Origin of the sequence: Haloarchaeobius salinus, from assembly GCF_024464185.1 — an archaeon.
GTDB classification, from domain to species: Archaea; Halobacteriota; Halobacteria; order Halobacteriales; family Natrialbaceae; genus Haloarchaeobius; species Haloarchaeobius salinus.
Genome location: NZ_JANHAU010000001.1, coordinates 1,111,659 through 1,167,855 on the forward strand (window position 1 = coordinate 1,111,659; position 56,197 = coordinate 1,167,855).

The following is a 56,197-nucleotide window of genomic DNA, read 5'->3' on the forward strand; positions in this document are numbered from 1 at the left end:
CGACACCGTCTACTCGCTCGAACCGGAGCCGCTGACCTTCAGCTGCCTCTCCCACAACGTCGCCGACCGCGACGACGTACACTCCCACGAGGTCGGGCTCTGGTCCAGCGCCGGCACGATGTCCATCGCGACCGAAGCTGACCGCTCCGACACTCACCTTACGGAGGACGGCAACGTCGAGGTCGAGGTGACAACCCTCGAACGCTTCACCGCCGACCAGGACATCGACGAAGTCGACTTCCTGAAGCTCGACGCCGAAGGGTTCGAACACCATGTCCTCGATGGGATGGGCGACTTGACCGTGCACAAAATCGGCGTCGACTGTGGCGAAGGAGACGCCGACAACACCGGCGAGATCCAGTCCCTCCTTGAGGCACGTGGCTACGAGGTTCGAACCGACGGACACCTGCTTTACGCCCGGCTGTAGCTCAGAGCTGTATCTCGGTCGCCTGCTCGCGGTAGGACTCGAACTCATCGCGGAGCCATGCGACCGCGTTCGGGCTGGTGTTCCGCACCACGGCCTGCACGCCGTTCTCGGTGTAGATGCCGAAACTGGCCTCGGTCGTCCCGTCCTCGTGGTCGACGAGCATCAGCCCGAGCGGTGGGAGCTCGTCGATCTGGTAGATGGTGACGCCGCCGGCGTCCTCCATGATGTAGTCCGCGTACGTCGTCGCGAGCTCGGTCAACGCGTCCGCGCTGAACACCAGTTCCGTCTCGAGGCCCCCCGATTCGATGCGCTCGTTGAACGCCTCGACGTACGCGCCGTGGACCGCCGGCGAGACGCCACGCACCCGCTCGGCGGTCGAGACCAGGTCGACAGTCTCCTGCATCGCCTTGTCCGGTGCGTGGATGTCTGCCTGTGTCACCTCGCCGTCGACGAACATCTCGGGCGGGACGAGGTCCGACCGTGGCAGCGTCGAGAGCCACTCGTCCACCCCGCAGATGGCCTCGACCGCGTGCTCGAACCCGTGGAACTGGTCGACGACGAGCCGGCCCGACACGGTCAGCTCGAACCCCTCGTCGCCGCGGTCGACGAGCCCGGCCATCTCCAGCTCGCGGATGGCCCGACTGACCGTCGAGCGGGCGACGTCACAGTCGGCCGCCAGCTCGGGTTTCTCCTTCGGTTCGTCGTACAGCGACGCCAGGAACGGCCGGCGCTTCGAGAGAAGCTTCAGCACCTCGCCTACGTCATCGGCACCCATACGACGAACGTGACGGGCGATTGCTATACCGATTACGGCATCCCGGCGGTCACGCCCGCCGGCCCCGGACGAGCTTCTCGCGGTCGAGCCGGACGGCGCAGTCGCCGTCGTGGACGGTGACGGACGCGATCTCTGGGTGTCGCCGGGCACGGTCGACCGACGGCCCACATGGACAAACACACGCGCCGTGGGCGGTGGGTAAAACCGGTTTTTGAGCTTGGGATAGTTGAAAGGCCCCCCGGATACAACGTGGAGGTGTGCCCCGTGGCGCTCCGGCCCTCCGGGCCGAAGCCGACCCCACGTCAGTCGTTGCCACGATGCGTGTCGGTCGCCCACCGACCCAACCCCACCGCCCTGCGTCCGGGGCACTGCCCAACCCGCTGTCCCCCTGACAGGGTCCCCGCAGCGCACCCGCTTCCCGGTGCACTGCCCTCCAGCCATCCATCCGCCACGCCGGAGTCCCCTGCCCACGAACTCCGGCGGGCTCCGTTCTCACGCGACAGCACCGCGAGAAACAGCGTCGCGGTCTACTCCACCACGACCAGCACGTCGCCCATGTCGACGCTCTGGCCCTCGTCGACGGCGATCTGGGTGACCGTCCCGCCGCGGGAGGCGACCACGTCGTTCTCCATCTTCATGGCCTCGAGCACGACGAGCACGTCGCCGGCTGCGACCTCGTCGCCCTCGTCGACGTCGACGGAGAGGATGGTACCCTGCATCTCGGCGTTGACCGTCTCGCCGTCGCCCTCGACCTCGACGCCACCGCCGGACGCGCCGCTCGCGCCGGAGCCGCCGTCGCCGCCGCCACTGCTCCCGCGGGGGCCGCTCGTGCCGCCGACGGGCATCGCGCCGCGCTCCTCCAGGTTCACGTCGAAGCGCTTGCCGTTGACCTCGACGGTGAACTCGCGCTCGACGACGTCCTCGTCGTCGCCCGCACCGTCCGTGTCGGAGCCCCACTGCTCCTGGGCCTCCGCGATGCGGTCGTGGTCGAGGTGCTCGTCGAGGTACTTCGTCGTGTGCGTGCCGTGGACGAACGCCTCGTCGGAGAGCATCAGCCGGTGGAACGGGATGATGGTCGTGACCCCCTCGATGTCGTACTCACGGAGCGCGCGGAGCGAGCGCTCGATGCACTCGTCGCGGTCGCTCCCGTGGACGATGAGCTTCGCGATCATCGAGTCGTAGTCGGTGACGATCGTATCACCCTGCCGGAGCGCGTCGTCCATCCGGACGCCGATGCCGCCCGGCGGGTCGTACGTCGCGAGCTTGCCGCCCGGGGCGGGCGCGAACTCGTTGGCGGCGTTCTCGGCGTTGATGCGGAACTCCATCGCGTGCCCGGAGAGGTCGACGTCGTCCTGTGCGAAGTCGAGCTCCTCGTCGGCGGCGACCTTCAGCTGCCACTTCACGATGTCGATGCCGGTGAGCTCCTCGGTGACGGTGTGTTCGACCTGGATGCGGGTGTTGACCTCAAGGAAGTAGAAGTTCGCGTCGGGTCCCAGGACCTCGCCGGCCGCGGCGTCGCGTTCCTCCTCCTCGACGAGGAACTCGAACGTGCCGGCGTTGTAGTAGCCGGCCGCGTCGGCACCGCGACGGGCGGACGCGCCGATCTCCTCGCGGAGCTCGTCCGAGAGCGCGGGGCTCGGGCCCTCCTCGATGACCTTCTGGTGGCGGCGCTGGAGCGAGCAGTCGCGCTCGCCGAGGTGGCGGACGTTGCCGTGGTGGTCCGCGAGGATCTGCACCTCGATGTGGCGGGGGTTCTCGAGGTACCGTTCGAGGTAGACGTTGTCGTTGTCGAAGTACGCCTCGCCCTCGCGCTTCGCGCTCTCTAACTGGTCGGCGGCCTCGTCGGCGCTCTCGACGATCTTCATGCCGCGGCCGCCGCCGCCGCCTTCGGCCTTGATGGCGATGGGGTAGCCGTGCTCCTCGCCGAACTCGGTGACCTCCGCGGGGTCCTCGACGGGGTCGGTCGTCCCGGGGACGATGGGCACGTCGGCCTCGCGCATCGTCTTCCGGGCCTTGGTCTTCTCGCCGAGTTGCTCCATCGAGTCGGCGGCCGGGCCGACCCAGGTGATGCCCTCCTCGGCCTCGACCTTGCCCGCGAACTCGGCGTTCTCCGCGAGGAAGCCGTAGCCGGGGTGGATAGCGTCGGCGTCGGCCTTCCTCGCGGCCTCGATGACGGCCTCGTGGTCGAGATAGGAGTCCGCTGCCCGGGCGGGCCCGACGTTGTACGCCTCGTCGGCGTAGCGGACGTGCCCGGAGTTCTTGTCGGCGTCGCTGTAGACGGCGACGGTCGACACGTTCAGCTCCTCGCAGGCGCGCATGACGCGCACCGCGATCTCCCCTCGGTTCGCGACGAGAACCTTCCTGAACATTCTTGCCGGAAGTGTCTCGGACGACGCACCTTATTGTATCGGTTTTTGCCACCCCCGTCAACGACCGGTGGCAGCCGGGTTCACGGCCGGGCGCTGCGCCGGTCGACGAGCCGCCCGAACACCGCCGCTTCCGCCTTCCGGAGCAGGTTCGACGCCGTCGAGGGGGCACAGTCCAGTGCCGCGGCGACGGCCTCGAGGTCGCCCTCGCGGGGGACCGCGTAGTAGCCGACCTCGACGGCGACGTGGACCGCCTCGCGCTGGCGCTCGGTCAGCGCCCCCACCAGCGACGGCCGGCGCGTGTCGTACTCGCCGATGCCACGCACGTCGACCTCGAAGCTCTCCGGAAGGCCGTCGAGCATCGTCCGGAGGTCGTCGCCCTCGCCGATGACGGTCATGCCCATCGCGGCCTCGCGGTCGTAGGTGATCGGCGGGACGACGACGAGGTTGAGCGCGGCGAAGGCGGCCCGCCAGTCCCGGTCGTCCTCCCGGGTGTCCTGGCAGACGTACACGTAGAACGACTCGTCGTCGACGTCGGTGATGTCGTACCAGCGGATGGAGTCGACGCCGTCGATGACGGGCTCGTAGCGCTCGCGGTCGGCGACGACGTAGAACAGCTCGTACTCGACGTCCTGCTCCTGGACGACGTGCCAGGTCTGGAGCTCCTCGTACTGCACCACGTCCTCGTGGCGGATGAACTCCTGCATCGGGTGCAGCCAGTCGTCGGGCTGTCGGATGCGCACGTCGAGGTACTTCACGATAGTCGAACTCGTCCACGTCCACAATTAGAGGTTGTGGTACCGAACTTAAACACGCTAGCCACAGAGACGGTGATGCCATCGACCGGCGTGTGCAACGGTCGGGTATGAGGGGCTCGCCCAGCCAGCACGAGCGGCGGACCGACCCGGACGACCAGGGGGACGGCGGGACGCCAGCGGCGGACACGAACGATGGCCCCCGGAACCCGGGCGATGGCGGCTTTCCGTCGGGCCCGGACGGCATCCCCGTCCTCGGCAACACCTTCCAGTTCACGGACGACCCGCACGCCTTCTACGACGAGCTCGCGGGCTACGGCGACGTGGTGGGCTACAGCGTCGCCCGCCAGCGCATGGCCACCGTCCTCCACCCGGACCTCGTCGAGCAGGTGCTCGTCACGGACTCGGACAGGTACGGCAAGTGGGACCTCTCCGACTTCGGGCAGCAGTTCGCCTCGGACGGGCTGCTGTTCACGGAGGGCGCACAGTGGCGCGAGCAGCGCACCCAGGCGCAGCCGGCGTTCCAGCTGGACCGTATCCGGAGCTACGGCGACGCGATGGCGGGCTACGCCCGCGAACTGGTCGAGGACCTCGACGACGGCGAGGTGTTCGCGGCCAACGGGCGGTTCTCGGAACTCACCCTCCGCATCCTCGTGGACTCGCTGTTCGACCTCGACGTGGACGGGAGCGAGGCGGGCGAGACCATCACCCACGGGGCCCAGGCGCTGAACGAGCGCGCGGGCCCCAGAGGGGTCTCGACGTTCGTGCCCACGTGGGTCCCGACGCCGTCGAACCGGCGGTACAACCGGGCGATGGCCGAGTTCGAGGACACCGTGGACGACCTCATCGCCGAGCGGCGCGCGGCCGAGGACGGCGACCACGACGACCTGCTGGCGATGCTGATGCAGGCCGGCGACGACGGCGAGGGGATGTCCGACAAGGAGCTCCGCGACACCATGCTCACGTTCCTGTTCGCCGGCCACGAGACCACCTCGCTGGCGCTGACGTACACCACCTACCTCCTCGCCGAGCACCCCGACGTGGCCGACCGACTGCACCGCGAGGTCGACGCGGCCGTCGACGGCGACCGCCCGGGCACGTTCGACGTGTTCGGCCTGGAGTACCTCGACCGCGTCTGCACGGAGTCGATGCGGCTCTACCCGCCGGCCTACGTCGTCTTCCGCGAGGCCCGCGAGGACGTCGAACTGGGCGGCTACGAGCTCCCCGCTGACACCAAGCTGACCCTCCCACAGTTCCGCATCCACCGCGACGAACGCTGGTACGACGACCCCGGCGAGTTCCGGCCCGACCGCTGGACCGACGAGTTCGAGGACTCCCTGCCGGAGTACGCCTACTTCCCGTTCGGTGGCGGCCCACGGCACTGCATCGGGATGCGGTTCGCCATGCTCGAACTGAAACTCGTGCTCGCGACGCTGGTCCGCGACTGTCGGTTCGAGCATGTCGGCGACGAGCCGCCGGAGCCGCGGATGGCCGCGACCTACCAGCCCGAGGAGGACGTCCGGCTCCGGGTGACGAAGCGGTAGGGGGCCGCCGGACGTTCGAGTGGGGGCGGCCCACGGGCGGCTCTCACCCGAACGCCGCGTCCACGAGCCCACGCTCGGCCTTCCGAAGCAACGTCGACGCGGCGCTCTCGGAACAGCCCAGCTCACCAGCGACATCCGCGAGCGACGCTTCCCGGGGCACCTCGTAGTACCCAAGTTCCCGTCCGACGGCGAGCGCCTCGAGCTGGCGAGCCGTCACCCGACCGGCGAGCGCCCCGCCGATGCCCCGCGGCTCGCCGACGCGTTCGATCTCCACCCCCACGAACTCGGGGACGCCGTCCACGACGCCGCGAAGTGCGTCCGGGTCGCCCAGCACGGTCAGCTGGACCGAGCCGTGGGGGTCGAACACGACCGGCGGGACGACGACGATGTCCTGTGCCTCGAGCGGCGACCGCCAGGCCGTCGTCTCCGAGCCGATGGCCAACTCGACGTAGGCGTAGAACGTGTCGCCGTCGACGGGGACGAGCTCGAAGTCGAGGACCGCGTCGAGCTCGGCGAGGGCGTCGCGGGTGGCGTCGAGGTCGCCGACGACGAGCGCGAGGAAGTAGTCGACGCCGCGGTCCTCGTCGGTGTGCCAGGCGAGCAGCTCCTCGCGGACGAAGTCATCGCCGAGGTCGAACCACTCCGGGGCGGGCAGCCGGACCTCGTCGGGGAGGTGCAGGGTCACGTCGAGCGACTGCATAGCGGTACGCCGAACGCGAGTATTTAAAAAGGTTCAGTGGTTCGGCCGAAGGCCCAGGCGAGAGGACCATCGACGAACACCTATGGGCGAGACGAACCAGCGACACGTGCAGTCGGACGGGGACGACGAAGGGTCTGCGGTGGCCGCCGAGACACCGCCGGGGCCTGACGGGCTGCCGCTACTCGGGAAGACGATGTCGTTCTTCCGGGGCGGCCTCGACTGGGGGACCGAACTCCGCGACGAGTACGGCGACGTGGTGGCGTTCGACGCGCTGGGCCGGGAGTTCGTCGCGGTGTACGACCCCGAACTCGTCGAGGAGGTGCTCGTCGCGCGGAACGACGAGTTCCGGAAGGGCGAGTTCGAAACCGCCGCCGGCGACGCCATCGCCCCTGGAGGGCTGGTGTTCACCGAGGGCGAGCTGTGGCGGCGCGACCGACGGCTGCTCCAGCCCGCGTTCACGCCGGACCGCATCCGGTCGTTCGCCGACGTGATGGTTGACACGACCGCCGGGGCCGTCGACCGCTGGGACGACGGCGCGACGGTCGACCTCGGTGCGGTCTGCCCGCGGCTCACGCTCGACGTGCTGACGCGGACGCTGCTCGACGTCGAGCTCGACGGCGCGGACGGCGACGTCGTCCGCGAGGCGGCCGACGCCATCACCGACCGGGCCAGCGCGGGCACGCTGGCGACGCCCGACTGGCTGCCGACGCCGAACAAGCGGCGGTACCGGCGCGCACGGAGCGAGCTCGACGACCTGCTCGTGGAGCTCGTCGCGGAGCGGCGTGCCGACGGCGCGGGCGACCACGACGACCTGCTCGCGACGCTGCTCGACGCGGAGTACCCCGACGGCTCCCTGATGGACGAGCAGCGGCTCCGCGACCAGCTCGTCACCTTCCTGTTCGCCGGCCACGAGACCACGTCGCTGGCGCTCACCTTCGCGCTCTGGCTGGTCGCCGGCGACGACGAGGTCCGGCGGGGGCTCGACGACGAGTTCGAACGGGTCCTCGGCGACGCGGACCCGACGTTCGCCGACCTCCCCGAACTCGAACTGACCGACGCGGTCGTCAGCGAGGCGCTCCGGCTCTATCCGCCGGTGTACCTGCTCTACCGCCAGCCCGTCGCTGACACGACCCTCGGTGGCTACGCGGTGCCCGAGGAGGCGACGCTGCTGCTCGGAACCTACGCCGTCCACCACGACCCGCGCTGGTGGGACGACCCCGAGGCGTTCCGGCCGTCCCGCTGGCTCGACGACGACGCCGACCGCCCCGAGTACGCCTACTTCCCGTTCGGCGGCGGCCCCAGACACTGCATCGGGATGCGCTTCGCCCGGATGGAGCTGCGGCTCGCGCTGGCAACCATCCTTCAGCGGTGCCGATTCGAGCGCGTGAGCGACGAGCTGGACGTCGAGCCGGGCGCGACGCTCGACGTCGGGACTGTCGAGTTGCGCGTCGAGAAACGGTGAGGCGGCAGTCGCGACCGCTCAGAACCGGTCCGTGCGCCCGGACGCCGCCCAGGCGTCCGTCGGCGCGCCGTCCGGGACGCGTCGCGACTGCCCGCGGGTGCTCCGGAGCCGGCCCGCGAACGACCACTTCTTGCCCGACCACGCCTCCTCCTCGTCCTCCTCGGCCGCCTGGGCCTCGAGGTCGCGGAGGTGCGCGCCGACGACGGCGGCGATGGCGGCAGCCTCGTCGTCGGTCGCGTCGTCGGGCACGTCGAGCGCCGCGAGCAGGTCCTGACTCATGGCTACAGCGGGATGTTGCCGTGTTTCTTGTCGGGCTGGTCCTCGCGCTTCGAGAGCAGCATGTCGAGGTCGTCGACGAGCCGGGAGCGCGTCTCCGTCGGCTCGATGACGTCGTCGAGGAAGCCCTGGTCGGTCGCGGTGTAGGGGTTCGCGAACTCCTCGCGGTACTCCTCGATGAGCTCGTCGCGCAGCTCGTCGGGGTTCTCCGCCTCCGCGAGCTCCTCGCGGTAGAGGATGTTGACCGCACCCTGCGGGCCCATGACGGCGATCTCGGCGGTGGGCCAGGCGTAGTTCACGTCCGCGCCGAGGTTCTTCGACGCCATGACGCAGTACGCACCGCCGTAGGCCTTCCGGGTGATGACGGTGAGCAACGGGACGGTGGCCTCGGAGTACGCATAGAGGAGCTTCGCGCCGTGGCGGATGATGCCCCGGTGCTCCTGTTCGGTGCCGGGCATGTAGCCGGGCACGTCGACGAGCGTCACGATGGGGATGTTGAACGAGTCACAGAAACGGACGAAGCGCGAGCCCTTCATCGAGGCGTCGACGGTGAGCGTCCCGGCGTTGACGCGGGGCTGGTTGGCGACGAGGCCGACGCTGTGGCCGTCGAGGCGGCCGAAGCCGACGACGATGTTCTTCGCGAAGTTCTCGGCCACCTCGAAGAACGAGCCCTCGTCGACGATGGAGCCGATGACGTCGACCATGTCGTACGGCTTCTGCGGGCTGTCGGGGACGATGTCGAGCAGGCGGTCGTCCTCCCGGTTCGGGTCGTCCCACGGCTCGACCCGGGGCGGGTCCTCGACGTTGTTCGACGGCAGGTACGAGAGCAGGTCGCGGATGCGGTCGAGTGCGGCCTCGTCCGTCTCGCAGGAGAACTGGGCGACGCCCGTCTTGCTGGTGTGTGTCTTGGCCCCGCCGAGTTCCTCCTGTGTCACCTCCTCGCCGGTGACCGTCTTGATGACGCCCGGCCCGGTGATGTACATGTGCGCGCTGTCCTCGACCATGAAGATGAAGTCCGTGATCGAGGGCGAGTACACCGCGCCGCCGGCGCACGGCCCCATGATGCAGGAGATCTGCGGGACGACGCCCGAGGCGAGCTGGTTCCGGTGGAAGATGTTGGTGAAGCCCGCGAGCGAGTTCACGCCCTCCTGGATACGTGCCCCGGCGGAGTCGTTCAGCCCGACGATGGGCGCGCCGACCTCCATCGCCATGTCCATCACCTTCGTGATTTTCTCGGCGAACACCTCGCCGAGCGAGCCGCCGAAGACGGTGAAGTCGTGGGCGAACACGAACACCTTCCGGCCGTCGACGTCGCCGTAGCCGGTGACGACGCCGTCGCCCAGTATCTTGCGCTCCTCCATCCCGAAGTTGTGGGAGTCGTGGGTGCGCAGCTGGTCGAACTCGTGGAAGCTGCCGTCGTCGAGGAAGTACTCGATGCGCTCGCGGGCGGTCATCTTGCCCTTCTCGTGCTGGGACTCGATGCGGTCCTCGCCGCCGCCCAGCAGGGCCTCCTCGCGCAGTTCCTCGAGCTCGTCGATGCGGTCCTCCATCGTCACGGTGACCACCCAGCAGTCATTGGTCCAATCGTCTCTTACCTCGCCCAAAAGGTTTCCGTACTCCGCAACGTCGATCGTCGAAATTCCGTGGCAGAATTTGTCGCGTCTCCGGCTCAGGCGGCGGTGCCGGCCTCTGTCCGGGTACGGCGGACGAGGGAGACGACGACCCCGGCGACGACGACCCCGGCGAGGCCGAGCTGCCACGACGCGAGCGTGACGTCGAGCAGGCCGACCACGCCGACGAGGAGCGTGAAGGCCAGGAACGGCGGGATGACGATGCCGACGAGCAGCCGCCAGGCGTCGGCGAGCCCCGACGAGAACTGCGTGCCGCGGACGAACTCGTCGACCGCATCGCCGCCGAGCACCCACGCGGTGAAGACGACGAACGCGAACAGCCCGGTCGTGAGCACGAAGTCGACGACGGGGCCGGCGAGTGCGTTGAACAGGGGGGGCACGAACGCGCTGGCGGTCCCGGTGACGAGGACGACCGCGCCGACGCCGAGGACCGCCTGCTGTCGGCTGCGGTCGCGCTCGTCGACGAGGTACGCGACGACGATCTCGAGCATGCTGATGGACGACGAGAGCGCGGCGAGCGCGACGACCGCGAAGAAGCCCACGGCGGCGAGGCGACCGGCCGGGAGCTCGGCGAACGCGGTCGCGACGCCGACGAACAGCGCGCCGGGGCCGCTGGTCTCGACGTCGGCCCCCGGCGTCGAGAACAGCAGCGGGAAGACGACGAGGCCGGCGAGCACGCCGACGGCGGTGTTCAGCACGGCGACGAGCGTCGCGTCCGCAGGCAGCGAGCGGTCCTCGCCGACGTAGCTCGCGTAGGTGATCATCGTACCCGCGCCGACCGAGAGGGTAAAGAGCGCCTGTCCGGCGGCGGCGAGGACGATGTCGAGGAAGCTGGACTGGACGGTCCCGAGGTCGAACGAGAGGTAGAACTCGTAGGCCTCCGAGGCACCGGAGAGCCCGCTCACCCACACCGAGAGCCCGATGAGCGCGATGAAGACGATGGGCATCATCACCGTCGTCGCGCGCTCGATGCCGTCGCGCACGCCGCCGTAGACGACGCCCGCGGTGAGCGCGAGGAACAGGACGTGGAACGCGGCGGCCTCCGGGCCGACGGAGATGGCGTCGAAGTACGCACCCGGGTTGTCGAAGTACGCGCCCGTCGGCGAGGCGACGAAGTAGCGCAGGATCCAGCCGCCGACGACGCTGTAGAAGGAGAGCAGGACGAGGCCGGCGACGACGGTCAGCAGACCGACGTGACCCCAGTTGCGCGACCCCGAGAGGTCACGGAGCGCGCCGACGGGGCTCTTCTGCGAGCGACGGCCGATGACGAACTCGGCGAGCAGCCCCGGGACACCGACCGCGAGGACGATGCCGAGGTAGACGAGCAGGAACGCACTCCCGCCGTTCTCGGCGGTCATCCACGGGAACCGCCAGAGGTTCCCCAGTCCGACTGCGCTGCCAGCGGCGGCGAGGACGAAGCCGATACGCCCCGTCCACGATTCACGTGTCATTGATAGCCACGGGTCCGCCCCACCTCAAAGGCGTTACGAAGCCCGAACCGTCAATCGCTAAATATCACGGTCTTCAGGCGCTCTGTCGGGTATTTGTACGCCCTTTGTGGTGCTGAATCGAAGCCGCTGTGGTCGTCATGGGGTGGCAGACGGTGCGCGAGTCGGTCTCGGTCGTCCCTCGCCGGGCCGCCACGACGTAGCTATTTGTGACTGCCCGCCGAACTGTGGTGCATGCCACCACTGCCCGACGACCCCGGTCCAGCCACCGAGATGTACCGTCACCGGGCGGACACCCTCGCCGACGACCGGGGTGACGGTCCCGCGCTCGTGCTCAGTCACGGGACGCTGATGGACCGGACGATGTTCCGTCCCCAGATGGACGCCCTCGCCGACGACTACCGCGTCGTCGCCTACGACAACCGCGCCCGCACCGACAACTGGCAGGGCCCGTACGACCTCGACGACCTGACCGACGACTGCCGGACCCTCCTCGACGCGCTGGACATCGACTCCTGTGTCCTCGGCGGGATGTCGATGGGCGGGTTCATGGCGCTCCGGTTCGCCCTGCGCTACCCCGAGGTCCTCGACGGCCTGGTCCTCGTCGACAGCATGGCCCAGCCCCACCCCGGGGAGGACCGCGAACGTTACGGGGGAATGGTCGACCGCGCGAAGGAGAGCGAGGAGCTGCCCCCCGACCTCGCCGAGGTCGTCGCGCACATCCTGTTCGGGCCGACGACGAACGAGGAGCACCCCGAACTCGTGGACTCCTGGAAGAACCGCTGGCTCACGTACCCCGGCGAGGCCGTCCACGACGAGGTGCACTCGTGGCTGGATCGCCCGGGGGTCGCCGACCGCCTCGACGAGATCGACGTGCCGACGCTCGTCGTCCACGGCGCGGAGGACCTCTCCATCGACCCCGAGTACGGCGCGTCGATGGCCGACGGACTCCCCGACGCCCGGTTCGTCGAGGTCCCCGAGGCGGGGCACTCCTCGAACGTCGAGAACCCCACGGTCGTGAACGACGCGCTCCGGGAGTTCATGGCGGAGGTGTACTGACGGGACTTCTCGATTCCTGTCCGGACTGTTCACACCGGCGTGCGCTGGCGAGACCGGTCGAGTGTCCCCGTGAGCGGGCGAACGGAGGCCAGCGAGACGACGGTGGAGTCTCGCGTGGTCCCGGGAGTCGACCGAGCAGGGACGTTCTGGCTGGTAGCAGTCGACGGAGTTCCCACGAGACAGTCGGGACCACCCGCAGACCGAACACGCGACCGCCACACCACTCGAAGAAAGACACTTCCGAACAGCACCCACAGTCTCGACCATGCGCAGTGAAGAGGAGATACGGGAGCAGTACGAGTTCCTGAAGGAGGAGCTGGACGACGAGGACATGAAACACGAGGGCGTCAAGCAGATGTTCACGTACTACAAGCGCGCGCTCGGCTGGGTGCTGGAGGAGGAGCACATCTGACCGACGACGCGACACGAACACCCGAGAGCGTCGGACTTTTCTCAGCGCCACGCGACGTCGGCGACATGGACGTACGAATCGCGGGCGACGGACCGGCCGCGGAAGCCGTCGTGGCCGCGCTGGCGGACACGGACGCCGACCCGGAGCGGGTCGACCCGGACGGCATCGCGGGCGCGGACCTCGCGGTCGTCGTCGCACCGACCGAGGACGACGCCCTCACGACGGCGAACGAGGCCGCAGACGGGCCGTGGCTGGCGGTCGAGCTGGGCGGCGTCGGCGGCTACCCGGTCGCGGGCGTCGACGCCGCGGTCGCCGGGCTCGCGCCGGGCCGGGGCTGTTTCGACTGCCTGCGTGCGAGGGTCGGCTCGAACGCGAGCGAGACCGACGACGGGGGCGTCGACCGGCCGACGGCACGGCTCGCCGGCGCGGTCGCCGGGCGGGAGGCGGTCGCCGCCGTCGAGGACGACCACGACCCCGTCGGACACATCCACGAACTGCCGCACGAGGACCGACAGTTCCTGCCGGTGCCGGGCTGCTGCGGACGGACCGACGACGAACTCCGGCGCGGCGACGCCGACGTGAGCCTCGACGAGGCGGTCGAACGGGCCGAACGCACCCTCGACGGGCGCGTCGGACTGGTCAGCGACATCGGCGAGCTGGAGTCGTTCCCCGCGCCGTACTATCTGGCGACGACGGCCGAAACATCGGTCTACTCGGACGCCAGCGCGCCGGGGCAGGCCGCGGGTGTCGCCGACGACTGGAACGCGGCGTTCATGAAGGCCGTCGGGGAGGCACTCGAACGCTACAGCGCGGCCATCTACCGAAACTCGGACTTCGAGCAGGCACCGCCGGGGATGGTCGACAACGGGGTCTCACCGGATGCGGTCGTCCGGGCGGAGGACGCGCCGGCGGTCGACCCCGAGTCACCGATTCCGTGGACGACGGCGACGGACCTCGCGACGGACGAACAGGTGCCCATCCCCGCGGAACTCGTCCACTTCCCGCCGCCGGCGGAGCGGTACACGTCGGCCATCACGACCGGGCTTGGACTGGGCACGTCCGGCGCAGACGCGCTGGTCGCCGGACTGACCGAGGTGGTCGAGCGCGACGCGACGATGCTCGCGTGGTACTCGACGTTCGAGCCGCTGGAGTTGCGGGTCGACGACGCGGACTACGAGCGGCTCGAACGCCGCGCCCGCGCCGAGGACCTGGAGACGACGGCACTGCTCGTCACGCAGGACGTGGACGTCCCCGTCGTCGCCGTGGCGGTCCACCGCGAGGACGGCGACTGGCCGCGGTTCGCTGTGGGCTCGGACGCCGCGCTCGACCCCGTGACTGCGGCCCGGTCCGCGCTCGCGGAGGCGCTCCAGAACTGGATGGAGCTGCGCTCGATGGGCCGCGCCGGCGCGAACGAGGAGTCCGGCGCTATCGGTCGGTTCGCCGACTTCCCGTCCGCTGCGACGGACTTCCTCGATTCGGGCGGGCCGATTCCGGCGAGCAGCGTCGGCCCGGACGACGCGCTGGCGGGTGGGGACGCGGTCGACGCACTGGTCGAGCGTGTGGCCGAGGCCGGGCTGACGCCCTACGCGAGCCGGCTGACGCCCGCGGACGTGGAGACGGCCGGCTTCGAGGCGGTCCGGGTCGTGGTGCCGGGCGCACAGCCGCTGTTCACGGACGACCCGGCGTTCGGGACCCGCGCCGAGACGGTACCGGAGTCGCTGGGGTTCGAGGCGCGACCGAACCGGCAGCACCACCCGTATCCCTGAGTCGGGAACCGGTCGCTAACCGATGGCTACCCGGGATTTAAGACCGATACGCTCGTCTGTAGATATGGTGTGTCAACCTCTCACATGAGCGAACGCTCGGCGGCCGGGGGAGAGCCAGTATCGGAGTTCGAACTATCCTGTGCGACGTGTGGTGGAACACTGACGCGAACGGCGGTCTCGGGCGAGGCCCTCGGCGTCACGGTCGAGCGAGAGGTCGTCCTCGCGGAGTGTACCGAGTGCGGGGGACGGTACTTCCCCCGGGAGACGCTGGACCGGTTGACCTAGACGTACAGGGTCGCACGGACCATGTCGCGGGTGCCGGGGCCGAGGCCGACGGCGACGATGGCGACGAGGAGCATCACGGTGAAGCGCGGACTGTCGTCGAACACCGTCTCGTCGAACACCCAGAGGACGAACGTCGCGGCGACCATCTTCACGACGAGGAACGGGAACGCGTCGAGGTAGGCGGGCAGGTACTGGCCTGCCACGTCGACGATGAACCGGTTCACGGGGTGCTTGCCCTGGAGGTTCGCCTGCCCGGTGAGCGCCGGCATCAGGTTCAGGCCGACGAAGTTCGCGACGCCGTCGATGGCGTGCGCCCAGAGCACGACCACGCCCATGAAGCCGGTGCCGGCGTTGATGCTCGGCTTGAGCGTCTCGATGCCGTACCAGACGCCGCCCGCGACGACCGTCGCGGCGACGAGGACGACGATGGCGACCTGCGGGTAGAAGGAGACGTACGGCTGGGTGGCCGCCGCCCAGGCGAAGTAACCCAGGTTGGCGGCGAGCAGGGTCGAGCCGATGGCGAACAGCGGGTACTCGAACTCCCTGTCGACGACGTTCTCGGCGAGGAACACCGCGGCGACGACCGCCGCCAGCGCGACGAAGAAGACGGTGAAGTAGATGACCGGGCTGATGAGGAGGCTGTTCAGCGGGTAGTCGAAGATCGGTGACTGGCCGGCCGCGAGCCGGGCCTTGTCGTTCACGTCCTCGACGACCCGGAGGGTCCCGCCGAAGAACATGAACGGGAACAGCCCGTAGAACAGCGCCCGGTAGCGCGTGATGCGCAGGCGCTTGACCAGCAGGCCGACGCCGACGAGCATCAACAGGAGGATGAGGGCGTAGCCGATCTCGGAGACGACCGTGTAGCCCGGCTCGGCGACGGGACCGAGACTCGCGGGTACCGACCCACAGCTCTGTGGCTGGACCTGCGCGCCGTCGGCCCAGGCCACGCAGTTCCAGTTGTGTGCGTCGGCGTACACCGGCCCCCAGAAGTACTGCCAGACGAAGTTCGCGTACACCGCACGCGGGAACAGCACCGACCCGAGGCCGAACACGGCCGTCAGCAGGCCGACCGCGCCGACCCACGCCCGTTCGATGCCGATACGGTCGATGAAGTCGCTCATACACCGACGGGCGGACGGACGGGCCATTACCCTTCTGGTCTCCCCTCGCGCGGTCACCCGGCGGTAACCGCTACTCCCCGGCGATGGGCAGCTCCTCGGACTCGTGGGGTGTCCCGAGGATGACCATCGTCTGCGAGCGCGCGAAGCCGTCCATCTGGGCGATGCGGTCGAACATCAGCTCCCGGAGCGCGTCGGCGTCCTCGGCGTACACCCGGCCCATCACGTCCCACTCGCCGGTCGTCAGGTGGACCTCCTGTACCCCTTCAATCGCCTGCAACCGCTCCAGCGTGTCCTGCTCGCGCCCCTGCTCGACGCGCAGCCCGATGATGGCGGAGATGCCGAGGTCGATGGCCTTCGGGTCGAGCTTCGCGTGGTAGCCCTGGATGACGCCGGCGTCCTCCAGCCGGCCGACGCGGTCGTGGACCGTCGCGCTCGACATGTCGATTCGACGGGCGATCTCGCTGAACGTCGTCCGTGCGTTCTCCTGGAGGATGCGGAGGATCTGTCTGTCCGTCTCGTCGAGTTCCATAGTCCGTGGTACCGCCCCGAGGAGAAAAAACGCGACCCTCCCGAACAGCATTTATCTACCGGAACGTCGTACGCTAACATTGGGCATGGGATTCCTAGATTCGGTCAGAGGCCTGTTCGGTACCGACGAACGAACGTTCCACTACGTCTGTGAACGGTGCGACACGGAGTTCGAGTCGACGAAGTCGGACATGTCCGCGGTGGCCTGTCCCGACTGCCGCTCGACGAAGATTCGGGCGGTCTCGCCGGCCTGAGCGGTCGGGACGCGGCGTATCCCACCGCTCCGGGCCGACCTGCTACACCTGGCGTACGTCCTCGATAGCCCGCGCCGCCGCCAGCGCCTCCTCGTGGGCCGCACCGTTCGACGCCACCAGCCCACGGCTGTCGTGCCGCCAGCGGTCGCCGTCGATGTCGGTCACTTTTCCGCCGGCCTGCCGGACCATGTGGACGCCCGCGACGGTATCCCACGGGTTCGCGTCGACGTTCGTGATGGTGGCCTCCAGTCCACCCGAGGCGACCATGCCGAGCGCGGCCTGCGCGCAGCCGACGCGGCGCATGTCGCCGAACCGTTCCACGATCTCGCGGCAGGCCGTCGCGTACTCGTCGCGCCGGTCCCGCGGCCACCAGATGGTCGGGCAGCCGACCGCACGCTCGGGGTCCGAGACGTCGCTGACGGCGAGCTCGTCGCCGTTCAGCACCACGTGCTCGTCGTCCGCGACGTACACGTCGTCGAGCGCCGGCAGCACGTTCGCCGCCGCGACCGGTTCGCCGTCGACGACCGCCGCGACGCTCGTCGCCCACACCGAGAAGCCGCGGACGTAGTTGTTCGTCCCGTCGATGGGGTCGATGATCCACGCTGGCCCCGAATCCGGTACCTCCTTCAGCTCGTCGTCCTCCTCGCCGACGATGGCGTCCTCCGGGAACTCGTCGCGGATGGTCGAGACGACCTCGCGCTGGGCGTCACGGTCGGCCTGGGTCACCACGTCCGTCTTCCCGTCCTTCTCCTCGACGGCGATACCGGTCCGGAAGTGGCCCTCGGCGACGGCCGCCCCGGAACGTGCGGCGCGCTCGACGAGCCGGGCGCGCACTGCGTAGTCGGTCATGCACTCACACGGGAGAGCCGCGCAAAAAGGCCCTCCGGTTCGTCCGGACGTGTGGCGGTTTCCGGCGTCGTGCCGTCGTCACCAGTGCGCCTCGGCGATGCGCTGCTCACCGTCCCCGTTGACGGCGTCGATGATGCGCCGGATGTAATCACACGATGCCGCACCGCTCAGTCCGTCGCTGTTGTCGAAGTCGTCCTCGTCGACGCCGAACACCGACGGGGTGTCGGGCCTCGGCGGCTGGCCGGTCATCTCGTAGCTGCCCACGAGACGGCCGCCCCCGTCGACCACCTCGACACCGAGTACGAGGCGGTTACGCCCGTCGACGTCGACGTTCCCGACGTTGCTCACCTCGTACTCCCAGTAGATCTCGTTGGCGGTGTTCGCGTACGACATGCACTCCCAGCGGCCGTCGATTACCTCCGTGATCTCGAACGCGTCCGCCAGGTCGATGATGCGCACCAGGATCGGTTCGAGGGAGTTCGCTGCCGTGTTCGCGACCCGAACGCTGTGTGTTCCGGGCTGGTCCGGGACCACGAACCGGGGCCGGAGTCGTTCCGTCCCACCCGGTTGCAGGTGTAGCTCCTCCGCGCCTTCGCTGTCCAGGAACTGCCACTGGATCGTCGTCGAGACCGGCGCGGCGGACTCGTTCGTCACCGTTATCTCGACGACAACCTCCTCGCCGATGACCAGCTGCGACGGCACGGAGACCTCCGTGTCGAACTCGACCGGCACGAGCTCGACGGTTTCGGACCGCCGTTCGCCCGTCTCGTGAACGACGACCTCGACCGTCGTCTCTCCGGGCTCGTCCGGCGGCCGGAGCGGGAGTTCGACGGTTCGGCCGGCTTCTGGCTCGAGCGTCACCTCCACGGTCCGCACGCCTTCGCCGACCCGGACGCTGAGGGTCGCGGTCCCCCGTCGCGAGCCGGTGTTCTCGACCACGACGGTCGCACTCGCTTCGCGCCCTGCCGGCAGGGTGGGGCGGACGGACAGTTCGCCGAGTTCGAACGTTGCCGATGGGGACGTCTCGGTCTCGCCGTCGCCACCACCGCCGTCGTCGCCACCACCGCCGTCGTCGCCGCCACCACCGCCGTCGTCGCCACCACCACCGCCACCGTCGTCGTCAGCACTATCGCCACCGCCACCGCCGCCACCCCCTCCCTGGGGCGTCGATTCCGGCACGGTTCCACCGCCGCCGCCGTCGCTCTCGTCGCCGGTCACACAGCCCGACAGTGCGGTCACTCCAGCTGCACTGACGGACAGTAACCAGTCCCTTCGGTTCAGATCTCCCCCCATAGATACTCGGCACGGACCAGCGTGGAAAGTAGTGAGTGCTGGATATACACTGCCCGTTAAACCCGCCAGCTGCCGCCGACCGACGCCGATTTGGCGGCGGACGTTCACGGGTCGAGTATGAACCGTCTCGCGAAGCGACTCTACAACATCGCACCGGACACCGTGACGCTCACCTTCGCCGATGGCTCGACCGTCGACCTGTCCATGCACCACGCCGAGTTCTTCCAGGACGACCTCGAGGCCGAGGGCGAGACCGACGACGGCACCACCTACCGCATCGTCGACGGCGACGACGACGAGACGCTGCTCGCCGCCCGCGAGAGCGACGACGGCTGGGCGGTGGTGGGCGACGTGACCGGCGTCGAGGTGGGTGACTCGTGAGCAGTTCTGTGCCGGTCGATGTGTGGTGAACCAGCTGGCCGGTCGATGTGCGAGTCTATCGACCGTCAGTATGTGGCGGGGTGAAGTACGGGACGGTGGCGGACTCCCTCGCTCACTCGTCAGCTACGATTGGCGGATAGCCGTCGAGACGTGCCGTGTCGGTTAGCAACCGGTCCAGGCCATCCGTTCTTCTGAGCGTTATGGAATCCTCGTTCTCGGCGACCGTGACGATGCCAGCGTCTTCGAGTTTCGGAAGATGGCTGTGGTGAAGGCCGATCTCGATAGCGTTCTCTTCGGTCGGCCCGTCCATCCCTGTTCGGTCGGCTTCCCACGTGGCGATAGCGGTCGCGAGGGTGCCGATAGAGAGCGCCTCCGATTCCTCCGCCAGGAGATAGAGGGCATAGCGCCGGTGGGGATGCGTCAGCAGGTCGAACGTTTCGTTCAGTTCCGTGGTGTCCATCCTTGCCATCACCTATCGATTGGCCCAGACCACCTTAACATCTTTTTTACGATAACTTTATACAATTGATAATTCTGTATCGATGTGGGTGTTCGGTTGACTTTCCCAAGCGATGCGGGCACGGGACTCCGAGCCCTGCCGATACGGATTCAGTAATCCAACTACTGTCGTCGTTCCAGTCCGAGACTACTCTTCGGAGTCGTCGTCCGAGGGCGTATCGGGGTCGTCGGCTATCTCCTGGTGGAAGTGATTCCACGGTTGGGCATGTTCCTCCGCCAGGATGTTGCTGGTCACGATCTGCAGGTCCAGCTCGTCCAACTGTTCGGTGCTCTCCTTTACGTCGGAGGTCGCTTCGGCCACGACCTCGACGTGGAGGTTCTCCTCGCCGGCCAGCATCTCCCGCACATTGACGACGCCACGGACTTCGAGGGCCTCTTTCGCCATCTCCGACCGTCGGGAGAGGTCGGTCGAACAGATGAACAGAACGCGCATGGGATACCCCGCCGCCTCGTAGTTGATCTCGGGATTGTACCCGAGGATGACCCCCTTTTCCTCCAGTTGTTCGATCCGATTGTTGACCGTCGTCCCGGTAACGTCGGTCTCCTCGGCGATGTCCGTGTCGCTTGCCCCGCGAGCATCCACCTGTAGCAGGTGCAGTATGCGGCGGTCGAGATTGTTGAGTGGATCGTCGACCATGCTCATCATCCGGGGTCGAATGAGTTGAGTCGTTCGCCCAACCGGCCACACGCGACTCCTCCGGGACTGGCCTTCGGTACTGTTTCCGCACCCTCTACTTCCCGAGCCGGGGAGGGGAACGATGCATCCGCTCGCCACACCGACGGTGAGTTCGACTCTCACACGATCTGAACCCTCGGACCACTGGAAGACGGTTCGCTCGCGGGGCTCGCTCACCGACCTCCAAGCCGCCGTTCGCCTCGCTCACGGCGACTCTACAGGAGCGGATTCGGACCGGTCGCTCTCGAGTTTGCGTTCGATAGTGTTTGCGAGGGCAAGACGCTCCGTCTTGCCGCATTCGGCCGCGGACGTCGTCCACGGCGTCATGCGAGGGAAGGGATTTGAACCACGGTCGCAGCGAGCTGCTCCCTGGCTCAAATCCCTTCCCTCGTGCATTCAGGCGCTCACTGCGTTCGCGCCCTCATGCGAGGGAAGGGATTTGAACCCTCGGACCTCTACAGGAGCGGATCTTGAGTCCGCCGCCGTTTCCAGGCTTGGCTACCCTCGCACGTACACAGCTCTCGGTGTGGATGGTGGTAAAACGTTGCGAAGCGGCACGAACTACCGACCGTCGCCGGTGTCCGAGCTCCCTGGTCACCGGCCCCCTCCTGGTTGGCCACCCGACACGTTCCGGGGAGACATCTTGCGATTCCGACTTGAGACCGAAGGAGTATGCCGGGGGAGACCGTACGTGGAATCGATGGACGAACACACGCTGGACACCGGAGTCGCACCGCCCGCGACGGGCGACCCGGCGGGCTGGCGTGCGGACCGGCCGGAGTCCAACGGCTGGGAGCACGGCACGCTCCGGCGGGCCGTCATCCACGGGGTCCGGCTGTACAACAGCGGCGAGTACCACGAATCGCACGATTGCTTCGAGGACGAGTGGTACAACTACGGCCGCGGGTCCACGGAGTCGAAGTTCCTCCACGCGATGGTGCAGGTGGCAGCGGGCGCGTACAAGCACTTCGACTTCGAGGACGACGACGGGATGCGGAGCCTGTTCCGGACCGCGCTCCAGTACTTCCACGGCGTTCCGCGGGACTACTACGGCGTCGACGTACTCGACGTGCGCTCGACGCTCACGAACGCGCTGGACGACCCCGAAGTCCTGCACGGCTGGCAGATAGCGCTCGACGGCGAGCACCTGACCGCCCGCGACGTGGACTTCGAGTACGCCGAGCGGCTGGAGTGAGCTGGGGAACTGTGTTGTGACGGTACCTGATTAGAGAAAAGGAATCAGTGAGCGGAATCTCGAAAAGAGGTTGGAGTCACTCGCGGTATCGTCGGCCACTTCGGAATCGCCCCGGGCGATACTCCCATCGAGGTTCACGTCCGGCGAACTGTCCCCTCCTTCCATACTCGATACGGTACGTTCCGAATCATCGGGATCGATTGGATCGGGTGACTCGACACCTGTCGACTCCCGGGCTGTCTGCTCCGCGGTCATCGGTCGGAAGTTGCTGTTAGAACAGTTCCTGCACTCGACCGGATTTTGGGTATGTATCGTTCCGCAACGTTTACATTTCCAGTTCATGGTTCGTCAATCCAGTGCCGGCGGTAGGATAGACCCTCGTCTGTTCTTACTGGAGATTCGATATGCGTAATCCAACCCACTGTGCCGTACCTTCATCTCTCAGATAGAACACGTGGTCCGGATGTAATAATCCCGATGGCTCCGGCGTGCAGGAAATCTCTCTTTTCTCCAGTATCAGAACCGGCTATCCGTACGTTCGGGTAGGTGATAGCTGCCCCGTGATACGGCGATGAATACGGGATGGGGTGAAGATGGACCTGACCGCGTAATCAAGCAGTCGTCGACTCCTCTTCCTCGCCGTCGTCGGCCCGCTCCCGGCTCACGACCCAGATGCCGAGCGCCATCAGCGCGCCGCCGACGGCGAAGCCCGGGCCGAGCGTCTCGCCGAGCAGGGCCGCGCCGAGGGCCGCGCCGACGACCGGCTGGGCGAAGAAGAACACCGAGATGGTGCCCGCGGGCACGTACTCGAGGCCCTTGTACCAGAGGTACCAGGCGGCCGCGGTCGCGAGGACGCCGAGGTAGAGCACGGCGAGCACCGAGGTGCCGTCCGTCGGGAGCGACGAGACGCCGCCCGGCGTCCGGGCGAGTTCGACCGCCGACAGCGCGCCGAGCATCGGGACGGACGCGACGGTCGCGTACGTCGCGGCCGTCAGCGCGGAGTAGCGGCGGACGACGCGGACGCCCTGGACCGTGTACGCCGCCCAGGTGACGCTCGCGGCGAGCAGGAGCACGACGCCGAGCAGGCTGCCGGCCCCGACCGCGGCGAGGTCGTACTGCCCGGCGACGACCGCGACGGTGCCCGCGAGCGCGAGGGCGATGCCGGCGGCCTTCGTCGGCGTGACGCGCTCCCCGAGGACGACGGCACCCAGGAAGACCGTCGCAATCGGCGTCAGCACGGTCAGCAGCGACGCCTCGCTCGCGGTGGTCAGCTCGGTGCCGACGAACTGCGTCGCGTTGGTGAGGGTGACCCACGCGCCGAGCGCCACGAACGTCGGCCAGTCGCCGCGGTCTATCGTCGGCCGGCCGCCTCCCAGCCCGAGCACCCCGAAGAGGACGGCCGCCCCGACGGCGACCCGCAGGAAGCCGAGCGTGAGCGGCGGAATAGCGCCGAAGCTCCACTTGCTCACGACGTACATCCCGCCCCACAGCGCGGCCGCTGCGAGCGGGGCGAGCGCGAAGACGTAGCGTCTGATGTCGGTCACTTGTTGGGATGGAGAGGATGGGATGACGGAAGGTTGCTGCGATTCGGGACCGGGCTACGCGCCGAGGTAGAGCTTCGAGACCTCCTCGTTGTCGAGCAGGTCCTCGGCGGCGTCCTCGAACCGGACGGTGCCCTGGTCGAGCACGTAGCCGCGGTCGGAGATGCCCAGGCCCTTCTTGGCGTTCTGTTCGACCATGAGGATGGCCGTGTCGAGCTCGTTCACGGCCTGCACGTGCCCGAACACCTCGTCGGCGGTGTTCGGGGCGAGCCCGGCGGACGGCTCGTCGATGAGGAGCACGTCGGGCTCCATCACGAGTGCGCGGGCGAACGCGAGCACCTGGCGCTGGCCGCCCGAGAGCGTCCGGGCCTTCGACTTCCGGCGCTCGTCGAGCAGCGGGAACTGGTCGTACAGCTCGCCGATGACCCGGTCGAGGCCGCTCTCGCGGGCGACGCCGCCCATGCGGAGGTTCTCGTCGATGGTCAGCGACCCGAACACGTTGTCCGTCTGCGGGACGTAGCCGATGCCCGCGCGGACGATGTCCTCCGGGGCCATGCCGCCGATCTCGTCGCCGTGGTAGGTCACCGACCCGGTCCACGGCGTCAGCAGGCCGAAGGCGGTCTTCAGCACCGTCGACTTGCCGGCCCCGTTCGGGCCGATGAGGCAGACGATCTCGTTCTCGTCCAGGTGCAGCGAGAGGTCGGTGAGCACCTGCACCTCGCCGTAGCCGCTGTCGACGTCGGCGAGTTCGAGGACCGTCGCGTCGCCGTTCATGTGTCACCTCCGAGGTAGGCGTCGATGACGCGCTCGTCGGACTGTACCGCCTCGGGCGGTCCCTCCATCAGCACGTTCCCCTGGTTCAGCACGACGATGGGGTCGGCCAGCTCCATGACGAACTCCATGTCGTGCTCGATGATACAGAACGTGGTTCCCTGCTCGTTGAGCCGGCGGATCTGCTCGGCGAGGTCGTTCCGGAGCGTCGGGTTGACGCCGGCGACAGGCTCGTCGAGCAGCAGTATCTCGGGGTCGGCGAGCATCGCCCGGGCGAGCTCGACCAGCTTCATCTGCCCGCCAGAGATGTCGGTCGCGGGCTGGGTCGCGAGGTGGTCGATCTCGAACTCCTCTAAGATGCGCTGGGCCTCCTCGAGGTTGGCCGACTCGGCCGCGGCGACGCCCTCGGGGTCGGTGAACAGCTTCACGAACGACTCGCCGGGCTGCTCGCGCGGACCGACCAGCATCGCCTCGCGGACGGTCATCCCCTCGAGCTTGCGCGGGGTCTGGAACGTCCGGATGAGGCCGGCATCGGCGACCTCGTACGGCTCCCGTCCCGTCACGTCGATGCCGTTGACCTCGACGCGACCGCCGTCGGGCTCGTAGAAGCCCGAGATGAGGTTGAAGATGGTCGACTTGCCGGCCCCGTTCGGGCCGATGACCCCGGTGATGGTGCCGCGTTCGACCTCGAAGGTCGCGTGGTCGGTCGCGACGAGACCGCCGAACGCCTTCTGCAGGTCTTCGACGCGGAGGACGACGTCCTCCTTCTCCATGTCGGCACCCTCGTGGCGCTCGCGCATGGACGTGGCACCCTCACTCATCGGCACCACCCCGTGCCTCGCGGACGCCGACGTCCGGGCCCTCGGGCACCTCGTCGACGGTCCCCGGCCAGATGAGCTCGCGCTGCGGTGGCAGCAGGCCCTCCGGTCGGAAGCGCATCAGGATGACGATGATGACCCCGATGAGCAGCAGCCGCATCGGGCCGCCGAACCCCGTGAGCGAGAGGACGACCTCGGTCGCGCCCAGGTCGAACGAGAGGGTGACCTGGTTGAGGAAGCGCGTCCCCTCGCGGATGGCGACGACGACGAAGCCGCCGAACAGCGCGCCGCGGTTCGAGCCGCTGCCGCCGAGGATGACCGCGACCCAGACGTAGAACGTCGTGATGGGGTCCAGGTCGCCCGGGCTCACGTACAGGTTCAGGTGCGCGTAGAACACGCCGGCCAGCGCCATCACGAGGCTGCCCAGCACGAACGACTGCATCTTGAACGAGTACGTGTTCTTGCCGAGCGCACGCGCGAGGTCCTCGTCGGCGCGGATGGTCCGCAGCACGCGTCCCCACGGCGAGCGGTGGACCCGCCGGAGCGCCGTGTAGCTGATACCGAGGAACACGAACACGAGCGCGACGTTCAGCAGCGCCCGCCAGAACGGCGTCCCGAGGACGATCTCCTGCCCGAACGTGAAGCCGATGCCGAACACCGGCTCCGCGATGGTGATGGAGCCGCCCGGAACGAAGTCGATGACCGTCTCCGGCATCGACTGGGGGAACGTCGCGAGCACCGGCCAGCCCGCGAAGAAGCTCGGGATGCCGCGGACGCCCGCGCTGCCGTTCGTCCAGTTCTGCTGGTTCAACACGATGAGCCTGACGACCTCCGCCAGCCCCAGCGAGGCGATGGCGAGGTAGTCCGCGCGCAGGCGCAGCGTGGGGATGCCGATGGCCAGCGCGATGACGGTCGCGACGACGATGGCGATGACGAGCCCCACGACCGGGTTCAGCACGACGCTCGGGACCCCGATGTCGAGCAGGGACTGTCGGATGGGCGACGAACTCGCGCTGATCAGCACGGTCCCGTACGCACCGACGCCGAAGAACGCGGCGACGCTGAAGTTGATGAGCCCGGTGAACCCCCACTGGGAGTTCAGGCCGAGCGACAGCAGCGCGTACATGCTCCCGAGGCCGATGAGGAACAGGAAGTACGAGGGGTTCAGTGCGCCGGTCAACAGGCCGAACACGAGGAACAGCGCGAAGCCGACGATGAACAGCGTGACGCCCTGCTCCGCACGGGTCATGTCGGCGAACTCGTCGGTGGGGTTGGCGAGCCAGCTCATGTCAGGTCGCCTCCCCCATGATGCCGTTGGGTCTGACCAGCAGGACCGCGACCATGATGACGAACACCACCGCCTCGGCGTACTGGATGCCGATGGGGATGGCGAAGTCCTCCGTGATGAACGGGATGTACTCGACGAACGGGATGAGTGTCCCGATCTCGCCGAGGACGGGCATGAGCTCGTGGATCATCCCGATGAGGAACCCGCCGAGCATCGCCCCGTACACCGAGCCGATGCCGCCGAGGATGACCGCCGCGAAGATGAGCAGCAGCAGCGAGAAGCCCATCCGCGGGGAGAGCTGGTTGTAGAGGCCGAGGAAGACGCCCCCGGCACCCGCCAGCCCGGCCCCGATGACCCACGTCCAGAGCTTCACCCGGGCGGTCCGGATGCCGCTGACGCGGGCGAGCTCGGGGTTGTCCGCCATCGCGCGCATCTTCCGCCCGAGGTCGGTGTACTGCAGCAGGACGTGCAGCCCGGTGACGAGGACGGCCGCCGAGAGCACGATGGCCACGTCGTGCTCGGTGATGCGGATGCCGTACGGGATGAGCCACTCGATGGGCCGGAGCGTCTGCACGTCGTACCGGGTGAAGTCGGCCCCGAAGCGGAGCTGGAGGATCGCCCGGTAGATGAACGCGATACCGATGGAGGTGATGAGCATCCCGATGGAGCTCACGTCCATCGGCTTGTAGACGACCCGCTCCGTGACGACGGCGACGAGTGCCGCGACGGCGATGCCGGCGAGCAGGGCCACGAAGAAGCCGAACGGGAGCCCGAGCACCGCGCCGCCGAGGCTCCCGACGGCACCGAACGTGATGAGCGCGGTGTAGGCCCCGATCGTCATCGTGTCGCCGTGGGCGAAGTTCGCGAAGTCCGCGATGCTGTACACCAGCGAGAGGCCGATGCTCCCGAGCACGATGATGCTGCTGAATATCAGACCGTTCGCGAGATATTCCAGAAGGGGCATCGGTGGCTTAGCCTTCGATGAAGCCGATGCCGACGTAGTCGTGGTTCTGGACCTCGAGGATCTGCAGGAACCCCTTCGGGTCACCGTTCTCGTCGAAGTCGATGGGGCCACTGACGCCTTGGTAGTCGACGTCGCTCGGACCGCCGCCGTCGGCGAGGATCTGGTGGGCCGCCTCGTAGGAGGTCACCTGCTCGCCCTCGGGGCCGCTGACCTCGCGGACGGTCTCCTGGAGCGCCTCGCCGGTGAAATCGTCGGCCGCCTGGATGGCCAGCGCCGCGTTGATGACGCAGTCGTAGGCGTAGGCGGACCAGACGGTCGGTGCCTCGCCGTACTCGTCCTCGAACGTCGAGGCGAACTGCTGGTAGTTCTCCTCCTCGACGGGCGCGGAGGGGACGACGATCTTCATGCCGTTCATGCTGCCCTCCGGCGTGTTCTCGAGGACGTCCGTGCCGGAGACGGAGTCCGCGCCGTACATCGGTGCGTCGTACCCGCTGGAGTACATCTCGTTGACCATCGTCGCGAACTCCGGCTGGTACGTGATGAACAGCCAGGCGTCCGCGCCGGAGCCGTTCATCTGCGAGACGACGCTGGAGTAGGACTGCTGCTCTTGGTCGTGGGAGTTGTTGTACGCGATCTCCCCGTCCCAGTTCTCGACGAACGCGTCGGCGAGGCTCTGTCCGTAGTCGTTGTTGACGTAGGTGACCGCGACCGACTCGTGGCCGTCCTCCGCCATGATGTTCGCCAGCGCGAGCGACTGGGTGCGGCCCGTCGGCGACATCCGGAGCAGTCCGGGGAAGTCGGTGAGGCTCAGCCCCGTGGAGTTCTGGCTGAGTTGGACGACGTCGGTGCCCTGGACGACGCTCTCGTAGATGGCCAGCGAGACGCCCGAGCCCACCGCCCCGATGAGGAACGGGACGCCGTCCTGGTTCACGAGCTTCTGTGCCGCCGAGACGCCGCCCTGTGATTCGGACTGCGAGTCCTCGACGATGATGCTGAGTTCGCCGTCCTTGACGCCGACGTCGTTGACGTCTGCGAGCGCGAGGTCCTTCCCGCGCTGGTTGCGCTGCCCGAACGCCGACAGCGAACCGGTGGTCGCGTCGACCATGCCGATCTCGAACGTGCTCGCACCGCCGCCACCGCCCCCGTCCGTCGTCTCCGTCTCGTCGCCGCCACCCCCACCGCCACCCCCACCGCTCTCCGTTGGCGTGTCGGTGTCGTCACCGCCGTCGTCCGGATTCGTGCTGATACAGCCGGCCAGTGCCGCGATGCCCGCGCCACTGCCGACCTTGAGTACTGTTCTCCTGTCCATCTCTCCCGTGCTGTCTTGTGCCATGGTCTGTGCTGAATAATTATACTGGTAGAGTTAACCCCTGGCCTACCATGGTCGGGGACTCTACCGGTCCTTGGTCTGTGGTAACGATAACCTCTCCGCATGTGTGTTGTTCTCACTCATGGAATATATTCATTTCCCAGTCCGCAGAAGGAATTGGTCGGGTCCCGGTATAGGGCGGTAGAGCCTCCACTGGGTGGCATGATACCACCCATCGCCACCAACTTCGTCGCGGGCGAGACACCGGCCGAGGCGGTCCAGCACGCCCGCGAACTGAACCGGCGGGGCGTCGCCGTCATCCTGAACCTGCTCGGCGAGCACTACGACGACCGCGCCGACGCGGACGCTGACGCCGACGCGTACGTCGACCTCGCCGAGACCATCGCGGCCGACGACCTCGACGCCTGCATCTCGGTCAAACCCAGCCAGATCGGGCTCTCGCTCTCCGACGACGCGTTCCGCGAGAACCTCGCCCGGATCGTCGACGTCGCCGACGAGCACGGCGTGTTCGTCTGGATCGACATGGAGGACCACCCGACGACGGACGTGACCCTCGACGCGTTCGAGCGCCACGCCCGCGAGACCGACGGCAACGTCGGCGTCTGCGTGCAGGCGAACCTCAGGCGGACCAGCGAGGACCTCGAACGGCTCGCCGAGCTGCCGGGGAAGGTCCGGCTCGTCAAGGGGGCCTACGACGAACCCGGCGACATCGCCTACCGAAAGAAGGCGAAGGTAGACGAGGTGTACCGCGACCTCCTCCGGTTCATGTTCGAGGCGTTCGACGACGGCATCGCCGTCGGCAGCCACGACCCCGCGATGATACAGTACGCCGGCGAGCTCCACGCCGAACACGGCACGCCCTACGAGGTGCAGATGCTCATGGGTGTCCGCGAGGAGGCCCAGTTCGACCTCGCCGCCGAGGGCGTCGAGGTCTGGCAGTACGTCCCCTACGGTGGCAAGTGGTTCTCGTACTTCTACCGGCGGGTCCGCGAGCGCAAGTCGAACGCGCTGTTCGCGCTGCGGGCCGTCGTCGGGCGGTGAATGGTCGCCGATGGTCTCGGGTTCACAGGTGTCGGGGTCCGGTAAGCAGGCGTACGCTTTTCACGGTACTCGTTCAACTATCGGACATGTATCGGCGTCTCAGACGTTGGCTCGCCGAGCACTTCGGCGGTGACACCTCCGGTGAAGGCGGCGATGACGACGACGAATCGGAGGGGGGCCGGTTCGTCCCGTCGCCGCTCGACCTGTCGGTCCGGTTCGCCCACGGTAGCGGCGACAGCAACGTCGACCGCGAGCTGACGAAGGTCCACGAGGAGGCCAGAACGCTCGACGAACAGCGCCGTGACGACTGACCGGTGTCGCCACCGGTCGTTCCGTCGCCCGGCTACGGGTCCAGCAGCTTCGCCTCGGCCTTCCGCAGGTGTTCGAGCAGCGTCGTCTTCGAGATGTCCATGTCGTCGGCGAGCTCGCGGGTCGAGGTGCCGCGTGGCCACTCGAAGTAGCCGGCCTCGCGGGCGTGCTCGAACACCTCGCGCTGTGCGGCGGTGAGCGTGTCGAGGCGCTGCTCGCGTGGCGACTTGGTCCCCGAGTCCGACGAGGTGATCGAGGAGACCGTCACCTCCGCGTCGGCCTCCTGGCGGACGCCGTCGAGCTGGTCCTGTATCTCGGTGCGCTCGCCGGCGAAGCCCACCTGCCACTCCTCGCGGCCGTCCTCGATGCGGACGGGTGCGCTGTGGACGAAGCCGTGCTGGAGCAGTGTCGGGCAGACCATGTCGTTCGGGTTGTACTCGAGGAAGAACTCGCGGACGACGTTGCCCGGCGCGTTGCGTGCCCGCCCGAAGCGCTGCTGGAGCTCCTGGACCTCGCCGGCGTGGTCGGTCTCGCGGATGGCGTCGAGTAGCCGCTCGACCTCGCGTTCGGTCGCGCCGTAGGCGGTGAACAGTCCGTTGACGCTGTTCGTCGATAGTGCGTCGGCTCGGGGTGAGTCGTAGATCGCGTGGGCGAGGACGCCACCGTTTCGTCGGTCTGTCGCCTCGATCGCCCAGCAGTTCGGGTGCCACAGTTCCAACGTCAGTCTCGTTCCCGGTGTCTGGTCGGCCAACGCCATAGGTCTTGCAGCCTCTGGAACATCTTGTGTGTGTCGCCCTAACAGACTACTCCCGACCATGGTCGGGGGCGGTTCCGGGGCGCACGGTTCGAACGGTTTTACTCCCCCCGACCCCTGGGACGTGACGAATGCAGGTGACGAAGCTGGGGGAGGGTCGCGCCGAGGTCGCCGTCGTCGGCGGCATCCACGGCGACGAGCCCTGCGGTATCCGTGCCATCGAGCGACTGCTGCGGGACGCCCCCGAGGTGCGCCGGCCGGTGAAGCTGGTCGTCGCGAACGAGGCGGCCGCCGAGCGGGGCGTCCGGTACGTCGAGGAGGACCTGAACCGGGCGTTCCCGGGCTACCCGGACGGCGAGACACACGAGAAGCGACTCGCGTACGACCTGGCCCACGAGATAGAGGGCTGTCGGACGCTGGCGCTGCACTCCACGCAGTCCCACGCCGAACCGTTCGCCGTGGTCGACGGCGTCGACGACTTCGCGCGGACGGTCTGTCCGCGGCTGCCGGTCGCCTCGGTGGTCGAGACCGGCCGGTTCGTCGAGGGTCGCATCTTCAAGGCCGTCCCGGACACCATCGAGGTCGAGTGCGGGCTCCAGGGCAGCGAGGACGCCGCCGCGAACGGCTACCGGCTCGTGCTCTCCTTCCTGACCGCGACGGGGGTGCTCGCGGGCGTCGCACCCGCCAGGGACACGCCGGTGTTCCGTCTCGTCCGGCGCATCCCGAAGGGGGTCGCGAGCGAGTACGAGGTGTTCGTCGAGAACTTCCAGCGCGTCAGGGCGGGCGAGACGTACGCCGCCGTCGACGGCGAGAACGTCGTCGCGGACGAGCAGTTCTACCCGGTGCTCATGTCCTCGTACGGCTACGAGGACGTGTTCGGCTACGCGGCCGACAGGGTCGGCTACGTCGGCTGAGGTCGGTGCCGTCGACGCTCCTTACGGTCTGTCTCGCCGAGACGAAGGGCCAGATGGTCGGGCCGCTCGAACGGCCGACCGGCGGTGCCCGGGCGTCAGGAACCGCCATCTCCGGTGTCGCGCCGGCCGATGGCCGCGAGGATCGCCTCCGGACCGACGCCGGTGAGCGCTGCGACCTCGTCGGCCGGTCGGTCGAACGTGTCGAACGCGAGCAGCGCACCCTGCAGACGGACGATGCGGCGGCACTCGGCGTCGGTCCGTTCGGTCGGGTCGAACCGCGGCTCGCCGCCGGTGGCGACCTCGACGTGGTAGCTCGCGAGCACCGCGTCGCGGTACGTGCCGTCGTCGACGCTCGCGTCGGTCTCGAGGAGGGAGACGAGCCGGGCGAGGACGGCGAGGCCGGTCGAGAGCAGGTGTTCCGTGTCGGCGTCGGTCTCGTGGGCCGCCTTCGTGCCGACGGCGGCACGCTCCAGTCGCTCGAGCAGCACCGCGAGCGCGAGGTACGGGTCCGGGTCGTCGGGTTCGTACACCAGCTGGGCGAGGAGCTGGCCCTGCCAGCGGCCCGCGTTCCGGACGACCGTCTCCGCCGCGGTCCCGAGCGGGTCGTCGACGGGGAGGTCGTCCTCGGCGTCCGACAGCCCGTCGGAGTCGAGCAACGGCACGTCGAACCGGTCGGCGTAGCGGCTCGCCGACGATCGGAACCGCTCGTCGGCAGGGCGGCTCAGCACGTCGTCGGCGAGGACTGTCGGCTCGGGCAGCCCGAGCGCACCCGACGCCTGCGACCCGAGCGAGAGCAGCGGCGAGAGGCCAGCCGCGAGCACGTCCTCGGCGGGTGTCGGGTCCTGCGTCTCGAGCTGTGCGGCGACGCTGTTCTCGACGGGTTCGTCCGCCGACCCGTCGTCCGACTCCACGTCCTCGGCGGTCTCGTCGTCCGGGTCCCCGCTCATGCGTCCTCGTCGGGCGCGAACTCGACCATCGTCAGGTCGCGGTCGAGGTGGCAGTACTCGTGCGGTGGGTCGCCGACGACCTCGGCGATGCGGTGCTCGGCGTCCAGGTCGGCACCGTCGGGCTCGCAGAGCTCGTGGCTCGGGCAGTCCGTGTGGGGACATGACCCGGCGAGTCCGACCTTGCTGCCGGCGTAGGCCTGCCGCGAGGGGACGTTCGCCCGGACGCCGACGGCCTCGACCTCGACGGCGCGGACGCCCTCGTCGTGGACGGCACACTCCAGCGTCTGGGCGTTCTGGCGCACGTCCGTCACCTGGTACTTCACGCCGTCGGTGAGGTTCAGACACTGGCTGCGGTAGGGACAGCCCTCGCAGGCGCTCGCCTCGCCCTCGTAGACGAACTCCGCACCGGGGTCGGCGAGCCGTGCCCCGATGAGCGTGACCTTCGACATGTCGCGGCGTACGCGAGGCACCCGGTTAAGACTGTCCCGTCAGCTCGTGCAGCTTCGCGATGTAGTCCTCGCGCGGGACCTGGTACACGTCGTCGGGGTCGATCTCGCCGTCGGCGAACCGCCGGGCGAGTTCGACGGTGCCCGCGACGCCCGCCTCGCGGCTCTCGTACCGGTTGGTCTCCTGCAGCTGCACGTCGGGTTCGAGGGAGAGGGTGACGTACCAGTCGCCGGAGACGGCGTCCTCGCGGGAGATCCCCGGGCGGCGGTGGTTCCGGCGGCCACGTGTGAGGTACAGCGTCGGCAGACACGGTGCCGGGAACTCCGTGGAGTCGAACACGTCGGGCCGGTAGGCGAGGACGCAGCGGCCCTCTGGCTCCTCGTTCCAGACGACCCACCCGTCGGGCAGGTCCGCGAAGTCGCTCATGACCGCGAGTTGGCGGCGGTGCGGTTAATGAGTCCCGGTCCGCGGTCTCGTGGGCGTCCGGGTCGGGTGGGCGAGCAGGGCCGTGGTCGGAAGAACTCCATCGAGTCGGCCGTGAGGCGGTGTTTCAGCGCCTCTCGACCAGACAGTATATAAATGGGCCTTCGTTGCCACCGCCGCTGGGGGACCCACGTACCCTCCAGAACACGATGAAACCGACCCGTTTAAAATCCAGTTTAAGTCATAGTAGATACCTCTTGGGGGCGAGCTATCTCGTGGCACCTCCCGTCGTGCCGGTCGGGATTCCTGCCACGAGTGGCGACGGCCCGACTCCCTTCGCCGGTCCAACGTCGGTCCGAACCTGCCGCGGCCGCGCATCGGTACGCTCGTCACTGCCGTCGTTCTGCGGGAGAAGCCCGGCGCTTTCCGGGGGTTCGAGGCGGTGGAGAGCCCACCGGATGCTGTCGGTAGGTGCGTGCTACTGTCCCGACTCCTCGAACGACCCGGGGAGGCCGGTGGTGCGGATGCCGGTGGTTCCACCTCGACGGCCACCGGCCGTATCCGTCGGGGGTATATAAATGTCCGCGCTATCGCCCACGAACAGCGGGTAGCGGAGCGCCCCTCCGACGAGAACAAACCGATTCCTTTAAAGTGAGTTTTGGTCCAGCTAAATATTTGTTGGGGTCAAACTTATGCGCGTTCGCATCTGAACTAGGGATACCACTCGGTATCCCCCGCACTACCGGTCGTGGTGGCCCCTTCGGTCTCGAACACCGTCGAGTGGCCGTCACGCCCCCGGTAGTGTCACGAGTTCACATATGGCACGACGAACGTCCGGACGGATGGGGCGCGGCCAGGGCGGGCGCGCCGACGACGCACCGAGACCGGACGGGCCGGTCGGGTCAGGGGCGACCGAGCACGTGTTGGACCGACGGCGACCCGCGAGCGCGTTCGGCCGCCCGACGCGCGAGTCGACGGTCCGGACGAGATACCCATGATAGCATGACCGACACCAGAGAATCACTGGCGGAACTGAGCACCGACTACAAGGAGTCGATCCCGGCCGACCTGCGGGAGACCAGCCCCTTCGAGTGGTACCTCGACGAGGTGTACGAGGACCCACTGGTCGCCCGGAATGCGCACCAGCGCGTCGCCGACATGTTCGACTTCTACGGCACCGAGTACGACGAGCGCGAGGGCATCGTCAAGTACAAACTGGCGACGGAGGACCCCCTCAACGACGGGGAGAACACGTTCTACGGGAACGTCATCCACCAGAGCATCCACGAGTTCGTCAACAAGGTGAAATCCGGGGCGCGCGGGCTGGGGCCGGAGCGCCGTATCAAGCTGCTGCTCGGCCCGGTCGGGTCGGGGAAGTCCCACTTCGACCGGATGGTCCGGCAGTACTTCGAGGACTACACCCTGCGCGACGACGGCCGGATGTACACGTTCCGGTGGACCAACCTCTGCGACGTGGTCCGCGACCAGGACCCCGCCGACGACGTGGTCCGTTCGCCGATGAACCAGGACCCGCTCGTCCTCCTCCCGAAGCGACAGCGCCAGGCCGTCCTCGACGACATCAACGAGGTCCACGACGCGCCGTACACCATCCGGAACGAGCAGAGCCTCGACCCCGAGTCGGAGTTCTACATGGACCGGCTCCTGGAGGAGTACGACGACGACCTCGAGACCGTGCTCCAGAACCACGTCGAGGTCATCCGGCTCACCGCCGACGAGAACAAGCGCCAGTGCCTGGAGACGTTCGAGCCGAAGGACAAGAAGAACCAGGACGAGACCGAACTCACGGGCGACGTCAACTACTCGAAGATCGCCATCTACGGCGAGTCCGACCCGCGCTCGTTCGACTACTCCGGGGCCTTCTGCAACGCGAACCGCGGTATCTTCTCCGGCGAGGAGCTGTTGAAGCTGCAACGCGAGTTCCTCTACGACTTCCTGCACGCCACCCAGGAGATGACCATCAAGCCGAAGAACAACCCCCGAATCGACATCGACCAGGTCATCGTCGGCCGGACGAACATGCCCGAGTACAAGGACAAGAAGGGCGACGAGAAGATGGAGGCGTTCAACGACCGCACGAAGCGCATCGACTTCCCGTACGTCCTGGGCTACGAGGAGGAGGCCGACATCTACCGGAAGATGCTGAACAACGCCGACGTGCCCGACATCAACGTCGAGCCCCACACGCTGGAGATGGCGGGGCTGTTCGCGGTGCTCACCCGCATCGAGGAGCCCGACACCGAGACCGTCGAGATGATACAGAAGGCGAAGGCGTACAACGGCGAGATCGACGACGGCGACGACATCGACGTGAAGAAGCTCCGCGACGAGGCGGAGGCGAAGGCCGAGATCGGCGAGGGCATGGAGGGCGTCTCGCCCCGGTTCATCGGCGACGAGATCGCCGAGGCCATCATGGACTCGAAGCACCGCACGCGCGGGTTCCTCTCGCCGCTGACGGTGTTCAACTTCTTCGAGGAGAACCTCGAACACCACGGCTCCATCCCCGAGGAGAACTTCGAGACGTACTACCGCTACCTCGAACTCGTCCGCGAGGAGTACAAGGCACGCGCCATCGAGGACGTCCGCCACGCGCTGGCGTACGACGTCGACGAGATCCAGCGGCAGGGCGAGAAGTACATGGACCACGTCATGGCCTACATCGACGACGACACCATCGAGGACGACATCACCGGCCGCGACCAGGACCCCGACGAGACGTTCATGCGCTCCATCGAGGAGAACCTCGACATCCCCGAGGACCGCAAGGAGGACTTCCGCCAGGAGGTCTCGAACTGGGTGTCCCGGCGGGCCCGTGAGGGCGACACGTTCAACCCGCAGGACAACGAGCGCCTGCGCCGCGCCCTCGAGCGCAAGCTCTGGGAGGACAAGAAGCACAACATCAACTTCAGCGCCCTCGTCAGCGCCAACGAGACCGACGACGACGAGCGCAACGCCTGGGTCGACGCGCTCATCGAACAGGGCTACTCGCGCGACGGCGCGACGGAAGTGCTCGAGTTCGCCGGTGCCGAGGTCGCCAAAGCAGAGATGGAAGACTGATGAGCACGGGAGACGACTACGTCACGGCGAGTGACCGCGCGCTGGAGGATACCTACGAGGCCCCGATGAGCCTCGCGGAGTACGTCGACCGCGCGTTCGAGCAGCCCTCAATCGCGGCCCACGCCTCGAAGTACCTGCTGCAGGCCATCGAGGCGGCCGGCACCCGGACCGTCGTCGAGGAGGGCGAGGAGAAGGAGCGCTACCGGTTCTTCGACGACCCGCACAACGACGGCGAGCACGCGGTGCTCGGCAACACCGACGTGCTCAACTCCTTCGTCGACGACCTGCGCTCCATCGCTGCCGGGCGTGGCAAGCACGAGAAGATACTCTGGTTCGACGGCCCGACCGCCACGGGCAAGTCCGAGCTGAAGCGCTGTCTCGTCAACGGGCTGTGTGAGTACTCGAAGACGTCCGAGGGGCGAAGATACACCGTCGAGTGGAACGTCGCGGCCGCGGAGGGGAGCAGCCGCGGGCTGAGCTACGGCGACGACCTCGGCGGCGACGACGAGAGCGACTGGTACGAGTCGCCCGTGCAGGCCCACCCGCTGTCGGTGTTCCCCGAGTCGGTCCGGGCGGACCTGCTCGCGGAGATGAACGACCGCGTCGACTCAGACGTCCCCGTCCGCGTCGAGGAGCGGCTCGACCCCTTCAGCCGCGAGGCGTACGACTACCTCGAGGAGCGCTACCGTCGCGAGGGTCGGGAGGACCTGTTCTCGGCCATCGCCGACAGCCGGCACCTGCGCGTGAAGAACTACGTCGTCGACGTGGGGCAGGGCATCGGCGTCCTCCACAGCGAGGACGACGGCTCGCCGAAGGAGCGCCTCGTCGGCTCGTGGATGCGCGGGATGCTCCAGAAGCTGGACTCTCGCGGGCGCAAGAACCCGCAGGCGTTCTCCTACGACGGCGTGCTCTCGCAGGGCAACGGCCTACTGACCGTCGTCGAGGACGCCGCCCAGCACGCGGACCTGCTCCAGAAGCTGCTGAACGTGCCCGACGAGGGAACGGTGAAGCTCGACAAGGGCATCGGGATGGACGTCGACACGCAGCTGGTCATCATCTCGAACCCCGACCTGGAGGCGACGCTGAACCAGCACGCGGAACGCCAGGGGATGGACCCGCTGAAGGCGCTCAAACGGCGGCTCGACAAGCACGAGTTCACCTACCTGACGAACCTCTCGCTGGAGACCGAACTCATCCGGCGGGAGCTCACCGGTGAGACCTCGGTCTGGACCGCCGAGTCCTACGACGACCTCGCCGACCAGATCCGCCAGCCGGTGACGCTGTCGGTCAAGCGCTCGGCGGACCGGCTCACCGACCGGGAGTTCGCCCCGCACGCCATCGAGGCGGCGGCGCTGTACAGCGTCGTCACCCGCCTCGACGACGAGGACCTGCCGACCGGGCTCGACCTCGTCGACAAGGCGATTTTGTTCGACCGGGGCTACCTCCAGGAGGGCGACACCCGGCGCGAGGCCGAGGCGTTCGAGTTCGCGGACGACCCGAAGGACGGGACCCACGGCATCCCGGTCACCTACACCCGGGACGTGCTCGCGGACCTGCTCCACGAGGAGACGGACCGGCACCACGCCGACCTGCCCGTCGAGAGCGTCCTCATGCCGCGCGACGTGCTGAACGCGATGGTCGAGAACCTCGTCACCGCGCCGGTGTTCTCGACCGGCGAGCGCACCGAGTTCGAGTCCCGCGTCGCCCAGGTGAAGAACCACGTGTTCGACGCCCAGGCACAGGACGTGGTCGACGCGATGCTCCACGACAGCACCGTCGACGAGGCGACCGTCGCGGAGTACGTCGAGCACGTCTACGCGTGGGAGACGGACGAGCCCATCGTCAACGACCGCGGTGAGCGCGAGGAGCCCGACCCGCTGAAGATGAAGGTGTTCGAGGTCGAGCACCTCGGCCGCTTCGACGAGGACGAGTACGAGGGCGACCAGCCGAGCGAGGCCGTCGCCGCGTTCCGTCGCGAGAAGATCATCACGGCGCTGAACCGCCACGCCTGGGAGCACCGCGACGAGGACTTCGCCATCGAGGACGTCGACCTCGCCGCCATCCCTGTCGTCCGCGCCGTCCTGGAGTCGAACGACTGGGACGACGTGCGCCGCACCTACGAGGACTTCGAACCGAGCCAGTGGGACGACCCGCCGAGTGGCACCGAGACCGCCGACCTCAAGGCCAAGACCATCGACGCGATGGTCGACCTGCAGGGCTACTCCGCGGCGTCGGCCGAACTGACCAGCAGACACGTCATGGGACAGGTGGCGTACAGATGGGACTGAAAGAGGACCTCGACCGGTTCCGGGAGGTCGGCGAACAGCGACGCGAGGACCTGAAGGAGTTCATCCAGTACGGCGAACTCGGCCGCAGCGGCGCGGACCAGGTGAAGATCCCCATCAAGATCGTCGACCTGCCGAGCTTCGAGTACGACCGCCGCGACCAGGGCGGCGTCGGCCAGGGCGACGCGGACGTGGGCGACCCCGTCGGCCAGCCCCAGCCACAGCCCGGCGAGGGCGACGAGGGCGACCCCGGCGAGGAGGGCGGCGAGCACGAGTACTACGAGATGGACCCCGAGGAGTTCGCCGAGGAGCTCGACGAGGAGCTCGGGCTCGACCTCGAACCGAAGGGCAAGCGCGTCGTCGAGGAGAAGGAGGGCCCGTTCACGGACATCACGCGAAGCGGCCCGGACTCGACGCTCGACTTCGAGCGGATGTTCAAGGAGGGGCTGAAGCGCAAGCTCTCGATGGACTTCGACGAGGAGTTCCTGCGGGAGGTGCTGAAGATCGACGGCTGGGGGCCGCGCAAGGCGTTCGAGTGGGCCCGCGGCGAGAGCCTCCCCGTCTCGATGGCGTGGCTGGACGACGCCTACGACGAGATCCCGCGCGAGGAGCGCACGAAGTGGTCCTCGCTGGAGGAGGTCGAGGAGAACGTCGAGCGCCAGACCGTCACCGAGAAGATACGGCGGGAGGGCATCAAGCACGTCCCGTTCCGCCGCGAGGACGAGCGCTACCGCCACCCCGAGATCATCGAGGAGAAGGAGAAGAACGTCGTGGTCGTCAACATCCGCGACGTGAGCGGCTCGATGCGCGAGAAGAAACGGGAGCTGGTCGAGCGGGTGTTCACGCCACTGGACTGGTACCTCACCGGGAAGTACGACAACGCCGAGTTCGTCTACATCGCCCACGACGCCGACGCGTGGGAGGTCGAGCGCGAGGAGTTCTTCGGCATCCGCTCCGGTGGCGGGACGAAGATCTCGAGCGCGTACGAGCTCGCCGCGCACCTGCTGGAGGCGTACCCGTTCAGCGAGTGGAACCGCTACGTGTTCGCCGCGGGCGACTCCGAGAACTCCAGCAACGACACCGAGGAGCGGGTCATCCCGATGATGGAGGCGATCCCGGCGAACCTCCACGCCTACGTGGAGACCCAGCCGACCGGGACGGCCATCAACGCGACCCACGCCGAGGAGGTGGAGAACCACTTCGCCGGCAGCGACGACGTGGCCGTCGCGTACGTCACCGGCCCGGAGGACGTCACAGACGCCATCTACACCATCCTCTCCACGGAGGGGGATTCCGATGAGTAATCCAGACCGGATCGAGAAACAGCGCATCGCCGACGACCTCAGAGAGCACGTCGCGGAGGCCCGGAACCTCGCCGAGAAGTTCGGGCTCTCCCCGTACGAGGTGAACTACTGGGTCGTCGACTACGACGAGATGAACGAGCTCATCGCCTACGGCGGCTTCCAGCACCGCTACCCGCACTGGCGCTGGGGGATGCAGTACGACCGCCAGCAGAAGCAGGGCCAGTACAGCGGCGGGAAGGCGTTCGAGATCGTCAACAACGACGACCCCGCCCACGCGTTCCTGCAGGAGTCGAACACGCTGGCCGACCAGAAGGCGGTCATCACGCACGTCGAGGCGCACTCCGACTTCTTCGCGAACAACGACTGGTTCCAGCTGTTCGCCGAGGGGACGCCCAACGCGGCCGCGATGCTCGAACGCCACGCCCGGGCCATCTCGGAGTACATGCAGGACCCCGAGATAGAGCGCGCCGAGGTCGAGAAGTGGATCGACAACGTGCTGACGCTGGAGGACAACATCGACCAGCATCGCCCGTACCAGGCCGTCAGCTCGGTCGTCGACGACCCCGAGGAGCTGGACCCCGAGGACCTCGCCGACCGGCTGGGCGACCTCGAGCTCTCCGAGGAGGTGCGTCGCGAGGTGTTCGACGACGAGTGGCTGGACGCGCTCGACGGCGACGAGCCGCCGGCGACGTTCCCCGAGGAGCCACAGAAGGACGTCATCGCGTTCCTGCGGACCCACGGCAAGCAGTACGACCGCGAGGCCGAGAAGGCGACCGACATGGAGCCGTGGCAGCGCGACGTGCTCGACATGATGCGCGAGGAGGCGTACTACTTCGCGCCACAGAAGATGACGAAGATCATGAACGAGGGCTGGGCGAGCATCTGGGAGTCGCGGATGATGACCGACGAGGGGTTCGCCGGCGACGACGAGTTCCTCAACTACGCCGACCACATGTCGGCGGTGCTCGGCTCGCCCGGGCTCAACCCCTACAGCCTCGGCAAGGAGCTCTGGGGGTACGTCGAGAACACGACGAACCGCAGGGAGGTGCTCGACAAGATACTTCGCGTGAAGGGCATCACGTGGCGCAACCTCAAGGACAGCGTCGAGTTCGCGGCGGTCCGCGAGCTGCTCGAACCGCCCGCGGCGCTCGACAGCATCGACGCGGACTCGCTGGACGCGGTCGCCGAACTCCCGGACGAGTACCTCGACTGCGAGGCGCTGGATCGGGCGATGGACGGCGAGATCGACGTCGACAGCTACCCCTGGAAGGTGCTCTCCTACGAGGGGATGTGCCGGCGGCACTACTCGCTCGTCCGGCGGCCATACCGCGGCTTCCTCGAGCGGGTGAGTCAGTCCGAACTGGAGCGCATCGGGCGCTACCTGTTCGACGACCAGGTGTACGACAGCGTCGAGGAGGCAATCGCCGACGTGGACTACGCGGCCGGCTGGGACCGGATGCGCGAGGTCCGCCGGAGCCACAACGACGTGACGTTCGTCGACGAGTTCCTCAGCCAGGAGTTCATCGACGAGAACGAGTACTTCACCTACGAGTACTCGCAGGCGACCGGCCAGTACCGCGTCGCCAGCCAGGACGCCGAGGACGTGAAGAAGAAGCTGCTGCTCCAGTTCACGAACTTCGGCAAGCCCACCGTCGCGGTGTACGACGGCAACTACAACAACCGCAACGAGCTGCTGCTCGGCCACGAGTACAACGGCGTGATGCTCGACGTCCGGCAGGCCAAGCAGACCCTCGAACGCGTGTTCGAACTGTGGGGTCGCCCCGTGAACCTCCTGACGGTCGTCAAGGAGGTGTCGGACCACGACCGCGAGGTCGCCCGCCGGCGGAACCGCGAGCCCGAACCCAAGGAGCAGGGTCGGCTCGTCCGCTACGACGGCGAGGAGTTCGACGAGCAGGACGTGCCGTGGGAGGACGTCGAGCACCTCGCGGCCGACGACGTGGACTACGACACGAAGCCCGAGGACTGGCTCGCCTGAGTCGGCCTCCCGTCGCTATCCTCGCCGCAGTGCCAGCACGCGCCCAGCGATACCGACACCCAGACCGACGAGGGCGGCGAGCGCGCCGAAGCCGGGCTGGCCGCCGTCGTTCGGCCGTCGCGGCCCGGGCACCAGCGTCGGGTCCTCCTGGATGGTGTCGTTCGTCAGCCGCACCTCCAGTTCGCCGGTGACGGTGCGTGCGCCGCCGTCGATGCCGACCGACCACTCGGTCGTCCCCTCCGTCAGGGGGCTGGTGTCGAACGCCACGTCGACGGTGCGCTGTGAGCGCGGGCCGACGGTCACCTCGCGGGTGACGTTGGCCCCCTCCATCGAGACGACGACGGTCGCCGTCCCCTCGCGCTCGCCGCTGTTGACGACGCTCACCGCGAAGGTGGCGTCGCGGCCCTCGATGACGGTCTCGGGTGCCTGCACGTCGACGACCTCGAGGACGGGCCGGTCGGGCTGGGCACCGGCGGGCAGCACCCGGAACGCGGTCGACGAGCTCACCCTGCCGCCCCCGGTGTAGGGATTCGACCGCAAGACGACGAACCGGGCGACGTAGTCGGTGTCGGCGTCGAACACCGTCGCGTTCGGCGGGATGCCGACGACGAACTCGTCGTACTGCGGGAGGTGGAGGAACGTGGCGTTCGAGAGGTCGACCGCGCTGCCGTCGGGACGACGGGTGATGCGGAAGCTGACGCCGTCGGTGCCGTTGCCGGTCAGGTCCTCGATACCGTCGACGTAGCCGTGGATGCTCTGGCGCTCGACGAGCACGAACAGCCACTCGTCCTGCTCGATAGCGCCGCTGATGCCCGACCGCGCGAACGCGGCAGACGCGTCGGCCAGCGGCGGCCCCTCCAGGACGGTGATGGAGGAGCGCCGGAGCGGGTCGGACTCCAGCACGACCACGTCCTCGGCGACCACGCCGTCGTCGTGTCGGACCGAGACTGTGTACCGGCCTTCACCGAGTCGTTCGTCGCGCTGTGGCGTGGTCCGCCGTGCGTCGAGCACCCGGTCGGGCTGGTCGACGGCGACGGTCCGGTTCGCGACCGCGTCGGTCGCCACGAAGCCCGCGTGGTAGGTGTTCCAGCGCAGGGTGACGACCCCGTCGCGGTTCTCGTCGGCCACCCGGACGACGAGCCGGTAGTCCAGGCTCTCGTTCTCGATGACCACCGTCGCCTCGGTCTCGTTGCCCGCGAGACCGACCGGGATCTGCACCACGTCGCCGGGCTGTTCCGTCGTTCCGTTCGGCAGGGACCAGCCCCCGTCCTGCGAGGGCGAGTCCCGCTGGTCGTGCAACGCGCCGCTCGTCGCCCCGCCGTCCGTCGTGTCGTCGGCCCCCGCTGTCGTGCCCGCCACACCCGCCGTCGCCACCACCGCGACCGCGAGCAGACAGACACAGGCGAATGTGCACCACCGTGCCATCTGTCGTGTTACCACTCACCTCAGCCTACCCCGTCAAGAAGGTTCTCGTTGTCGGCTCGCGAACCGTCACCCATGCACAGGGAGCAGTTCACCGTCGAGACCGACGAGCGCCTGACCACCGTCGACGTGACCGACCGGGTCCACGCCGCGATCCCCGACGAGGCGACCGGGCTCTGTACGGTCGCGACCGGGCACACGACTGCCGGCGTCGTCGTCCAGGAGGGCGAGCCACGGCTCCGTGAGGACATCGAGACGTTCCTCGCCGACCTGGTCGCCGACGACGGCTGGCGGCACGACGGGATCGACGACAACGCCGACTCGCACCTCCGGGCGACCGTCGTGGGGCGGGACGTCACCACGCCCGTCGAGGGTGGCGAACCCGAACTCGGCACGTGGGGGTCGGTGCTGCTCGTCGACTGCGACGGCCCGCGACGGCGGACCGTCGAGGTGTGTGTTGTCGAGGGGTGAGCAGCTACCGAGCGAGCACGCCGCTGCGGTCGCTGACGATGCCGTCGACGCCCCGGAGGCCGAGCAGGCGGACGATGGCCGGCGAGTGGACCGTCCAGACGTTCACCTCGATACCGGCGTCGTGTGCCCGGGGGACGAGCTTCGAGAGCAGCGGGAGGAAGTAGTGGGGGTGGACGTAGTCGCAGTCCAGCTCGACCGCCGTCGTCACGGGCCGGTTCCGGAGGCTGTCGGTGAGGAAGGCCGTCGGTACCGACGGCGCGGCGGCGCGTGCCTCGGCGAGCGCGTCCCGCTCGAACGAGGAGAGCATCGCGTCCCCGTCGTGAGCCGCCAGCGCGTCGGCGACCTCGGCGGCGACGTCGACCTCCTTGCACTCGACGTTGAGCGCGAGGTCGTCGGGGACTGCGTCGAGGACTGCCGCGAGCGTCGGCACGCCCTCGCCGGAGCCGAGCACGTCGAGTGCGGCGAGCTCCTCGCGAGTGAGGTCCGCGACGCGACCCGTCCCGTCGGTGACGCGGTCGACCGTCTCGTCGTGGTGGACGACGACCTCGCCGCTGGCACACCGTCGCACGTCGAGCTCCATCACGTCGGCACCGCTCTCGGCGGCGTGTTCGAGCGCGGCCAGCGTGTTCTCGGGGGCCTCGTCGGCGAACCCGCGATGGGCGATGAGTCGCACACGCGCCCTGTCGCTCCGAGCGACTTTACGCGTTTCGTCGTCGGGTTTAACGACACGTCTCACGACGGGAGAACCGCTTTGCCGCTCGAGATGGTTCGTCTGGACGATGACGGAGCTGTCCGGACGGTCGACCACGCTCCGTGCGCTCGTCGTCGCCGCGGTCGTGGTCGTCGCCCTCGCGGCGTTCGAGCAGGCGGTCTCGCGGCTCTACCTGCTGAACTTCAGTACGGCCGGCCCCAACGCGAGCGCGGCGCTCGCCGTGCTCCTCGTGAGTGCTCCGGTCGTCGGAGTCGCCGGCCGGCTCGGCGACCGGCGACGTGCACGGTTCCTGGCCGTCGGTGCACTCGCCGTCCCAGTCCTGCTCGCGGTCGCGCTGTCCGGGTCGCCGGTCGTCGCCGCCGTCGCGGCCAGCGCGGTCGGTGCCGTCACGCTCCTGTTGCTCGTCGCCGTGCTCGTCCGCCACCCGACCGTGGTGACCCCCGGTGCGGCCCTCGGCCTGCTCGTGGTCGTCCTTCTCCGGTCGCTGCTCGACGGCGCATCGCTCTCCGCGACGACGACCGGTCGCGTGGTGCTGTTCGGGCTCGCACTCGTCGTCGCTGTCGGCGGGCTCGCCCTCGTACGCCGGTTCGACACGGCCGCCTCGCTCGGTGCGGACGTGGGCCCGCTCGCGCTGTTCCTGTTCGTCGAGGCGGCGTTCCTCGGCGCACCCGGCGTGGTCGCGACGTGGGGGCTGACGAGTCCGGCGACGGCGACCGTCGCCGCGGCCGTCGGGCTCGCCCTCGCCGGCGGGGTCGTCGCGCTCCGTGGGCCGCCGGCACGCGTGACGGTCCCGGTGCTCGCCGGCGGGTTCCTCCTCGCCGTCTCGGACCTGCTCTGGGTCGGCCTGACGGCTGGAGCCGCACTCGGCGTCGCCCAGGCGTGTGCCGTCGGCCTGCTCGCGCGTGCCGTCGCGGACGCTCGGGCGTCGCCCTGGCGCTGGCGGCCGGCGACCGTGTGGCAGCTGTCCGCCGTCGTCCTGCTGTTCCTGTTCGTCTCGTCGCTGAACTGGGCGTACATGCCAGCGCCGCTGGACTCGTTGACGCACGGACGGAGCGGGCTGTTCCTCCTCGTGCTCTGTGCCACGGTGCCGGCGGCTGTCGGCCTCACGGTGAGGGGCGCACGGGGGACCGACGGGTCCGGCACCGGCGCTGGCCGCGTCGACCACGAACTCCCGGCCGTCGACGACGACCGGCGGACCGCGCTGTTGGCCGTCGGCGGCGCGGTGGCGGGCGTCGGCTCCGTCGCGCTCCCCGACCGGCGTGGCACGGCACGCGTCGGGGCCCGCCCGCTGACGGTCGCGACGTACAACGTCCACCAGTTCCTCGCACCCGACGGCGACTACAACCTCGAAGCCGTCGCCAGCGTGCTCCGGGAGACCGACGCCGGTATCGTCGGCCTGCAGGAGTCCGAGGGCAACCGTCTCACCTCGGGGAACGTCGACGGCGTGCGCTGGCTGGCGGCCGAACTCGGCTACCACTACGACTACGGCGCGCCGACCAGCGCCGCGAGCTACGGGGTCGCCCTCCTGTCGGCCTGGCCGATCCGCGAGAGCGAGGTCGTCTCGCTGCCGACGCACGACTCGCCCCGTCGGCTGGCGATGCGGTCGGTCGTCGAGACGCCGGTCGGCGACGTGCCCGTCGTCTGCACGCACTTCCAGACCCGGCAGGGCGGCGACCCCGACGCCGTCGCGGTCCAGGGCGAGGCGGCCGGGCGGGTCGTGGCACTGGCGGACGAGGACCCGCGGACCGTGCTCCTCGGCGACTGCAACGTGACCCCCGGCGACCCGGCGTACCGGGTGCTCTCGGGGTCGTTCACGGACGCATGGGTGGCCGCGGACTCGCGTTCGCCACCCGACGGTGGCACCTATCCGGCCGACGGCCCCGTCGAGCGCATCGACCACGTCTGGACGGGCGACGCGTGGTCGGTCCGGTCGGCGAGCGTCCACGGCGGCTGGGACACGTCGGACCACCGGGCCGTGGCGGCGGTACTTGAATACCCCGACCAGTCCGTCTGAAGGTTGAGGGGGCTGGCGTGTGTGGGAGTCACTATGCAGATCACCGGCGTCACCCAGCACCACCTCAGCCACCAGCTCGACGGCCACTTCGAGCCGACGTGGATCCCGGGCTACCCGCAGTCCAGCCACGAGGTGGAGCTGTTCGAGGTCGAGACCGACGGGGGAATCACCGGGCTCTGTGCCAGCCCGAGCTTCGCGGGCGGGCTCTCCTACGAGACGCCGCTCTCGCTGTTCCTGACCGGCGAGGACCCACACGACGTGGACGCCGTCCGCAGGAAGCTCGAGAGCATCGACCTCATCGGACCGCGACCCTGGCACCTCGAGCTGGCGCTCTGGGACATCGTCGGAAAGGACGCCGGCAAACCGGTGTACGAGCTCCTCGGCGGGAGCGACGAGCCAATCCCGTGCTACGCGAGCACCGGCGAGGTGCAGGACGCCGACGAGCGCATCGACTACGTGCAGGAGCGCGTCGACGAGGGGTTCCAGGCGGTCAAGCTCCGCGTCGCCACGAAGGAGGACGTCGAGATCGTCCGCGCGGTCCGCGAGTCGTTCCCCGACCTGCCGCTGATGGTCGACGCGAACAAGGGCTGGGCGGTCCGCGTGATGGCCGAGGAGGAGACCTGGCGCTACAAGGACGCGCTCTCGGTCGCCCGCGAGCTGGAGGACATCGGCGGCATCGAGTGGTTCGAGGAGCCCCTGCCCCGACACGACTACGAGGGCTACGCCCGGCTCCGCGAGGCGACGGACGTCCCCATCGCAGGCGGCGAGTTCAACGACCGACCCGGCGAGCTGTACCGGTTCCTCGACCACGACGCGCTCGACGTGCTCCAGCCCGACGTCGCGCTCGCGACGGGTATCCGGGCTGGCGTGAGCATCGCCGAGGCCGCCGCCGAGCAGGGTGTCGCGTTCGTGCCACACACGTGGACGAACGGCATCGGCTTCGCGGCGAACCTGCACGTGATGGCCGCCGCGGGCTCGCCCTGGTGCGAGTTCCCCATCGAGCCGCCGTGGACGCCCGAGGCGCGTGACTTCCTCCTCGAAGAGACGATCCACCACGAGGACGGCTACGTGACGCCCCCGGACGGACCCGGCCTCGGCGTCGAACTCGACGGGGGTGTCCTCGGATGAGCCTCCCGGAGGACGTGCTGGAGAAGCACCGCTCGGTCGCCGACGACGTGGTCGGCGAGGGGACGTACGGCCACCTCGTCGGCGGCGAGTGGGTCGAGAGCGACGGCGGCGAGACGCGGGTGACCCACGACTCGACGACCGGCGAGCCGCTGGCCGAGGTCCAGGCGGGCACCCGGAGCGATGTGGACCGCGCCGTGGCGGCGGCCCGGGAGGCCTTCGAGGGGCGCTGGGGCGAGAAGTCGCCGCAGCAACGCGCCGAACTCCTGCACGAGGTCGCCGACGCCGTCGAGGACGAGAAGACGAGCATCGCCCGACTGGACTCGCTGGAGGTGGGCAAGCCGAACAAGCACTCGCTGCTCGTCGACAACACCATCGTCGTCGACCAGCTCCGGCACTTCGCGAGCCTCGCCCGCACCGCGGACTCGGGGCGCTGCCCGCCGTCGGGCGACGACAAGCACATCTACACGCGCCGGGAGCCCTACGGCGTCGTCGGCTGCATCAGCGCGTGGAACTTCCCGGCGATGTTCGTCGCCTGGAAGCTCGGCCCCGCGCTCGCGGCGGGCAACAGCGTCGTCTACAAGCCGTCCTCGCGGGCGGCGCTCTCGACGCTCGAACTCGCTCGAATCTTCGACCGCGTGCTCCCCGACGGGACGGTCAACGTCGTGACGGGTGCGGGCAGCGTCGTCGGCGACGCGCTCACCGACCACGAGGACGTGGCGAAGGTGAGTCTGACCGGGTCGACCGGCGCGGGGCAGGCGGCGATGCGCAACGCCGCGAACCGGATCGCGCCCGTCTCGCTCGAACTGGGCGGCAACAACCCGAACATCGTGTTCCCCGACGCGGACCTCGACGACGCCGTCGAGGGCGCGCTCGTCGCCATGCTGTTCAACCAGGGCCAGCAGTGCACCGCGGGCTCGCGGCTGTTCGTCCACGAGGCGGTGCGGGAGGAGTTCTGCGAGAAACTGTACGCGCGACTCGACCAGCTCGGTGTCGGCGACCCGCTCTCGCCGTTGACCGACGTGGGGCCGCTCGTCGACCACGACCACGCGGACGAGGTCCGGCGCTACGTCGAGACGGCCCGGCAGGAGGGCGCGTCGGTGCTCTACGAGGGTGAGGTTCCGGAGGAGATGCGGGACGCGCCGTTCGTGCCGCCGACGCTGCTCGGCGACGTGGCCGACGACGACACCGTCGCCGTCGAGGAGGTGTTCGGGCCGGTCGCCGCACTGTTCACCTTCGAGTCCCGGGAGGAGGTGCTGGCGCGGGCGAACGACACCGAGTTCGGGCTCGCGGCGGCGGTCTGGACGAACGACCTCGACCGCGCCCACGAGGTCGCCGCCGCTCTCGAAGCCGGGACGGTGTGGGTGAACACGTACAACGACATGTTCGAGCCCGCGCCCTACGGCGGCTACAAGCAGTCAGGGATGGGTCGCGAGCTCGCCGCGGAGGCGCTCGACGACTACAGCCGGACGAAGTCGGTGAAGGTGAACCACGGCGACGTGCCGAACCTCGGCTGAGGCCGGTGCTTCGGGAACCCAGCAGGGGTTGACTCCCGGAACGGTGCCCGCACGACCACCGGACAGCGACCGCACCGGCCTATTTTTACATCAACATTCCTCACATTTATGGCGGTCGCTGCCGAACCACGGCCCATGCGCGCAGTCGTATTCCAGGGTGCGGAGGAGCCCATGACAGTCGAGGAGGTCGACCGGCCGTCGCCGGGCGACGACGACATCCTCGTCGAGACCGAGGCGTGTGGCATCTGCCGGTCGGACTGGCACGCCTGGCGCGGGGACTGGGAGTGGATCGGGGTGATGCCCCAGCCCGGCCTCGTGTTCGGCCACGAACCCGTCGGCAAGGTGGTGGAGGTGGGTGACAACGTCGACCGGTTTGCCGTCGGCGACCGCGTCACCAACCCGTTCAACCTCGGCTGTGGCGGCTGTCACCACTGCCGCGACGGCCGCGGGAACATCTGCGAGCGCTCCATCCCGATGGGGTTCGTCCCGTTCCAGACCGGCGCGTTCGCCGAGTACTACACCGTCCGGAACGCCGACTTCAACGCCGTCACGCTCCCCGACGAGGTCGACCCGGTCGACGTGGCCGGGCTGGGCTGTCGGTTCGCCACCGCCTTCCACGGGCTCGTCCACCGCGTCGACGTGACACCCGGCGACTGGGTGGCGATCCACGGCTGCGGCGGCGTCGGCCTCTCCGCGGTCCACGTCGCCGACGCCCTGGGCGCGAACGTCATCGCGGTCGACCTCTCCGCGGAGAAGCTGGAGCGAGCCCGCGACCTCGGGGCCGACCGGACCGTCGAGGTCGGCGAGGTGGACGACGTGCCACAGGCCGTCAAGAAGGTCACCGAGAGCTCCCGCGGCGCGGACGTGGCGGTCGACGCGCTCGGCATCGCGGAGACCTGCCGGAACGCCGTGAACTCGCTCGGCAAGGGCGGTCAGCACCTCCAGATCGGCATGACGACCAGCGAGGAGGGCGGCGAGGTCTCCCTGCCGGTGGACACGATGGTCACGGACGAACGGGAGTTCTACGGGGCCTACGGCATCCCGCCGAACGAGTACGACGAGATATTCCGGATGATGGCGACCGGCAAGCTCGAACCGGGGCGCATCGTCAGCGAGACCGTCTCGCTGGAGGACGTGCCGGGCGTCATCGAGGGGCTGGGCGACTACGAGACCGTCGGCATCCCGGTCTGTGGGGAGTTCTGACCGCGACGGGACGAACCGAGTCTGCGGAACGGGCAACAGACTCATGCGCTATCCAGCAGAGACGTGCGTATGGGCGACGATGGACGATCCGACCCCGAAACAAGGGCGGGCGTCGAGGAGCCGGTGCCACTCGATGTGATCCCGCAGCACTCGACCACTCTCCTCACGGTGCTCGACGAGGACGGCACCGTCCGGTACGAGAGCCCGTCCATCGAGCGCATCTACGGGTACGACCAGGGGACGCTGGTGGGCGAGCAGGTCGCCGACTACTTCCACCCCGAGGACCGCGAGCGGGTCGTCGCGGCCTACCGCACCGTCGTCGAGAACGACGGGGACACGACCGAGGCGGTCGAGTACCGCCACCTGCAGGCCGACGGGACGTACCGCTGGGTCGAGTCCGTCGCGTCGGCGGACCCCACGCCCGATGGCTTCTACGTCGTCAACACCCGCGACATCGCGGCACAGAAGGCCCGCGAGCAGGACCTGAAGCGCACGAACGAGCGGCTGGAGCGATTCGCGAGCGTCGTCAGCCACGACCTCCGCAACCCGCTGAACGTCGCCCAGCTCCGGCTCGAACTGGCGCGCGAGACCGGCGACCTCGACCACCTCGACGAGGTCGCGGACAGCCACGACCGGATGGAGACGTTGATCGCGAAGCTACTGCAGCTCTCCCGGATCGGGAACGGAGACCCGGCGTGGGAACGGGTGGACCTCGGTGCCGTGAGCGACCGGTGCTGGGATGCCGTTCCGACGACCGACGCGAGGCTCGAAGTCGCGCTTGACGGGGTGGTCGAGGCCGACCGTTCCCGGCTGCAGCAACTGCTCGAGAACCTGTTCCGGAACGCCGCCGAACACGGCGACGCGGACGTGACGGTCACCGTGGGTGAACTCGACGACGGGTCGGGCTTCTACGTCGCCGACGACGGCCTCGGCATCGACGCCGCCGAGCGCGACCAGGTGTTCGAAGGGGGCTACTCCACGAGCGAGGACGGGACTGGACTCGGGCTGACCATCGTTCGCGAGGTGGCGGACGCCCACGGTTGGTCGGTCGAACTGACCGCGAGCGACGAGGGTGGCGCGCGGGTCGAGTTCACCGGCGTCGAGTTCGTCTGAGTGACGCCGGGCCCACCGACCCTCGCGACCGCTTAAAGACACGACTCCGTCCGGGGGAACGGGTAAGGCGGAGGCGAGAGAAGGCCGCTCCATGGCGATTGCACTACCCAGCGAGGCTGACGAGTGGATACAGGAGTGGCGCGAGCAGCTGAACGAGTCAGACCGGTACTCGGAGGTCGGCGAGGGCTGGGGCGTCGGCTTCGACGGCTCGTTCCTGTTCGTCATCCAGCCCGACGACACGTACGACGGCGACCCGATCCACCTCTACGTCGACCTGGAGGACGGCGAGTGCACCGCGGCCCGCATGGTCGACGGCGAGGACGCCGTGGACTGGGGGTTCGCGTTCCGCGGGAGCTACACGAACTGGAAGCGGCTCATCCACGGCGAGGCCGACCCCATCGAGGGGATGATGAGCGGCGAGTTCGACCTCGACGGCGACATGCAGAAGGTGCTCCAGTACAGCAACGCGGCGGTCGTGATGACCGAGAACGCGGGCGCGGTCGACACCGAGTTCGAGTACTGAGCGACGACCCGAACCCTTTCCTGTCGACCCCACGAACGACCGGAGCATGAAGTCCGTGGGGGTGCGAGTCGAGCCGGAGGACGGCGCGTTCCCTGGTGTCGACACGGTGCTGGCGGCGCTGCCGGACGTGCGACGGGACGGGCTGTACGTCCTCGACCGGCTGGGCGACGGCACCTACGCCATGCTGTACCGGGTCGTCGGTGCTGACGGTGACGAACTGCGCGGCGTCCTCGCCGACCACGACGAGGTGCTCGAGTTCGACGTGGTCGACGCCGGCGACTCCCGGCACTACGTCTTCGTGAACGTCGTCGGGCGGGAACCGGTCGATGCTCTGCTCGACGTGGTCGAGGACCACCGCCTGCTGCTCACCCCGCCGTTCCACGTCACCGCCGACGGCCTCCGCGTCACCGTCTCCGGGGACCCCGGGTCGCTCCGCGAGGCGTTCGCCGACGTCGACGCACTCGACGTCGTCGTCGAGGTCGAGTGGACCGGCGGCTTCCAGCCCGACGAGCCGACGCCGCTGGCCCGGCTCACCGACCGCCAGCGCGAGGCGCTCCGGGTCGCCCACCGGCTCGGGTTCTACGAGTCGCCCCGGGAGGCCTCCTACGAGGAGATCGGCACCGAACTCGACTGTGCGCCGTCGACCGCGAACGAGCTGCTCCGGCGGGCGGAGGCGTGTGTCGTGGACGCGCTGCTCGAGGGCTGACCGTCCCGGCCGACCGAGCTTCTTTGCCGTCAGAGCGCCTTCGACCAGGTATGTCCGTCAGCTTCGACTTCTCGGACCGGGTCGCCATCGTGACCGGCGCGTCGGGCGCGCTGGGCAGTGCCGTCGTCGATGCGTTCCGCGAGGCGGGGGCGACCGTCTGCGCCGTGGACGTGGTCGACCCGAGCGACGAGGACGCACAGCTCGACCCCGACGCGGGGACGACGTTCTACCAGGCCGACCTCACCGACGAGGCCGAGGTCGAGGCGCTGGTGGAGCAGGTGGTCGACGACCACGGCGGTATCGACCACCTCGCGAACATCGCCGGGACGTGGCGCGGCGGCGACCATCTCGAGGAGACCGAGCTCTCCGAGTTCGACCTGCTCTGGAACGTGAACCTGAAGACCGCGTTCCTCGCGACGAAGCACGCCCTGCCGCACCTGCAGGAGCGCGAGGGCTCCATCGTCTCGGTGTCGGCGCGCTCCTCGCTTTCGGGCGGCGAGGGCGACGGCCCCTACCGCATCACGAAGGCGGGCATCCGACTGCTCACCGAGACCGTCGCCGAGGAGAACCGCGGGACGGTGCGTGCGAACTGCGTGATGCCGTCGGTGCTGGATACGCCGATGAACCGGGAGATGATGACGCCGAGCGACGACTGGGTCGACCCGGCCGACGCGGCGCAGGTGATGCTCTTCCTCTGCTCCGGGGCGGCGTCGCCGACGAGCGGGGCGGCGGTGCCGGTCTACGGCGAGGCCTGAGCGGCCGGGGCTCACGACCCGTCGCTCTCGCCGTCGTCGACCACGCCCGGAACCCGAACGCTCACGACCGTTCCGTCGTCACCGGTCTCGAACGACAGCTCGCCGCCGAGTGCGTCGATACTCCAGCTGACCAGCCAGAGGCCGAGTCCGCTGCCGTGGTCGAGTGCGGTCTCCGCCTCCCGCCCGAGGGCATCGAGCTCGTGGTCGGGGATGCCGGGGCCGTCGTCGCGGATCTCGAAGACGGCGTCGTGCCCATCGCCGGCGTCGGCGGGGACGGTCTCGACGAGTGTGACGGCGGCCGCGGGGCCGTCGGCCGACGCCGCGTGCTCGACCGCGTTCTCGACGAGGTTCGCGAAGATGGTCCGGAGCAGTTCGCGGTCCGTCCGCAGTCCGAGCGACGGGGGTACCGAGACGGTGACCGCGTCGCTGTCCTCGATCCCGGCCACGACCTCGTCGAGGAGTTCGCGCACGGCGACGGGTTCGACGGTCACGTCCCGGTCCATCGTGCGCTCGATGTCGCGGGCCTTCTCGCCGAGGGCGAGCAGGCCGTCGGCCTCGTCGGCTGCGGTCCCGAGCATCGCCTCCAGCTCGGGGTCGTCGGTCCGGGCGAGCACCTCGTCGAGGTAGCCCTGCACGACGGTCAGGTCGTTCCGGAGGTTGTGCCGGAGGACGCGGTTCAGCACGGCGAGACGCTGCTTGCGGGCGAGTTCGTCGGTCACGTCCTGTAGGACGACCGTGTAGCCGAGCGTCGCGTCGCCCGGGCCGGCCAGCGGCGTGACGACGACCGTGAAGGTGAGTCGCTCGCCGTCGGCGGCGGTGCTCACCCGGCGTTCGCCCGATGTGTCGGCCGTGGCGTCGATGTCGAGGTAGTCGTCGAGCGGGTCGGTGAGCGCGTCCCGCTTGTCGGTCCCGAGCAGCGACTCGGCGGCCGGGTTGAGCGTGACGATGCGGTTCGTCTCGTCGACGACGACGACCGGGTTGCCGAGGTCGTCGATGGCCGCCCGCTCGCCCGTCCGGCGCGTCGCGGGGTTGAGCGCGAACATCTCGCTCCGGAACAGGGCGTACATGTCCAGCGCGACGTGGGGGATGAACGCGACGGCGACGAAGTTGAGCTCGGGGTAGGGACCGACCTCGAACAGCCACGCCCCGACGGCCACGAGCGGTGGGAGGGGGGTGAGGGCGATGGCGATGGCCTGGGTCCGGTAGAGCGGGCCGTAGCTCAGGACGGTGTCGATGAGGAGGAAGATGGACACGGTCAGCACCGCCGCCAGCAGCACGAACTGGAGGGCCACCGGGAGCCCGATGGCGTAGTCGGCGGATGCGACGCCCTCCATCGGGACGACGGTGAACGAGTCCCACGCGAGGCCGTGCAGCGGGTTCGTGACGACGACCGCACTGAAGGCGACGGCGTCGGCGACCAGCAGGCCGAACCAGGGCCGTCGGAGGGCGTGTCCCCGGCCGGTGTACTCGAAGGCGAAGGCGACGTAGCCGACGACGACGACGGCCGCGCCGACCCAGAACAGCGACTCGAGCACCTCCCGGGTCACCTGGTCGTAGACGAGCATCGCGGCGGCCTGGGAGGTACAGACGAGCACCTGGCCCGCGATGACCACGAGGAACGAGCGCCCGCCGGGCTTGTCCGCGAAGCGGAGGACGTAGCCGAAGAAGGCGAGGTTCACCACGCCCGCCAGCAGGGCGAGGAGGGCGGGCCAGGCGACCGTACTCATTCCTCGCAGCTTTCACTTGCATACACTTGCGGGTTCCGGCCTCGGAACTCCGGGCCGTGGGTCCAGCAGCCCCGACCGCCAGGGTTTTCGACGGGACGCACCTACCGGCCACCGATGCTCGCGTACCACGCCCTGTTCGTCGTCCTCGTCGTCGGCACGGAGCTGTTCTTCGCCGGTCTCTCCATCGTCAACGTCCGGTACGGCGCGCGGACCGCCCGCACCCGGTCGGACTGGATGCGCGAGACGCTCGGCGTCGAGGACGTGGCGTCCGTCCTCGACTACCAGCGCGCCCGCGTCGGCCTCTCGCTGCTGGAGACGGTGACGACGCTCGGGTTCCTGCTGCTCGCGCTCTACTCCGGCGTCGTGACCGAGGTGGTCGTCGCGCTGACCGAGACGGGGCTGTCGCCGCTGCTCCAGGGCGTCACGTTCGTCGTCCTCGCACTGCTCGCGAGCCGGCTGCTCGGCGCGCCGTTCGACCTCTACAGCACGTTCGTGGTCGAGGAGGCCTTCGACTTCAACGAGCAGTCGCCCGGGCTCTGGGTGCGGGACTGGCTGGTCAGCAGCGTCATCAGCCTCGTCATCGTCGGCGGGCTCGCCGCCGCCGTGCTCTGGTTCGTCGAGAACGTGCGGTACTGGCCGGTCGCGGGCTGGGTGCTCGTCGTCGGCTTCTCCGTGGCGATGCTGGTGCTCAAGCCCCGGGTCATCGACCCGCTGTTCAACGAGTTCACCCCCGTGGAGGAGAGCGACCTCCGCGACGCCGTCGACGAGGTGTTCGAGCGCGCCGGCTTCCGCTGCGAGCAGGTGTACGAGATGGACGCCAGCAGGCGCTCGGGCCACTCGAACGCCTACTTCGTCGGCTTCGGGCGCACGAAGCGGGTCGTGCTGTACGATACGCTCGTCGAGTCGATGGAGCACGACGAGATACAGGCCGTGCTCGCCCACGAGCTCGCCCACTGGAAGCGAAAGCACATCCCGAAGTT

Annotated in this window: 54 protein-coding genes and 1 tRNA gene (2 of these 55 only partly in view); 28 read left to right on the forward strand and 27 right to left on the reverse strand. The window is 68.7% G+C overall.

Annotated elements, in window-relative coordinates; genetic code table 11:
- Positions 1–427: the end of an FkbM family methyltransferase gene (locus tag NO345_RS05715; RefSeq protein WP_256297273.1), read on the forward strand. Its footprint begins 485 nt before the window's first position; 427 of the gene's 912 nt are visible here — the last part of the coding sequence; its start codon lies beyond the left edge, outside the window; the stop codon is at positions 425–427.
- Between the two features lies 1 nt (position 428).
- Here the strand turns inward: NO345_RS05715 and NO345_RS05720 are convergent, their stop codons facing one another.
- The 3 genes from NO345_RS05720 to NO345_RS05730 form a co-directional block, all read right to left on the reverse strand.
- Positions 429–1,202, reverse strand: coding sequence for a helix-turn-helix transcriptional regulator (locus NO345_RS05720; RefSeq protein WP_256297275.1), 774 nt, complete (start codon positions 1,200–1,202; stop codon positions 429–431).
- A gap of 527 nt (positions 1,203–1,729) precedes the next feature.
- Positions 1,730–3,571, reverse strand: coding sequence for an acetyl-CoA carboxylase biotin carboxylase subunit (locus NO345_RS05725; RefSeq protein ID WP_256297277.1), 1,842 nt, complete (start codon positions 3,569–3,571; stop codon positions 1,730–1,732).
- A gap of 80 nt (positions 3,572–3,651) precedes the next feature.
- Complete coding sequence (locus NO345_RS05730; protein ID WP_256297278.1) at positions 3,652–4,326, reverse strand: helix-turn-helix domain-containing protein; 675 nt, start codon at positions 4,324–4,326, stop codon at positions 3,652–3,654.
- Positions 4,327–4,433: 107 nt separating this feature from the next.
- Between NO345_RS05730 and NO345_RS05735 the strand changes: the two genes are divergently transcribed.
- Positions 4,434–5,867, forward strand: coding sequence for a cytochrome P450 (locus NO345_RS05735; protein ID WP_256297280.1), 1,434 nt, complete (start codon positions 4,434–4,436; stop codon positions 5,865–5,867).
- Between the two features lie 43 nt (positions 5,868–5,910).
- On the opposite strand, the gene NO345_RS05740 is transcribed toward NO345_RS05735, so the two are convergent.
- Complete coding sequence (locus NO345_RS05740; RefSeq protein ID WP_256297282.1) at positions 5,911–6,567, reverse strand: helix-turn-helix domain-containing protein; 657 nt, start codon at positions 6,565–6,567, stop codon at positions 5,911–5,913.
- An 82-nt stretch (positions 6,568–6,649) separates the two neighbouring features.
- Here NO345_RS05740 and NO345_RS05745 point away from each other — a divergent pair, with 82 nt between their 5' ends.
- Positions 6,650–8,029, forward strand: a complete 1,380-nt coding sequence (locus NO345_RS05745; protein WP_256297284.1) for a cytochrome P450 — start codon at positions 6,650–6,652, stop codon at positions 8,027–8,029.
- Positions 8,030–8,047: 18 nt separating this feature from the next.
- Here the strand turns inward: NO345_RS05745 and NO345_RS05750 are convergent, their stop codons facing one another.
- The 3 genes from NO345_RS05750 to NO345_RS05760 form a co-directional block, all read right to left on the reverse strand.
- Positions 8,048–8,308: a DUF8022 family protein gene (locus NO345_RS05750; RefSeq protein WP_256297285.1), complete on the reverse strand. Its 261-nt coding sequence runs from the start codon at positions 8,306–8,308 to the stop codon at positions 8,048–8,050.
- Positions 8,309–8,310: 2 nt separating this feature from the next.
- Positions 8,311–9,855: an acyl-CoA carboxylase subunit beta gene (locus NO345_RS05755; protein WP_256297287.1), complete on the reverse strand. Its 1,545-nt coding sequence runs from the start codon at positions 9,853–9,855 to the stop codon at positions 8,311–8,313.
- 119 nt (positions 9,856–9,974) lie between these two features.
- Positions 9,975–11,387 (reverse strand): sodium-dependent transporter, encoded by a 1,413-nt coding sequence (locus NO345_RS05760; protein ID WP_256297289.1) that lies wholly within the window; start codon positions 11,385–11,387, stop codon positions 9,975–9,977.
- A gap of 231 nt (positions 11,388–11,618) precedes the next feature.
- Here NO345_RS05760 and NO345_RS05765 point away from each other — a divergent pair, with 231 nt between their 5' ends.
- From NO345_RS05765 to NO345_RS05780, 4 genes are all read left to right on the forward strand, one after another.
- On the forward strand, positions 11,619–12,443 hold the full coding sequence (locus tag NO345_RS05765) for an alpha/beta fold hydrolase (RefSeq protein WP_256297291.1): 825 nt from the start codon (positions 11,619–11,621) through the stop codon (positions 12,441–12,443).
- Positions 12,444–12,708: 265 nt separating this feature from the next.
- Positions 12,709–12,855, forward strand: a complete 147-nt coding sequence (locus NO345_RS05770; protein ID WP_256297293.1) for a DUF8555 family protein — start codon at positions 12,709–12,711, stop codon at positions 12,853–12,855.
- 65 nt (positions 12,856–12,920) lie between these two features.
- Entirely contained in the window at positions 12,921–14,621 is a 1,701-nt protein-coding gene (locus NO345_RS05775) for a YcaO-like family protein (RefSeq protein WP_256297295.1), read from the forward strand.
- Positions 14,622–14,705: 84 nt separating this feature from the next.
- On the forward strand, positions 14,706–14,906 hold the full coding sequence (locus NO345_RS05780; RefSeq protein WP_256297297.1) for a hypothetical protein: 201 nt from the start codon (positions 14,706–14,708) through the stop codon (positions 14,904–14,906).
- On the opposite strand, the gene NO345_RS05785 is transcribed toward NO345_RS05780, so the two are convergent.
- Both NO345_RS05785 and NO345_RS05790 read right to left on the reverse strand, forming a co-directional pair.
- Complete coding sequence (locus tag NO345_RS05785) at positions 14,903–16,027, reverse strand: DUF63 family protein (protein ID WP_256297299.1); 1,125 nt, start codon at positions 16,025–16,027, stop codon at positions 14,903–14,905. The genes NO345_RS05780 and NO345_RS05785 overlap by 4 nt on opposite strands.
- 70 nt (positions 16,028–16,097) lie before the next feature.
- Positions 16,098–16,556: an Lrp/AsnC family transcriptional regulator gene (locus NO345_RS05790; RefSeq protein WP_256297301.1), complete on the reverse strand. Its 459-nt coding sequence runs from the start codon at positions 16,554–16,556 to the stop codon at positions 16,098–16,100.
- 85 nt (positions 16,557–16,641) lie between these two features.
- Between NO345_RS05790 and NO345_RS05795 the strand changes: the two genes are divergently transcribed.
- The gene (locus NO345_RS05795) at positions 16,642–16,809 is read left to right on the forward strand and encodes an FmdB family zinc ribbon protein (protein WP_256297303.1); all 168 of its coding nucleotides are present in this window, start codon (positions 16,642–16,644) and stop codon (positions 16,807–16,809) included.
- A gap of 42 nt (positions 16,810–16,851) precedes the next feature.
- Here NO345_RS05795 and NO345_RS05800 read toward each other — a convergent pair whose 3' ends face one another.
- Positions 16,852–17,658 carry an inositol monophosphatase family protein gene (locus NO345_RS05800; protein WP_256297304.1) on the reverse strand — a complete coding sequence of 269 codons (807 nt, stop codon included), beginning with the start codon at positions 17,656–17,658 and terminating at the stop codon, positions 16,852–16,854.
- 78 nt (positions 17,659–17,736) lie between these two features.
- Positions 17,737–18,897, reverse strand: a complete 1,161-nt coding sequence (locus tag NO345_RS05805; protein ID WP_256297306.1) for a hypothetical protein — start codon at positions 18,895–18,897, stop codon at positions 17,737–17,739.
- Positions 18,898–19,068: 171 nt separating this feature from the next.
- On the opposite strand from NO345_RS05805, the gene NO345_RS05810 reads away from it, so the two are divergent.
- Complete coding sequence (locus tag NO345_RS05810) at positions 19,069–19,332, forward strand: DUF8072 family protein (RefSeq protein ID WP_256297308.1); 264 nt, start codon at positions 19,069–19,071, stop codon at positions 19,330–19,332.
- A 112-nt stretch (positions 19,333–19,444) separates the two neighbouring features.
- Here NO345_RS05810 and NO345_RS05815 read toward each other — a convergent pair whose 3' ends face one another.
- The 3 genes from NO345_RS05815 to NO345_RS05825 form a co-directional block, all read right to left on the reverse strand.
- Positions 19,445–19,801, reverse strand: coding sequence for a DUF7344 domain-containing protein (locus tag NO345_RS05815; protein WP_256297310.1), 357 nt, complete (start codon positions 19,799–19,801; stop codon positions 19,445–19,447).
- A 177-nt stretch (positions 19,802–19,978) separates the two neighbouring features.
- Positions 19,979–20,488, reverse strand: a complete 510-nt coding sequence (locus NO345_RS05820) for an Lrp/AsnC family transcriptional regulator (protein ID WP_256297311.1) — start codon at positions 20,486–20,488, stop codon at positions 19,979–19,981.
- A gap of 463 nt (positions 20,489–20,951) precedes the next feature.
- Positions 20,952–21,035, reverse strand: a tRNA-Leu gene (locus tag NO345_RS05825).
- Positions 21,036–21,227: 192 nt separating this feature from the next.
- Here NO345_RS05825 and NO345_RS05830 point away from each other — a divergent pair.
- Entirely contained in the window at positions 21,228–21,722 is a 495-nt protein-coding gene (locus NO345_RS05830) for a DUF309 domain-containing protein (protein WP_256297313.1), read from the forward strand.
- A gap of 611 nt (positions 21,723–22,333) precedes the next feature.
- On the opposite strand, the gene NO345_RS19770 is transcribed toward NO345_RS05830, so the two are convergent.
- The 6 genes from NO345_RS19770 to NO345_RS05860 are packed head-to-tail and all read right to left on the reverse strand — an operon-like array spanning position 22,334 to position 28,437.
- Positions 22,334–23,266 carry a DMT family transporter gene (locus NO345_RS19770; protein ID WP_256297315.1) on the reverse strand — a complete coding sequence of 311 codons (933 nt, stop codon included), beginning with the start codon at positions 23,264–23,266 and terminating at the stop codon, positions 22,334–22,336.
- Positions 23,267–23,320: 54 nt separating this feature from the next.
- On the reverse strand, positions 23,321–24,037 hold the full coding sequence (locus NO345_RS05840; RefSeq protein WP_256297316.1) for an ABC transporter ATP-binding protein: 717 nt from the start codon (positions 24,035–24,037) through the stop codon (positions 23,321–23,323).
- On the reverse strand, positions 24,034–24,855 hold the full coding sequence (locus NO345_RS05845; RefSeq protein ID WP_256297318.1) for an ABC transporter ATP-binding protein: 822 nt from the start codon (positions 24,853–24,855) through the stop codon (positions 24,034–24,036). Before NO345_RS05845 ends, NO345_RS05840 begins: the two co-directional genes overlap by 4 nt.
- Positions 24,848–26,140, reverse strand: coding sequence for a branched-chain amino acid ABC transporter permease (locus tag NO345_RS05850; RefSeq protein ID WP_256297319.1), 1,293 nt, complete (start codon positions 26,138–26,140; stop codon positions 24,848–24,850). The genes NO345_RS05845 and NO345_RS05850 overlap by 8 nt, the downstream gene beginning before the upstream one ends.
- A 1-nt stretch (position 26,141) precedes the next feature.
- Positions 26,142–27,104: a branched-chain amino acid ABC transporter permease gene (locus tag NO345_RS05855; RefSeq protein ID WP_256297320.1), complete on the reverse strand. Its 963-nt coding sequence runs from the start codon at positions 27,102–27,104 to the stop codon at positions 26,142–26,144.
- A 7-nt stretch (positions 27,105–27,111) separates the two neighbouring features.
- Positions 27,112–28,437: an ABC transporter substrate-binding protein gene (locus NO345_RS05860; RefSeq protein WP_256297321.1), complete on the reverse strand. Its 1,326-nt coding sequence runs from the start codon at positions 28,435–28,437 to the stop codon at positions 27,112–27,114.
- 198 nt (positions 28,438–28,635) lie between these two features.
- On the opposite strand from NO345_RS05860, the gene NO345_RS05865 reads away from it, so the two are divergent.
- Complete coding sequence (locus NO345_RS05865) at positions 28,636–29,475, forward strand: proline dehydrogenase family protein (RefSeq protein WP_256297322.1); 840 nt, start codon at positions 28,636–28,638, stop codon at positions 29,473–29,475.
- A gap of 86 nt (positions 29,476–29,561) precedes the next feature.
- Complete coding sequence (locus tag NO345_RS05870; protein WP_256297323.1) at positions 29,562–29,786, forward strand: hypothetical protein; 225 nt, start codon at positions 29,562–29,564, stop codon at positions 29,784–29,786.
- A gap of 32 nt (positions 29,787–29,818) precedes the next feature.
- Here the strand turns inward: NO345_RS05870 and NO345_RS05875 are convergent, their stop codons facing one another.
- Positions 29,819–30,541 (reverse strand): helix-turn-helix domain-containing protein, encoded by a 723-nt coding sequence (locus NO345_RS05875; protein ID WP_256297324.1) that lies wholly within the window; start codon positions 30,539–30,541, stop codon positions 29,819–29,821.
- 128 nt (positions 30,542–30,669) lie between these two features.
- Between NO345_RS05875 and NO345_RS05880 the strand changes: the two genes are divergently transcribed.
- Positions 30,670–31,452: a M14 family metallopeptidase gene (locus NO345_RS05880; protein ID WP_256297325.1), complete on the forward strand. Its 783-nt coding sequence runs from the start codon at positions 30,670–30,672 to the stop codon at positions 31,450–31,452.
- Positions 31,453–31,547: 95 nt separating this feature from the next.
- Here the strand turns inward: NO345_RS05880 and NO345_RS05885 are convergent, their stop codons facing one another.
- Genes NO345_RS05885 through NO345_RS05895 form a run of 3 tightly spaced genes read right to left on the reverse strand, consistent with a single transcriptional unit; the run spans position 31,548 to position 33,272 of the window.
- Entirely contained in the window at positions 31,548–32,399 is an 852-nt protein-coding gene (locus tag NO345_RS05885; protein WP_256297327.1) for a hypothetical protein, read from the reverse strand.
- Positions 32,396–32,848, reverse strand: coding sequence for a UPF0179 family protein (locus tag NO345_RS05890; protein WP_256297329.1), 453 nt, complete (start codon positions 32,846–32,848; stop codon positions 32,396–32,398). Before NO345_RS05890 ends, NO345_RS05885 begins: the two co-directional genes overlap by 4 nt.
- A 25-nt stretch (positions 32,849–32,873) precedes the next feature.
- On the reverse strand, positions 32,874–33,272 hold the full coding sequence (locus NO345_RS05895) for a DUF5820 family protein (RefSeq protein ID WP_256297331.1): 399 nt from the start codon (positions 33,270–33,272) through the stop codon (positions 32,874–32,876).
- 815 nt (positions 33,273–34,087) lie between these two features.
- Between NO345_RS05895 and NO345_RS05900 the strand changes: the two genes are divergently transcribed.
- From NO345_RS05900 to NO345_RS05920, 5 genes are read left to right on the forward strand one after another with little or no spacing between them, the layout of a single operon-like run.
- Positions 34,088–34,267, forward strand: coding sequence for a hypothetical protein (locus tag NO345_RS05900; RefSeq protein ID WP_256297333.1), 180 nt, complete (start codon positions 34,088–34,090; stop codon positions 34,265–34,267).
- A gap of 4 nt (positions 34,268–34,271) precedes the next feature.
- A complete protein-coding gene (locus tag NO345_RS05905; protein ID WP_256297335.1) occupies positions 34,272–36,344 on the forward strand; it encodes a PrkA family serine protein kinase in 2,073 nt (690 codons plus the stop codon).
- Positions 36,344–38,632, forward strand: a complete 2,289-nt coding sequence (locus NO345_RS05910; RefSeq protein ID WP_256297337.1) for a PrkA family serine protein kinase — start codon at positions 36,344–36,346, stop codon at positions 38,630–38,632. Before NO345_RS05905 ends, NO345_RS05910 begins: the two co-directional genes overlap by 1 nt.
- Positions 38,623–39,933, forward strand: coding sequence for a YeaH/YhbH family protein (locus NO345_RS05915; RefSeq protein ID WP_256297339.1), 1,311 nt, complete (start codon positions 38,623–38,625; stop codon positions 39,931–39,933). The genes NO345_RS05910 and NO345_RS05915 overlap by 10 nt, the downstream gene beginning before the upstream one ends.
- A complete protein-coding gene (locus NO345_RS05920; RefSeq protein WP_256297341.1) occupies positions 39,926–41,929 on the forward strand; it encodes a SpoVR family protein in 2,004 nt (667 codons plus the stop codon). Before NO345_RS05915 ends, NO345_RS05920 begins: the two co-directional genes overlap by 8 nt.
- A gap of 15 nt (positions 41,930–41,944) precedes the next feature.
- On the opposite strand, the gene NO345_RS05925 is transcribed toward NO345_RS05920, so the two are convergent.
- Positions 41,945–43,288, reverse strand: a complete 1,344-nt coding sequence (locus NO345_RS05925) for a DUF7827 domain-containing protein (RefSeq protein ID WP_256297342.1) — start codon at positions 43,286–43,288, stop codon at positions 41,945–41,947.
- 138 nt (positions 43,289–43,426) lie between these two features.
- Here NO345_RS05925 and NO345_RS05930 point away from each other — a divergent pair, with 138 nt between their 5' ends.
- Positions 43,427–43,822 carry a secondary thiamine-phosphate synthase enzyme YjbQ gene (locus NO345_RS05930; protein WP_256297343.1) on the forward strand — a complete coding sequence of 132 codons (396 nt, stop codon included), beginning with the start codon at positions 43,427–43,429 and terminating at the stop codon, positions 43,820–43,822.
- A 4-nt stretch (positions 43,823–43,826) separates the two neighbouring features.
- On the opposite strand, the gene NO345_RS05935 is transcribed toward NO345_RS05930, so the two are convergent.
- Positions 43,827–44,495 (reverse strand): glycerophosphodiester phosphodiesterase, encoded by a 669-nt coding sequence (locus tag NO345_RS05935; protein ID WP_256297344.1) that lies wholly within the window; start codon positions 44,493–44,495, stop codon positions 43,827–43,829.
- Positions 44,496–44,601: 106 nt separating this feature from the next.
- Between NO345_RS05935 and NO345_RS05940 the strand changes: the two genes are divergently transcribed.
- From NO345_RS05940 to NO345_RS05975, 8 genes are all read left to right on the forward strand, one after another.
- The gene (locus NO345_RS05940; protein WP_256297346.1) at positions 44,602–46,548 is read left to right on the forward strand and encodes an endonuclease/exonuclease/phosphatase family protein; all 1,947 of its coding nucleotides are present in this window, start codon (positions 44,602–44,604) and stop codon (positions 46,546–46,548) included.
- Positions 46,549–46,581: 33 nt separating this feature from the next.
- Positions 46,582–47,676 (forward strand): mandelate racemase/muconate lactonizing enzyme family protein, encoded by a 1,095-nt coding sequence (locus NO345_RS05945; RefSeq protein ID WP_256297348.1) that lies wholly within the window; start codon positions 46,582–46,584, stop codon positions 47,674–47,676.
- Complete coding sequence (locus NO345_RS05950; protein ID WP_256297350.1) at positions 47,673–49,190, forward strand: aldehyde dehydrogenase family protein; 1,518 nt, start codon at positions 47,673–47,675, stop codon at positions 49,188–49,190. Before NO345_RS05945 ends, NO345_RS05950 begins: the two co-directional genes overlap by 4 nt.
- A gap of 135 nt (positions 49,191–49,325) precedes the next feature.
- A complete protein-coding gene (locus NO345_RS05955) occupies positions 49,326–50,393 on the forward strand; it encodes a zinc-dependent alcohol dehydrogenase family protein (RefSeq protein ID WP_256297352.1) in 1,068 nt (355 codons plus the stop codon).
- A 69-nt stretch (positions 50,394–50,462) separates the two neighbouring features.
- Positions 50,463–51,506, forward strand: coding sequence for a sensor histidine kinase (locus tag NO345_RS05960; RefSeq protein ID WP_256297354.1), 1,044 nt, complete (start codon positions 50,463–50,465; stop codon positions 51,504–51,506).
- 91 nt (positions 51,507–51,597) lie between these two features.
- Complete coding sequence (locus NO345_RS05965) at positions 51,598–52,029, forward strand: SCP2 sterol-binding domain-containing protein (protein ID WP_256297356.1); 432 nt, start codon at positions 51,598–51,600, stop codon at positions 52,027–52,029.
- A gap of 46 nt (positions 52,030–52,075) precedes the next feature.
- Positions 52,076–52,735, forward strand: a complete 660-nt coding sequence (locus NO345_RS05970; RefSeq protein WP_256297358.1) for a helix-turn-helix domain-containing protein — start codon at positions 52,076–52,078, stop codon at positions 52,733–52,735.
- Between the two features lie 50 nt (positions 52,736–52,785).
- Positions 52,786–53,490, forward strand: coding sequence for an SDR family oxidoreductase (locus tag NO345_RS05975; RefSeq protein ID WP_256297360.1), 705 nt, complete (start codon positions 52,786–52,788; stop codon positions 53,488–53,490).
- 11 nt (positions 53,491–53,501) lie between these two features.
- On the opposite strand, the gene NO345_RS05980 is transcribed toward NO345_RS05975, so the two are convergent.
- Entirely contained in the window at positions 53,502–55,217 is a 1,716-nt protein-coding gene (locus NO345_RS05980; RefSeq protein WP_256297362.1) for a histidine kinase N-terminal 7TM domain-containing protein, read from the reverse strand.
- 114 nt (positions 55,218–55,331) lie between these two features.
- On the opposite strand from NO345_RS05980, the gene NO345_RS05985 reads away from it, so the two are divergent.
- Positions 55,332–56,197, forward strand: partial view of a M48 family metallopeptidase gene (locus NO345_RS05985; protein WP_256297363.1) — the 5' portion only. 427 nt of this gene lie beyond the right edge of the window; the window shows 866 of its 1,293 coding nt (coding positions 1–866); its start codon is at positions 55,332–55,334; its stop codon lies beyond the right edge, outside the window.

Bases quoted from the DNA above. Each gene is read 5' to 3' on its own strand.
- NO345_RS05770 (WP_256297293.1), top strand. From the start codon at position 12,709: ATGCGCAGTGAAGAGGAGATACGGGAGCAGTACGAGTTCCTGAAGGAG.
- NO345_RS05930 (WP_256297343.1), top strand. From the start codon at position 43,427: ATGCACAGGGAGCAGTTCACCGTCGAGACCGACGAGCGCCTGACCACC.
- NO345_RS05850 (WP_256297319.1), bottom strand. From the start codon at position 26,140: ATGAGCTGGCTCGCCAACCCCACCGACGAGTTCGCCGACATGACCCGT.
- NO345_RS05970 (WP_256297358.1), top strand. From the start codon at position 52,076: ATGAAGTCCGTGGGGGTGCGAGTCGAGCCGGAGGACGGCGCGTTCCCT.
- NO345_RS05875 (WP_256297324.1), bottom strand. From the start codon at position 30,541: ATGGCGTTGGCCGACCAGACACCGGGAACGAGACTGACGTTGGAACTG.
- NO345_RS05790 (WP_256297301.1), bottom strand. From the start codon at position 16,556: ATGGAACTCGACGAGACGGACAGACAGATCCTCCGCATCCTCCAGGAG.
- NO345_RS05975 (WP_256297360.1), top strand. From the start codon at position 52,786: ATGTCCGTCAGCTTCGACTTCTCGGACCGGGTCGCCATCGTGACCGGC.
- NO345_RS05785 (WP_256297299.1), bottom strand. From the start codon at position 16,027: ATGAGCGACTTCATCGACCGTATCGGCATCGAACGGGCGTGGGTCGGC.
- NO345_RS05955 (WP_256297352.1), top strand. From the start codon at position 49,326: ATGCGCGCAGTCGTATTCCAGGGTGCGGAGGAGCCCATGACAGTCGAG.
- NO345_RS05910 (WP_256297337.1), top strand. From the start codon at position 36,344: ATGAGCACGGGAGACGACTACGTCACGGCGAGTGACCGCGCGCTGGAG.
- NO345_RS05900 (WP_256297333.1), top strand. From the start codon at position 34,088: ATGGCACGACGAACGTCCGGACGGATGGGGCGCGGCCAGGGCGGGCGC.
- NO345_RS05820 (WP_256297311.1), bottom strand. From the start codon at position 20,488: ATGGTCGACGATCCACTCAACAATCTCGACCGCCGCATACTGCACCTG.
- NO345_RS05885 (WP_256297327.1), bottom strand. From the start codon at position 32,399: ATGAGCGGGGACCCGGACGACGAGACCGCCGAGGACGTGGAGTCGGAC.
- NO345_RS05915 (WP_256297339.1), top strand. From the start codon at position 38,623: ATGGGACTGAAAGAGGACCTCGACCGGTTCCGGGAGGTCGGCGAACAG.
- NO345_RS05950 (WP_256297350.1), top strand. From the start codon at position 47,673: ATGAGCCTCCCGGAGGACGTGCTGGAGAAGCACCGCTCGGTCGCCGAC.
- NO345_RS05840 (WP_256297316.1), bottom strand. From the start codon at position 24,037: ATGAACGGCGACGCGACGGTCCTCGAACTCGCCGACGTCGACAGCGGC.
- NO345_RS05740 (WP_256297282.1), bottom strand. From the start codon at position 6,567: ATGCAGTCGCTCGACGTGACCCTGCACCTCCCCGACGAGGTCCGGCTG.
- NO345_RS05755 (WP_256297287.1), bottom strand. From the start codon at position 9,855: ATGGAGGACCGCATCGACGAGCTCGAGGAACTGCGCGAGGAGGCCCTG.
- NO345_RS05765 (WP_256297291.1), top strand. From the start codon at position 11,619: ATGCCACCACTGCCCGACGACCCCGGTCCAGCCACCGAGATGTACCGT.
- NO345_RS05810 (WP_256297308.1), top strand. From the start codon at position 19,069: ATGAACCGTCTCGCGAAGCGACTCTACAACATCGCACCGGACACCGTG.
- NO345_RS05735 (WP_256297280.1), top strand. From the start codon at position 4,434: ATGAGGGGCTCGCCCAGCCAGCACGAGCGGCGGACCGACCCGGACGAC.
- NO345_RS05775 (WP_256297295.1), top strand. From the start codon at position 12,921: ATGGACGTACGAATCGCGGGCGACGGACCGGCCGCGGAAGCCGTCGTG.
- NO345_RS05865 (WP_256297322.1), top strand. From the start codon at position 28,636: ATGATACCACCCATCGCCACCAACTTCGTCGCGGGCGAGACACCGGCC.
- NO345_RS05845 (WP_256297318.1), bottom strand. From the start codon at position 24,855: ATGAGTGAGGGTGCCACGTCCATGCGCGAGCGCCACGAGGGTGCCGAC.
- NO345_RS05745 (WP_256297284.1), top strand. From the start codon at position 6,650: ATGGGCGAGACGAACCAGCGACACGTGCAGTCGGACGGGGACGACGAA.
- NO345_RS05800 (WP_256297304.1), bottom strand. From the start codon at position 17,658: ATGACCGACTACGCAGTGCGCGCCCGGCTCGTCGAGCGCGCCGCACGT.
- NO345_RS05980 (WP_256297362.1), bottom strand. From the start codon at position 55,217: ATGAGTACGGTCGCCTGGCCCGCCCTCCTCGCCCTGCTGGCGGGCGTG.
- NO345_RS05905 (WP_256297335.1), top strand. From the start codon at position 34,272: ATGACCGACACCAGAGAATCACTGGCGGAACTGAGCACCGACTACAAG.
- NO345_RS05940 (WP_256297346.1), top strand. From the start codon at position 44,602: ATGACGGAGCTGTCCGGACGGTCGACCACGCTCCGTGCGCTCGTCGTC.
- NO345_RS05855 (WP_256297320.1), bottom strand. From the start codon at position 27,104: ATGCCCCTTCTGGAATATCTCGCGAACGGTCTGATATTCAGCAGCATC.
- NO345_RS05945 (WP_256297348.1), top strand. From the start codon at position 46,582: ATGCAGATCACCGGCGTCACCCAGCACCACCTCAGCCACCAGCTCGAC.
- NO345_RS05815 (WP_256297310.1), bottom strand. From the start codon at position 19,801: ATGGCAAGGATGGACACCACGGAACTGAACGAAACGTTCGACCTGCTG.
- NO345_RS05890 (WP_256297329.1), bottom strand. From the start codon at position 32,848: ATGTCGAAGGTCACGCTCATCGGGGCACGGCTCGCCGACCCCGGTGCG.
- NO345_RS05870 (WP_256297323.1), top strand. From the start codon at position 29,562: ATGTATCGGCGTCTCAGACGTTGGCTCGCCGAGCACTTCGGCGGTGAC.
- NO345_RS05895 (WP_256297331.1), bottom strand. From the start codon at position 33,272: ATGAGCGACTTCGCGGACCTGCCCGACGGGTGGGTCGTCTGGAACGAG.
- NO345_RS05750 (WP_256297285.1), bottom strand. From the start codon at position 8,308: ATGAGTCAGGACCTGCTCGCGGCGCTCGACGTGCCCGACGACGCGACC.
- NO345_RS05920 (WP_256297341.1), top strand. From the start codon at position 39,926: ATGAGTAATCCAGACCGGATCGAGAAACAGCGCATCGCCGACGACCTC.
- NO345_RS05725 (WP_256297277.1), bottom strand. From the start codon at position 3,571: ATGTTCAGGAAGGTTCTCGTCGCGAACCGAGGGGAGATCGCGGTGCGC.
- NO345_RS05720 (WP_256297275.1), bottom strand. From the start codon at position 1,202: ATGGGTGCCGATGACGTAGGCGAGGTGCTGAAGCTTCTCTCGAAGCGC.
- NO345_RS05860 (WP_256297321.1), bottom strand. From the start codon at position 28,437: ATGGCACAAGACAGCACGGGAGAGATGGACAGGAGAACAGTACTCAAG.
- NO345_RS05960 (WP_256297354.1), top strand. From the start codon at position 50,463: ATGGGCGACGATGGACGATCCGACCCCGAAACAAGGGCGGGCGTCGAG.
- NO345_RS05795 (WP_256297303.1), top strand. From the start codon at position 16,642: ATGGGATTCCTAGATTCGGTCAGAGGCCTGTTCGGTACCGACGAACGA.
- NO345_RS05965 (WP_256297356.1), top strand. From the start codon at position 51,598: ATGGCGATTGCACTACCCAGCGAGGCTGACGAGTGGATACAGGAGTGG.
- NO345_RS05760 (WP_256297289.1), bottom strand. From the start codon at position 11,387: ATGACACGTGAATCGTGGACGGGGCGTATCGGCTTCGTCCTCGCCGCC.
- NO345_RS05830 (WP_256297313.1), top strand. From the start codon at position 21,228: ATGGACGAACACACGCTGGACACCGGAGTCGCACCGCCCGCGACGGGC.
- NO345_RS05780 (WP_256297297.1), top strand. From the start codon at position 14,706: ATGAGCGAACGCTCGGCGGCCGGGGGAGAGCCAGTATCGGAGTTCGAA.
- NO345_RS05880 (WP_256297325.1), top strand. From the start codon at position 30,670: ATGCAGGTGACGAAGCTGGGGGAGGGTCGCGCCGAGGTCGCCGTCGTC.